Origin of the sequence: Mesorhizobium sp. LNHC229A00 (genome assembly GCF_000502415.1) — a bacterium.
Classification (GTDB): domain Bacteria; phylum Pseudomonadota; class Alphaproteobacteria; order Rhizobiales; family Rhizobiaceae; genus Mesorhizobium.
On record NZ_AYWQ01000017.1, the window covers coordinates 1 to 57,671 of the forward strand.

Consider the following 57,671-nt stretch of genomic DNA (forward strand, 5'->3'; position numbering starts at 1 on the left):
TGACCTGCCCCTAAGAATTTCCTCCATCTGAGATTAGAGTCCGGCCCTTGATCGAAGGACGGACTGATGAAGAGAAAGCGGTTCACAGAAGAGCAGATCATTGCGGTTCTGCGCGAGCATGAGGCGGGTGTAAAGGCGGGCGATCTGGCCCGCAAGCACGGGGTCTCGGAGGCGACGCTGTATAATTGGAAGGCGAAGTATGGCGGGATGGACGTGTCCGACGCCAAGCGGCTGAAGGCGCTGGAAGACGAGAACGCCAAGCTGAAGAAGCTGCTCGCCGATCAGATGCTGGAAGCCTCGGCGCTGCGTGAGCTTCTGTCAAAAAAATGGTAGGGCCCGCCGCCAAGCGCGAAGCCGTCGCGCATCTGCAGGCCGTCATGGGTCTGTCGGAGCGTCGGGCCTGTTCCTTTGTGGGCGCCGATCGCAAGATGATCCGCTACCGGTCAAGGCGTCCGCCCGAGACGGAGCTGCGTGGCAGGTTGCGCGACCTCGCCAATGAGCGCCGACGCTTTGGCTACAGGCGGCTGTTCATCCTGCTCAGGCGCGAGGGCGAGGCATCTGGGGTCAACCGCATCTATCGTCTGTACCGCGAGGAGGGCCTGACGGTGCGCAAGCGCCGGGCAAGGCGGCGAGCGGTCGGCACGCGGGCGCCGATCCTGGTCGAGGCAAAGCCGAACGCGCGCTGGTCGCTGGATTTCGTGCATGACCAGTTCGCCTGCGGCCGCAGGTTTCGCGTGCTCAACGTCGTCGACGACGTGACGCGCGAATGCCTGGCGGCGATCCCGGACACCTCGATCTCCGGCCGTCGGGTTGCCCGTGAACTGACGGAACTGATCACCCAGCGCGGCAAGCCACGCATGATCGTCTCCGATCACGGCACCGAGTTCACCTCGAACGCCATCCTCGCCTGGTCGAAGGATTACAGGATCGAATGGCACTACATCGCGCCGGGCAAGCCGATGCAGAACGGCTATGTCGAGAGTTTCAACGGCCGGATGCGCGATGAGCTGTTGAACGAGAGCCTGTTCTTCGGTCTCGACCACGCCCGAAGCGCCATCGCCGAATGGAGGGAGGACTTCAACACCGCGAGGCCACATTCCTCGCTCGGCTACCAGACCCCGGCAGCCTATGCCCAGGTCATCACCGCAACCGGCTCCGACGCTGTGCTGATGGAAGGCTCCGCGCCTCCGCCGGTTGCTCAACCCGCGCCACAAGGCGTAACAAAAACGGTCGAGGCTCTAATCGCAGCTGGATGACAGTTCAGTAGCAGGTCACATCCACAAACATAGAATAGTGTAGAAGCGCCGATGTTCCGCTCCCGATGAGTGGCGCTGGACGTAGTGTTCCGCCGAGACGGAACGCCCGACGTTGTTCGCCGAAATGAGGAACGCCTTAACGAATGTGAATGCTGCAGCTGGCCAGCTAAGCTAAGCAAATCCTGTGAGATGTGGAGAGCAGGCGAATGCCACTGGAATCCGTGATCGACCAATATGTGAGCAGCCGAAAGGGAAGGGGCCTGTTGTCCACACAGCATGCTCTCATGGCTCTGAAACAGGTCTTTCCGGCACCGTCGGTAGGCGATAGCCATCTCGTCAATATGATCGCGGAGCGAGCCGTCGCTTGTGGCCTAGCGATCCATTTCGATCATTCAGGCGAGATCGCTAAGTAAGGCGACTGCTTTGGCTCCCTGACATCGCGCCGCGATCGCCACGCATCGTGCAAGTTTCCACCCGACGGATCGCTTTGCTCGATTTGGTGGCTAAGGGCGACAGGCGCGATCGCTGTGCCGCGCGCTGCTGAAGCGCGTTCGCGAAAATCAGGGTGATGACAAATGAAAGAATGCAGATTGCTCCCTTTGCCGTGGCAGCGTTCGATCTTCGGATCACGCTTCCAGGCGTCGAGCCATAGTCGGGTCCATGCCTCGCTGATGAGGTGAGCTTTTCCGGTCGAACACGAATTCTCGACCGACTCTTGGTGGCAGACGGCGCCCGCCATGTTCCTGGCCCCCGCGTCAGCATTACCATTTGAAAGGAAGGCGGCATTGTGAGCCAACGGGAACAATTTGCGCGGGCCGAGCTTTGGCGTGGCGTCGTGCAGAGGTGCAAGCATGCTAGTTAACTTGGACCGAGCTTCATCCGTCGCCGAGGTCGCTGAAGCCTTCGTGAATTCCCGCAGGCGGTTCTCCGTCGTGTCGACCCGGGATGCGGTTACCTTTGTCAGGAACGTGGCAGCTTTTTGCGAGCACACGGATGACGAGCTTGCCGAGTTGGCGGCGGCAATTGCGGTCAGGCGTGGTCGATTAGTAGCGTTCGATCTTGATCTCGAAGAGACCAGCTTTGAGATCGTCCGCGCAGCATAGTAGTCGCGCGGCCGCTTCGTGCATGCTGAGATGCACAGCGATAACAAAAAGAAAGATGGGCCGCACCCGGATACGCAAGGACAAAGTCGATCCGCCCACCAGCATGACAGGTCTGCTTTATGAACATATCAGACAATCTCGTTCTTGTGCTGTCAGGGGGTAATGCGCTGGGCCGGAGCGTACGAAGCGCTTGTTGAGAAGGGCCACCAGCCGAAGCACGTCGTCGGCACCTCGATTGGAGCAATTACCGGCGCGATCATCGCCGGCAACCGGCCAGAAGATCGACTGAACCGCCTTCATGCCTTTTGGGCAAAAGCCGAACAGACGACCGTCGGTTCGCAAGCTGGCGTGTGGGTTAACCGTCGTGGCAGCGCTTGGAAAAGTCATTCGCGGCATTGCAGACTATCGTAAGCGGGAGGCCTGGGCTCTTCGGCCCCGAACTGTTTGCCGCGTGGCCGATCTCCGGCCCAGTACGGCGAAAGGTCAGCATTCTCGAGACCTGTGCCACACGCGAGACCCTTTGCGAACTGGTCGACTTCGACCTTCTGAACGAAGCAGACCCACGGTTGACATATTGGCTGTAGACGTCGAGAAAGGCTCGGACGTGGTTTTCGACACGATGCACGAGGCGATCGGTCCTGACTGCCTGCGCGCCAGCGCCGCCATGCCCGTTCTCTTTAACCCGTGTATGGATGGCTCCTGCGGGTCAAGGGTATCGGATCGGGTTTGGTGAACAGGTCGGTTGCGGCCATGTATACGGCGTCTGAATGTGCAACGGGATCGCTGCGCGCCCTGATGAATATCCGCTTGGAGAACAGGTCCCACTCAATCGAGCGCGCTCGAGGCGCTTCGGATTAATCGGGGTGTCCTGGTTCTTCGTCTCCGTTTGTTCGCCATCACCTCACTTTGCCCTGACCATTCCGAGAGCCTGTCAGGCTGACTGCGGCTCGTAACGCGATCCGCCCCTCAGGACGGCGAATATTGTTCGTGCCATGCGATGCGCCAAAGCGACGGCGACGATCTTCGTCTTCTTTCGCATCAGCATGCCCGATAGCCAGTCCGAGCTCGGCTCGCGCTTGAGTCTGCATCTGAGCATGATCTGCGCCATGGCGCCCAGATACAGCAAGCGTCGGATATAACGATTGCCCATCTTCGAGATCCGGCCCACCCTCTGCTTGTCTCCGGTGGAGTGCGGCTTGGGAGTGAGGCCGAGCCAGGCGGCATAGTCCCTTGCGCTGCCGAAATTGTCGACATCCGGNCCCTCTGCTTGCCTCCGGTGGAGTGCGGCTTGGGAGTGAGGCCGAGCCAGGCGGCATAGTCCCTTGCGCTGCCGAAATTGTCGACATCCGGCGTCGTCGCCGCGATGATCGTCGCCGACAGCATCCCCACACCTGGGATTGTGGCTAGACGCTGGCTTGTCTCGCTTTGCGCGTAGGTCTCTTCGAGCTCGTCGGTCAGCCGCTCGATCCGCTTGTCCGTCTCGGCCAACTGATCGAAGAGCAAACTCACAGGCATTCGAGCTACTTCCGGCAGTTGATCCAGTTGATCCTTCAGTCGATTGACGTTCTGCGCGCCCTTCGCCGCGATGACGCCGAACTCCGTCATGTGGGCCCGGATCGCGTTGCCGATCTGCGTGCGCTGGCGAACCAGAAAGTCTCGCGTGCGGTGAAGAACCAGAACCGACGAGCAGGCTTCGCTCTTGATGGCGACAAACCGCATGGAGGGGCGTGTCACGGCTTCACAGATGGCGGCCGCATCCGCAGCATCCGTCTTCCCGCGCTTCACGTAAGGCTTCACATAGGAGGGCGGCATCAGCCGGACGTCGTGCCCCATCTCCAGAAGCCTGCGCCCCCAATCGTGAGANCCTGCGCAAGCCTCCATGCCGATCAGGCATCGTGGACGCTTCTGGAAAAACACCAGCAACTGGCTGCGGCGAAGCTGACGGCGTACGAGAACCCGACCGTTCCCATCGACACCATGGATCTGGAAGACACTCTTTGCGAGGTCGATGCCAACTGTGGCAAGTTCTGACATGGATGGCTCCTTTGCTCGGGACGACAACATCCCAACTATGGCGCAATGCGACGCCGGGAGCAGGAGCCATCCACACCATCAATCGAGAATGCCTTCTCCAAGCTGAAGTCGATNAACTATGGCGCAATGCGACGCCGGGAGCAGGAGCCATCCACACCATCAATCGAGAATGCCTTCTCCAAGCTGAAGTCGATCCTCAGGAAAGCCGCCGCACGCAACATCCCCGAGCTTTGGGACGCAATCCGCGACGCCTTGCCACGCTTCACCGCCGAGGAGTGCTCAAACTACTTCTGCGCCGCAGGATACGAGCCTGAGTGATCAGATTCTGCTCTANTTGGGACGCAATCCGCGACGCCTTGCCACGCTTCACCGCCGAGGAGTGCTCAAACTACTTCTGCGCCGCAGGATACGAGCCTGAATGATCAGATTCTGCTCTAGCACAGGAGAATTGCGATCTCGCTACCGCTCTGCTCACTCGCGATCGATGGGCTGACTATACTGCTGCGGATCAGAGCTGACTATGCGTCCTTCCGGGGTTAACCGTAATCCACCTCCGGCTTACTCTGACCCACTTCGATGATATAGCCGTCTGGATCGCGAATGTAGCACCGCGTCTCGCCGTACTTTTCCATCGGCTCGGTGATGAATTTAGCGCCCCGCGCTCGCCACTGTTCATAGCAGCCGTGGATGTCGGCAACGCGGATATTCATGAAGCTACTGAGTGAATCGGGATCCGGTGGCACGCCGAGTGTTACCGACGGTTTGTCAGGTGTGGGACCGCCTCCGATGTTGACGATGAGCCACGTGTTGGCCAACTGAATGTATCCCGGCGCGCCACTGCTGTCGCCAAGGCTCAGGATGTGACCGCCGAAGACCATCTCATAGAATCGCGCCGAGCGTTCTATGTTGGCGACCGTCAGAAAGTGCGCGACGATAAACCCGTGCCGCGGGGGCATTGCGTAGATTTCATCCTCAACTTGTACTTGGACCACCCGCGACTCCTATCGAGACAGGTTTTTGAAATCTTCGCGCACCGCCTTGGCACGCGCTGACAAGTTCAATATGGCCCGCGCCGACACGGGCTTTAAGCTGGCCTTTGGTATCGATCCATCTAGCGGTCGGCGAAGGTTACGCCCGCCGCGCCGAGAACCTGCCTTTCGACAGGGTTCCCGCACCGCGCATGGGACGAGATGGGGAAGTTGTGCCAGGGGCCTTGGCTTTTCACGGGGCCCCTTTAATCGTCACCAAGGCATCGTCGACACTATCGTCCTATGGCATCAGGACCGGATTTCCCGATCAAATGAGCTGGACGTATCTGGACGCCCTGGGGCGGGCGTGATGCCCACCACCAGAGCTAAGGCGGACTCGGAGAGGCGCTACCTCGGTTGCTCCAATCGGAGACCCGAAATGAACGAACTCCTTGCGATGATCATCGATAATCCACCCAATCTTTGGTCCATCAGCCAAATGGAGAACCGGCAATGACCAATAGGCAACATCCCCTTCCTTCGGGCTTCAATTATATGACCACTGCTCTTGAGGTGGTCGACGGTATGGATCTCTCGGGCAAGCAGGCAATCGTCACGGGCGGCGCATCCGGGCTCGGTCTTGAAGCTACCCGTGCGCTCGCAAACGCCGGCGCGGCGGTGGTTGTCGCCGTCCGCGATGTCGATCGTGCAACACCAGCGATCGACAGCCTGTTGAACGTTGAAGCAGCGATGCTGGACTTGGCTGAGCCGAAATCGATCGATGCATTTGCGACGCAGTTTCTTTCGACCGGCCGACCTGTGCATATCCTCATCAACAACGCGGGAGTGATGGCGAATCCGCTTTCCCGCGATAATCGCGGTTATGAATCGCAGTTCGCAATCAATCACCTCGGTCATTTCCAGTTGACGGCAAGAGTGTGGCCCGCACTCCAACGTGCGCAGGGTGCCCGCGTCGTCGCGGTCTCCTCACGCGGACACCGTTTCAGTCCAATGAACTTCGAAGACGTTAACTTTGTGAACCGCCCATACGATCGATGGGTCGCCTACGGCCAATCCAAAACGGCCAATGCGCTTTTCGCAGTCGGTGTCGACGCGCGCGGCAAGGCTGATCGGATCAGGGCGTTCTCGCTGCACCCCGGACGGATCATCGACACGGGTCTCGCACGTCACATGTCGGCGGCCGAGGTCAAGGCCATCCCGGTCGCCGACGCGCAGGGCCGCGCGTTCACCGATCCCGCCGATTTCATCAAGACCCCTGAGCAGGGCGCCGCAACCGAAGTCTGGTGCGCCACCAGCCAGCAGCTAGAAGGATTGGGAGGCCTATATTGCGAGGACTGCGACGTCGCTTCCCTCGTGCCGCCGGAGTCCCAAGGGCTTGGGGTACGCCCTTACGCGGTCGATCCCGGATTGGCCGAACGCCTTATGCAGCTCAGCGAAGAGCTCACTGGAGCGTCCATTCCAGGTCGCGAAAGCTGAACGCACCGCATCCGCCAATCTTCCAGGGCAGGTTTCAAGCCACCAAGATGTTTCCAGCCATACGCGCCGAGAACCTACCCCTCGACCGAGGTCCCGCGCCCGATCGGTGTGAGGAGCCCAAGGTTAATGCCTGACCTTCCCATCGGTTCTTCGGGTCGCCTCTTTGATCGTTACGAAGGTATCGGCGACACCATCGTCCTATGGCCTAAGGACCGGACTTCCCGATTAAGTAAGCTCGTCCATCTGGACGTCTTGCAGAGGGCATGATGCCAATCGCCAGAGCCAAGGCGGGCTTGGAAGGGCGTTAGTCTGGTCACTCCAAGCGGAGATCCGAAATGAACGAGTTGCTCGCGATGATCCTCGATGCTCACGGCGGACCCGAGCGTTGGCGCGCGCATGAAAAGGTTCAGGCTATGATTGTCACGGGCGGCGGTTTCTTCGCGCTTAAGGGCCTTATCCAGGACCCATGACGGTCTGGCTTCATGAAGAACGCTCTTCCGTCCAGCCATATGGAGCGTCGGATCAGAGAACCATGTTTACCCCTGACCGCATCGCGATCGAGAAGCTGGACGGCGCACTCGTCGCTGAGCGCCGCGCGCCGCTGGACTCCTTCGCCGGTCACCAGATGAACACGCCCTGGGACGCGCTGCATCGGGCATACTTTAATGGAGAGGCCCTCTGGACCTATCTGACAACCCCATTCGTGCTCGCCATGGACGGCGTCCGCGTCCACGAAACCGAGTCCTGGCAGGAGGGCGGCGAGACGTGGCGTGTCTTGCGTGCAGAGTTCCCGAGCACTGTAGCTACGCACAGTGCCGTCCAAGACTTCTTCTTCGGCGAGGACCTGATGCTGCGGCGGCACGACTACCAGGTGAATATCGCCGGCGGCTTCGCGGCGGCGCAGCTGATTTCGGATTATTCCGAAGCCAACGGGTTGCGCTTGCCGAGCCGCCGGCTGGCGTACACGCGCGGGCCTGACAGGCGACCGATCCTGGACATGCTCATGGTCTCGATCGACATCAGCGAGACCAGCTTCATCTGAGAAAGTCGAAATCGGCGGGGAGCAGCCGTCAGGCCCAAAGCGCCATGCCGGCCAGTGCTTTAACCTGGCGCCACCTACCGAGCCACGGTGCTGCGTATAGGTTGATGCGATCAGCGGCGGGTCCTTATAGCGGTCATAGCGCCGGGGCCCTTCTCAAGCGCGGTCTTGTCATGTCCCCTGTTCGAACTGACGATCCAGAAAGTCGCGGACCAATCTCACGATGTCGTCGAGTTTTTCATCGAGTGCAAAATGTCCGGCGTCGAGAATGTGGATCTCTGCGCCTGGCACATCGCGGGCATAGGCATAAGCGCCGGCGACGGTGAAGGACGGATCGTAGCGTCCCCACGCCACCAGCATTGGCGGCTGGTGCACACGCAGCCAGGCCTGCCAGACCGGATAGGCGGCGACGTTGCTTTTGTAATCGTAGAACAGATCGGACTGGACGCGGCCCTGCCCCGGGCGCGAGAGCATCGCGGCCTCGTCGGTCCAGCTGTCCGGATTGTATCGCTCTGGTCTGGGGCTGCGGCCGACATGGCGCTGTCGTGCGGCCTCGATCGAGGTGAAAGTGGACATCACTTTTTCCTCGTGTGCGGCGCGGTCCAACCAGAAGGCCTTGCGCGCCTCCCACAACGGTCCGAGGCCTTCTTTATGCGACACGGCATTCTGGATGATGATCGCCCGCACGCGCTCAGGGTGGCGCATCGCCAGCCGCATCCCGATGGGGCCACCATAATCCTGCTGGAGGAGGACGTAACAGTTCAGCCCAAGCGCCTCGACGAATCCCTCTATCACCTCGGCCAGATGCTCGAAGGTGTAAGCGAAACTGTCCGGCGGCGGCGCGTCGCTATGGCCAAAGCCAGGATAGTCGGGCGCAATGAGATGATAGCGGTCGGCGAGCAGCGGCAGCAGCGTATCGTACATGCGCGATGACGACGGAAAACCATGCAACAGCAGGATGGTCGGCGCATCGCGCGGGCCTGCTTCACGGTAGAATAGTACCAACCCGCCGACCTCGACCGTGCGGTACGCCAGAGTTGCCGATGTCGAAGACGAAGCCATGTCAGTCGAAGCTCCAGTATTGCGTTCCGGAGACGCGATGGGGCTCAAACGCCCCTTGCAGCCAACAGCTTGCGGTATTCGCCGACGGGCATCCCGCCCCAACCCCAATTCTCCATCTCGACTTCCTCGAACACGACCCAGGTCCAGTCCAGCGGCTTGCCAAGGACGTCGAGCAGTACTTGGCTCATGCCCTTGTAGATGGCTGCTTTCTGCTCCGCTGTTACATGGTCCACACCGGGCTCGGTGCCTTCGCGCGTGAGTTGAACGGTAACGATAGGCATGAAGGTCTCCATTGACCGGTTGAGTCAGTGGCCAGCGCTCTGACCGCCATCGACATGAAGCGTTTCCCCCGTCACGAACGGGGCGTCCTCCAGGTAGAGAACCGCGCCGACAATGTCGGAAATCTCGCCGAGGCGGCCCATCGGATGCAGGCTCGCCAGCGTCTCGTACGTCTCTGGGGCGTGCATCGGGGTCCTGATCACGCCAGGCGACACCGCATTCACCCGGATTCCACTGCGGGCATACTCGATCGCCAGACTTCGGGTCGCGGCGTCGACACCGCCCTTTGTCAACGAGGCGAGCACCGATGGAACCTTCGAGTTAGCCTGCTTCACCAAGGTGGTGGTGACGTTGACGACATGGCCGCTGCCCTGGCGTTCCATCACGGCGATCACAGCCTGGGTGATGAAGAAAAAACCGGTCAGGTTTGTCGCCACGACACGGGCGTAATCCTCCTCCGAGTAATTCGTGAAACGGCCGGCAAGGAAGATGCCGGCATTGTTTATAAGCGTGTCTATGCGTCCGAAGCGCTGGAGTGTTTCCTCGACCACTTTCGGCCCCGTGGCGGGGTCGCCGATATCACCCGTGATCGCAAGCACGTCCGATCTCTCGGAAGGTTCGACAGAGCGCGAGGTGGCAACGACGCGGTAATTGCGGTCGAGATAGGCCTCTACCAGCGCCGCGCCAATGCCTTGCGATCCCCCGGTGATGACGACCACTTTCTGTTGAGTTTCCATAACAACCTCGATGACACTCAGCTACCAATCTGACCTGCGCCAGGCCCGCCGGTGGTGCAGATTTGCGGTCAATCGGGGCCCTCAACCATTGTCCAATGGTGTCGCGTACACTTTTGTATCGGTGGCTATACAGTGGCCCGTCACACGATATTTATAATCATCGGAGGCCCCAAAGCGACGATCAATATTTGGAGGCGGGTGTTGATCATTGTTCGGCAAGGGCGCACCCGCCCATTCCTCGATACGGCGTTCCTCCCTCTTAAGTATTGCCGACACCTTGGTGCAATGGAACGTTCTGCTGGGGTCTGCTGTTGTCGTCTGGTAACGTCGCGAACGGCATCCCGCGGCGGACGGCGTTACCGGAGGATCTGGCCATGCCGACTGGATTTGCGAATCCATCACTTGCATCGTGCCGACCGGTGGCCTTGCATCTGGCTGAAGAGATCAGCCACCGGGTGATCGACGAATATACTGAAGCGATAGCGATCTTGTCGTCCGCCGCATCGCCAGGGAATGTGGCAGCCGAGCCGGCGTTGAGGCGTGCGGTGGACCGTTTGCAGGCGATGGCGGAGGCGCATCGATGCCTTCTCGTACCGATCGCCGAGGAATTCATCGACCTCGGTCATCATGTCGGGAAGCTGTGTTCCAGCCTGTCGCGGGCGTCCCTCGTTGAACGGGGCATTCGGCTGACCGTTGCGACGGATGAAATCGTGCTCGACGCCGCGCGATGCTGGCGTGTCGGTCTGATCATCTCCGAACTGGTCCGGAACGCGGCGCGCCATGGCCTGAAGGATCAACAGGGTTCCATCCACGTCGCACTGAGCAAGGGTGTTAGCAGCGTCTCGTGCGTTGTTCGCGATGACGGATGCGCGGGCTCTGGCCTCCCCGCGGGAGCTGGACGACGGTTGATACGCGCGCTGACCGCAGAACTTGGCGGCACGCTGGAATGGAGATCTACCCCGCGCGGATCGGTTGCGGGTGTGTGCTTCCCCCTGGTCGCCACTTCGCTTGCGCACTCTGGAACTGGCTAGCAACGCGGTCCGAGTCGTTGGTTCGATCCTTCATCCGACCCGATGAGTTGGGTCCGATGCCGAGTTTGACAGTCGACGTGGATTGATGCACCCGGCCGTCGCGTCAGCGTGCCGGTCTAATGCGAGCGCGTTGCGGTTCAGTTGGAGGGGGCGCATCAACACCGAAGGCGCGATTCTCGCCCGTGCTTGTCACAGGGGCGTACGGCCTCTCGTCGGCCGCCTGCCACGCTTTTCCGCTCAGACGCGGCAAATCTCGTAGAGAAACCAACTGCGCCGTTCGCTTTCGTCAATCCACACTTCGACGAGGCTCGCAGTGCCAATATCCGAATAGCTATCGCACAGCTCATGGACGCGACGCAGTTCGGCAACCAACTGCTTATTGTCGCCGTGAAGCTCGGCGAGCATGTCCTGCGGGTCAACATAGTCGGCATTGTTGTCAAGGATGCGCTGGCGTCCCGCAATATCGGAGATCGAACGGATCGTGGTGCCGCCGATCTTGCGCGCGCGCTCGGCGATCGTGTCGGTCATCGCGAAAATCTGATCGGCATGCTCGTCGAGCAGGAGGTGATAGTCCCGGAAATTTGGGCCACTCATGTGCCAATGAAAATTCTTGGTCTTGAGATACAGGGCGAAGACGTCGGCGAGCAGGCCGGCGAGGCCGGCAGCAATGTCACGGGTAGCGTCGGAACCCAGATCTGTCGGAGTGCGGAGGAAGCGATCCGAACCGATTGTCTTGCTCAATTGCTGCGTCATGATCCACATCTCTCTACAGGCCGCGCGTTGGCGTTTCTTTCGACATGTCACAATACGAATTGCCGGTTCCGATCCAATCAGACGAAGGTATAGGCGCGCTCGCATGGTTAGATCGCACCTTAATCAGTCCTCACAAGCGAATTGACGCAAAGCCGGATTTGATCGCGATCACATTGGGAAGACGGCGCTCAACTTGTCACCGACACCAAGGTTCTATGGACCGTGTTGGGCAGAAGGGGCATCGTGCACGCATCGCTGAAGCGGCCGGTTCGGTGACTGTGGGCGATCTTTTCCAACGTTATCGCCTTGGAGGCGCAGAAACGCCTCCACGAGGGCATGCCGGTGGGTGCAGCGCCTTTCGCGGCGACTTCGTGCCGATGCTGTTACCGCGTGGTGCGATGCGGCTCGAGCGCCGAGCCAGCGGCGGAGGCGCAGCGACATCGTCTCGCCAGGTGAGAGCTGGGTGATCAAGCTGAAAACCTGCCTCGCCTGGAATTCGCCCGACGTGTCCATCGTACTGGGATAGCGGACTGGTCAGAGAACGGTCAAGTCTCCTCAACCAGTTCAGCATCGCACGTGAACGCAAGGATCCCTGTATGGCTGACCAATTGGACAATCCGGCCGCCGCTCAGCCGGTCACCGTGGTGGTCGAAGCCAGCAGCCTGCGCGATCAGGTGGCGACGATCAGGCGAGCGCTGGTGGGATCGCCGGTTCGCAAGTGGTTGCTGTGGACATCGGTTGGTATCATGGCCGTCATCATCACGACGTCGATCGGCCAGGTCCGGCTCAACAGCTGGAACCAGCCCTTCTACGATGCACTGGCGCGCCGCGACATGGCGGCCTTCCTGCATCAGCTTCTCGTCTTTGCGATGATCGCCGGCGGGCTGCTGGTGCTCAATATCGGCCAGACCTGGCTCAACCAGATGATCCGGCTGAAGCTGCGCCAGGCGCTGACGTTGGACCTGATCGACCAGTGGCTGCGCCCGGCGCGCGCCTTCCGGCTGGCCAATGCCGGCGCCATCGGCGTCAATCCTGATCAGCGCATGCAGCAGGATGCCGCGCATCTGTCCGACCTGTCGACCGACCTTGGCGTCGGGTTGCTGCAGTCTTGCATCCTGCTAGCGTCCTTCGTCGGTGTGTTGTGGCAACTATCTTCGGGCTTCGTGTTTCATATCGGCGGTACTTTCCTGGCCATACCTGGCTACATGGTCTGGGCCGCCATCCTTTATGCCGGCATCGCCTCATGGCTGAGCTGGCTGGTCGGTCGACCGCTGATCAGCCTCAACAGCGACCGCTATACGCGCGAAGCGGAGCTGCGCTCCTCGATGGTGCGCGTCAACGAGAATGTCGATGCCATNAACAGCGACCGCTATACGCGCGAAGCGGAGCTGCGCTCCTCGATGGTGCGCGTCAACGAGAATGTCGATGCCATTGCGCTGTATCATGGCGAGGCCGACGCAAGGCGTCGGCTCGAGCTCGATCTCGGCACGCTGCTGGGCGCCCTGCGGCGCATATACACCGCGCAGATCAACCTGTCCTGGGTAACCGACACCTATGGCTGGATCACCGTCGTAGTGCCGATCCTGGTCGCCTCACCGGTCTATTTCTCAGGCGATATCTCATTTGGCGGGCTGATGATGGCGGTCGGCGCCTTCAACCAGGTCCACTCTTCGTTGCGCTGGTTCATCGACAACATCGGCAGCATCGCCGACTGGCGCGCCACGTTGATGCGCGTTGCCGATTTCCGCATTGCACTCGATGAAACAGATGTGCTGCACGACAAGGAAAGGCGCATCGAGTTCGGCGACAACGCCAATGGCAGCCTGACTTTCGAGAAGCTGGAAGTGGCCTCGCCGGAGGGCTGCACAAAACTCTCCGACCGGCATGTCGAAATCCGCCCCGGCGAACGTGTCATGATCACCGGCGAGCCGGGCGCCAGCAAGACGCTGTTTTTCCGCGCGATTTCCGGGCTTTGGCCCTGGGGCAGCGGAAAGATCGGCCTGCCGGAGGGCGAAACCCTCATCTTCGTGCCGCGCGTGCCGTATTTGCCAGCCGGCACGTTGCGCGACGTGCTCAATCACGCGAACAGGCATGCTCCCGCGAGTGACGCCGACATTGTGTCGGTGCTCGCCGAGGTCGGTCTTGAACGGCTGTCGTCGTCGCTCGACTGCGTCGGGCGGTGGGACCATAAATTGGGCGATGACGAACAGCGCTTGCTAGGCGTGGCCAGGCTCGCCTTGCGACAGCCGAAATGGGTGATAATCGACGAGGCCATGGACACTTTCGACGGCCCCGCGCTGCGCCGCGTGCTGGCGATGCTGGAAAAGCATCTGAAGGGAGCCGCGATCATCAATATCGGGCGCGGCGAGCACAACACCCAGTTCTTCCCGCGCGGCCTGACGATCGTGAAGGATCCGGGCGCGCCGGCGCTGAAACCAGCCCGTGTCAGGGCCGGCGCCATCGATCCGCCGCCGGCTGCCGCGCTTAGCAACCGATATTCATAATAGTGCCGGGCGGCGCCAGCGCTTGCTCGAGGCAGCGCGCTTATCCCGGGCTAAGGCCTGTTACAGCAGAACTTCGCAAAGCGATTAGGGGCGGCACGGCCGCTGCTTGGGACGGGTCAGTAGCCCGTTTGAATCACCATCGGCCCTGCCCTGCCAGACCGACACTATGGTCCTGGCGATACGTTGGTCCAATCGCAGGCCAGAAGGCAATGCCTCATCTTCGAGGCACTGAGCATGTAACATCGAAGGAGGGTCCAGTGGACGCCAAGACAATCACTTCGCAAATTCGCCTGACACGCCGGACGCCTGCCTATTGGCGAGTCACCTTCGACAACGCGCCTCTCAATGTCATGGGTCCACAGATGGTCCAAGAATTCACACATCTGATCGACGCCATCGAAGATGACGACGACGTTCGGGTCGTAGTGTTCGACAGCAGCGTCGACGGCTACTTCCTCAACCACTCAGACTTCAAGGCGCGGATCGAGGATATGCTCGCGCTGCCGCCCGGGCGGACGGGCCTGCCGCCCTGGCCGGATTTTCTTGTACGGCTGACGCGCGCGCCGGTCGCCTCGATCGCCCTTATCCGGGGTCGCGCTACGGGCAACGGGAGCGAGATCACCCTGTCCTGCGACATGGCTTTCGCTAGCAAGGAAAAGGCCATCATTTCCCAGTGGGAAGTTGGCGTGGGTATGGTTGCCGGCGGTGGACCGATGGCCCGCCTGCCCCACCTCATCGGCCGCAATCGAGCCATGGAGGTTTTGTTGAGCTCTGAGGACATCCGTGGCGAACAGGCCGAGGCGTATGGATACGTGAACAAGGCCCTGCCCGACGCAGAGCTCGACGCGTATGTCGACGCGCTCGCCACGCGGATCTCCAGGTTCGACAAATGGGCGATCGCGCAGACCAAGCGCTTGGTCAACACCAGCCTGACGCCGGACGTCGAGCTGGGCGCCGGTTGGGAAGCCTGCATAGCTTCGCTGAGCCGGCCCGCCGCCCAGGAGGGGATCAAAGCGCTGACCGCCAAGGGCTTCCAAGCGCCGGGAGATGTCGAGAACCGGCTGGCTTTCCACCTGGGCGAGTTGCCACCGCGATAGACCGCTGTCGATGGCGACGGCGTCTCCTCAAAGAGAAGGAACAACCCAATGGATCTACTCACGAAAGCGAAGTCGCTGGCCGAACGTGTGGAGGCAGAGGCGACAAAGGCCGATGTCCCCGTTGCAGTATGCATCATCGACGTTCACGGCAATCTGGTGCTCCAGCATCGAATGAGCGGCGCGCCTGTGTTCGCGCTCGAGATTTCCGAGCGCAAGGCGTATACCTCGGCCCTTGTGCGCCTGCGGACGGCTGACATCCTGCCGCTCGTACAGCCGGGCCAACCTTTGTATGCACTGCCCACGGTGGGTGGCGGGCGTTTTTGCCCCATGGGTGGAGGCATTCCTCTGGTCGACGAAGAAGGCAAGGTCTATGCGGGTGTCGGCGTCAGCGGCGGCACTGCCGATGAGGATGTCGCCATCGCCGAAGCTGCTGTCCGCTAACCACGACGCGGGCAATTTCGCGGGAGGCCTTCGGCACTGCCGAGATCGAGGTAGACGTAAAGCGACGCCCCTGGCGCAATAGCAACTATGTGAGGGACCGAGCCTTGACACATAATAGGTTGCCGTTTAGTGATACGTATCAGTAATACGTATCACTAAGCAATCGATGGCAATGTTGGCAAACGGCAGAGCGACCCAGAAGGATGTGGCAAGGGCGGCGGGGGTCTCGCAGGCCACCGTTTCAATGGTGCTGGGTGGCGGTAGCGCTCCTTCGATCCCGGCAGAGACGTGGGCCCGCATCGCCAAGGCCGCCAAGGATCTTGGCTACGTTCCCAACCGCTTTGCGCAGGCGTTGAAGACCAGCCGTTCGATGACCATTGCCTGCATCGTGCCCGACATCACCAATCCTTTCTATCCATCGCTGATCCGCGGCATCCAATCGGTGACCGATGGCCTGAGTTACGACGTCATCGCGGTCAACACCGATGGCACGCCGGAACGCGAGCGGCACTTCCTCGATTGGGCCCGTCAGGGTCGCGTCGATGGCGTGATCGGCGTCTTCTTCACCTTGCGTGCCAGCGATTTCAGCCCCCTGGTCGAAGCAGGGGTGCCGGTGGTGCGGATCGAGTCTTCCAAGAAGCGCGGCGGCGAAATCGTCGTCGACGACATCTATGTCGACAGCTTTGCCGCGGCGCTTGCGGTCACGGACCACCTGATCGGCCAGGGCCACAAGCGCATTGCCATGGTAGCCGGCCGCGGTGGCCCCCAGGCCACTCGCATTGATGGCTATCGCTCGGCCCTCGCCAGGGCAGGATATCCGGAACATGTTATCATCGACGAGGAATTCTCGGAGATCGGCGGCACGCGCGCCGCCGAAGCGATACTCGCAAGCACGTTTCAGCCGACAGCGATATTCGCGGCGAATGACCTGATGGCCGTCGGTGTCATGCAGGCGCTGCGCGAGCACGCCATCGAGATACCCAAAGAGATCGCTGTCGTCGGCTTCGATGACATTCCCGCAGCGAAGCTGGTCACGCCGCCGCTGACCACCGTCGCACAGTTTCAATGGCAAATGGGCGCGCGCGCGGCACAGACACTGATGGAGCGGCTTCGCGGCACCAAGATCGGTGCGGGAACCGCGCTGGAAATGCCCTTTGAACTTATCCAACGAGGCTCGACACGAGCCATCTAGATGCTGGCCGTCTTACAAAACTGGGAGGAAGAAACCATGCAACGCCGTACAATTCTGAAAGCCGGACTTGGTCTGGCAAGCCTGCCGCTCCTGCCGCGCCTCGCCTATTCGGCCGACCAGAAGCCCGTGGCCTTCTGGTATGAATCGGCATCGCCGGAAAACCAGGACAATCTCGAGACTCTGCTTGTGGACCCGTTCAACGCGGCCCATCCGGAAGAGCTCCTGAGCATCGACTTCCGCGGCTCGGACCTCGATAAGCAACTTCGTGTCGCCATGCTCTCGGGCACCGGACCCGACGTCGTCTTCACCGCAGGCCCGAGTTATGTCGCCGCCATGGCGCAGGCCGGACAACTCCTGTCACTCGACGATTATGCCAAGAAATACGGTTGGAACGAACGGCTGCTGCCTCTGTTCCTCGATCTCGGCCGCTACCAGGGCAAGCTCTACGCGCTTGCCAAGACCTATGAGACGCTGGGGCTTTTCTACAACAAGACGCTGTTCGCCAAGAACAACTGGAAAGCACCTACGACGATTGCTGAACTTGAAGCACTCGCCGATGAAATGAAGGGCAAGGGCCTTGTACCGTTCGGCGCCGGCAATGCCGATTGGCGTCCGGCAAACGAGTGGCATGTCTCGATTGCCATGAATTCGATCGCTGGTCCGGAAACCGTCCACAAAGCATTGACCGGAGCGATCCAATGGACCGATCCGGCCTTCGTCGCGGCAATCGACAAGCTGGCCGAGTGGTGGGACAAGGGCTATTACGGCGACAACTACTTCTCGCTGACCTCCGAGCAGGCCTTCGCTCAGATTGCCACCGGTCAAGCGGGCATGGCGCCCACGGGCACCTGGAGCTTCACCAACGTCAAACCGTATTTCCCTGACAACAATGCCGAGCCGGGTTTCGTCGGCTTTCCCAGCGCGTCCGGCGATCCGATCTTTCCGCTCGGCATCGGCTCGACGCTTTCGGTCAATGCCAAGTCGGAAAATCCCGATGGTGCGGCCGCTGTGCTCGACTACATGTTCCAGGACGACTTCTACACCAAGATGAACTCGGCCTGGCAAGGCGAATGGAACCTGCCGCTGGCGGATCTCTCCAAGGTGCAGCTGTCGGACAAGGTGCTGCCGCTCTATACGGAAGCCATGAAGGAGCTGTCCGCCGCCGTCGGCGCGGGCAAGTATGGCTATACGACGTGGACTTTCCTGCCACCGGCGACCGACACCTATCTGGTCAGCGGCATGGAAGAGGTTTGGCTCAAGAAAACCAGCTCCGCCGACTTTCTCAAGAAACTCGACGATACCTTCAAGCAGGAAAAGGACGCGGGCAAGGTGCCTGCAATTCCGGCCCGCGCCTGACACACCGCTGAGGGCGGCACGGTATGCGTCGCCCTCACCTGGAGGAATTCCATGCATCGGCTCTACATTGTCCCGACGATGATCATCAACGTCGTCATCGTGCTGGTTCCGGCACTTTTGACAGTCGTTCTCGCCTTCTGCAATTGGGATGGCATCTCGGCGCCGACTTTTGCAGGCCTCGACAATTTCCGGGCGTTGGCCGCGGATCGCGTCTTCTGGTCATCCCTCGGCAACAACTTCGTCTGGACGTTCGTCTTCCTGACCGTGCCGATCATCATGGGCCTTGCCGCCGCGTCGATGCTGCTGATCGTGCGCCGCGGCAGCAACTTCTTCCAGATCGTCTATTTCCTCCCCGTGGTCATTGCCACCGCCATTACCGCGCGCGTCTGGCAAGGCATGATCTACAGCCCCGTCACCGGGGTCTTCGGCGTCCTCAAGAGATACGGCATGCCAGTCCCCAATCCGCTGACACAACCGCCGCTGGCGCTGTTCGGCGTCGCGACGGTCGATCTGTGGCACTGGTGGGGCTTTCTTTGTGTCATCTTCTTCGCCGCGCTCCGCCAGGTGCCGCAGGAGCAGATTGAGGCCGCACGGCTCGAGGGCGCCACCTATTTCCAGATGATGCGTTACGTGCTGCTGCCCGGCATCCGGCCGACGATAACGCTCATGATGATCATGACAGTGATCTGGTCATTCCTCGCCTTCGACTTCGTCTACATCATGACCCAGGGCGGCCCGGCATTTTCGAGCGAGCTGCTGTCAACCCTCGCCTACCGCAAGGCCTTTTACGACCTGAATGTCGGGCAGGCCGCCGCGGCGGCGCTGGTCATCAGCCTGTTCGGGCTGGTGGGCACGTTCTTCTATGTCCGCATCCAGACGCGGGAGGGAGAGCAGTGAGACTTGTCGAAAGCCGCCTGACGCTCACGGTTTCCTATGCGTTTCTCGCCCTGTTCGCCTTCATCGCTCTGTTTCCGATCGCGCTTCTGGTGCTCAATTCCCTGAAGCCGGCTGCTCAGATCGTTCAGAACCCGCTCGGCCTGCCGGACCCGATCCGTTGGCAGAATTTCGGCAATGCCTGGAACCATGCGAAGTTTTCGAAGACCTTCGTGAACTCCCTTGTCGTCAGCGGCACGACGATCGTGCTGGTCTGCTCGACCTCGTCGCTGACCGCCTATGTGTTGGCTCGCAGGAAGATCGAGGCGTGGAAGATCGTCACCTTCTACCTGCTCGCGACGACGACGGCGCCGATTCAGCTCTACATCTTCCCGCTCTATTTCGGCTTCGCCAAGCTTGGGCTGATCAACAATATTTTCGGCGTCGCGCTGATCTACACGGCACTCTACAGCCCCTTCGCGGTGATGCTGCTCAGGACCTACTTCATCGCCGTTCCGAAGGAACTGGAGGAGGCCGCGATCGTCGATGGCGCCACCTCCTGGCAGGTCTTCTGGCGGGTGATGCTGCCGATCGTTTCGCCTGGCATCCTCACGGTGGCGCTCATCATCGGCCTCAATTCGTGGAACGAGTTCCTGATAGCGACGACCTTCCTGCAGAAGCAGGAAAACGTCACCGCCGTGATCGCCTTCTATCTGCTCTCCGGCCAGTACAGTTCCGACTGGGGCGAGATCATGGCCGCTGCCCTCATCATCGTCGTACCCGTCGTCCTGCTGTTCGTCTTCATGCAGAAGCGTTTCATCGAGGGCATGGCCGGCGGCTCGGTGAAGGGCTGATACCTTTTTGAATGTGGAGTGACCGATGCAGTTTCCCAACAACTATCTCGAACGCGTCTATGCCGGCGTCCTCGGCAAGCTGGTGGGGGTCTATCTCGGCCGCCCTTTCGAGGGCTGGACGCACCAGAAGATCATGGCTGAGCTAGGCCCGATTGAATACTACGTGCATGAGCGCCTGAACCAGCCGCTCGTAGTCACCGACGACGATGTCGCCGGCACCTTCACATTCATTCGCGCGCTGGAAGACTATGGCATCAAGGCAAACCTCTCAGCCGAAGAAATCGGCAAGGCCTGGCTCAACTACATCGTCGAGGAACGCGCGATCCTGTGGTGGGGCGGCAACGGCAATTCCACCGAACATACCGCCTGGCTGAACCTCAGGAAGGGCGTGCCCGCCCCGCATTCCGGCTCGATCGAAAGCAACGGTCAGGCGATCGCCGAACAGATCGGCGCGCAGATTTTCATCGACGGCTGGGCGATGGTCGCGCCGCGCCAGCCGGAACTTGCCGCAAGGCTTGCCGAACAGGCCGGCAAAGTCAGCCATGATGGCGAATCCGTTTACGCCGCAATGCTGTGGGCTGCGATGGAGGCCGAGGCGTTCGGCTCCTCGGACATCGACCATCTGATCGATACCGGCCTGAGCCAGATACCCCAGGACTGCCTGATCGCCAGGCTGATCGCGGATATAAGGGACTGGCACAAGGCGCATCCGGATTGGCGCGACACCCGTCAGAAGATCGAGCAGCACTACGGCTATGACAAATATCCCGGCAACTGCCACGTCGTGCCGAACCATGCGCTAATGATCATGGCCGTGCTCTACGCGCCGCAGGATTTCCAGAAGGCGCAGATGATCGTCAACACGTCGGGCTGGGATACGGATTGCAACGCCGGCAATGTCGGATGCCTGCTCGGCATTATGAACGGCCTCGAAGGGCTGGAGGAAGGCCCGGACTGGCGCGGACCGATCGCCGATCGCATGCTGATTTCGTCCGCCGATGGCGGCAACTCGATCAACGACGCCGTTCGCCAGGCCTATTTCCTCACCAATCTCGGCCTGCAATTGGCCGGCAGGCAAAAGCTCGATGCTCCCAAGAATGGCGCGCAGTTCCATTTCTCGTTGCCGGGCAGCCAGCAAGGTTTCAGGCCGCAGGCCGGCCTTGATGTCAGCCGCGCGGTGCGCATCGGCAATGCCGAGTTCGAGAGCAGCCGCGCTCTGGCAATCGACTATGAGGCGTTGGGGCCCAAGCAGGTCGCGGTTGTGACCAGTCCAACTTTCTCGCCGCGCGAAATGCTTAGCATGCGTACCTACGACCTGATGGCGACGCCCCTTGTCTATCCCGGTCAGGTCGTGCGCGCTCGCGTCGTCGCCGATCAAAAGAATCGCGGTGCCGTTGATTTAAGATTGCGGGCACGCATTTACGACGAGCGTGACGAATTGCTCGATATCGACAGCTCTCCGGTGATCACCGAGCCGGGCAAGGAGACCGTCCTGGAATGGACTTTGCCGGATGCCGGCGGCCAGCCGATCGCCGAGCTTGGCCTGGCGATTTCCAGCACCGGCAAGCGCGCCGATGGCCGTTTGCTTGTCGACTATGTCAGGTGGGATGGAACGCCTGAGCTGACGCTGAAGCGCCCGGCTGGCGATGGCGATTTCTGGCGACTGTCCTGGGTCAACGGCGCGGATTTCTTCTCCAAGCGCTATCCGGCGGCATTCCGGATCTCGCAGAACAGCGGCGAAGGCATCATCATCCATGGCACGCGCCAATGGACCGATTACCAGGCGTCCGGCGATGTGATGATGCATCTCGGCAATTATGGCGGTCTCGCCATCCGAGCGCAGGGCCTGCGCCGCTATTATGGCGCGCGCGTCACCCGCGACGGCAAGATGCAGATCGTTCGCGTCCGCGACGAGAACACCGAGGTGCTCGCCGAGACCGCCTTCAACACCGAATTCGAGAAATCGATATCGATGAAAGTGGCGGCCAAGGGCGACCGGATCACCTTCGAGGCCGACGGCATTTCGCTTTTCGCGCAAGACAGCAGCCCCGAGGCCTTCCACGACGGCGGCGTCGGCCTGCTGGTGCATGAAGGCGCCCTGTCGTCCAACGAAATCCGGGTCGGAGCGGTCTGATGGCCAACGTCACGATCGACAAGGCCCGCAAGGCATATGGTTCGGTCGAGGTGCTTCATGGCGTCTCCGTCGATATTCGTGACGGCGAGTTCGTGGTGCTCGTCGGCCCGTCCGGTTGCGGAAAATCGACGCTGCTGCGGATGATCGCGGGGCTGGAAGACATCACTGGCGGGACGATCGGCATCGGTGGCCGGGTCGTCAACGACCTGGCTCCCAAGCAGCGCGACATCTCGATGGTGTTCCAGAACTACGCGCTCTATCCGCACATGACAGTGGCCGAGAACATGGCGTTCTCAATGACCCTGGCCGGCGCGCCAAAAGCCGAGAAGCAGAAGCGCGTCGCGGAGGCCGCTGAGATACTGGGGCTGACGCCGCTTCTCGAGCGCTATCCGCGCCAGCTGTCGGGCGGCCAACGCCAGCGCGTGGCCATGGGGCGATCGATCGTGCGCAAACCACAGGTCTTCCTGTTTGACGAGCCCTTGTCCAATCTGGATGCCAAGCTGCGTGTCGCCATGCGCGCCGAGATCAAGAGACTGCACCGTCGTCTGGCCACGACCACGATCTATGTCACGCATGACCAGGTCGAGGCCATGACGATGGCTGACCGGATTGTGGTGATGAATGGCGGCCATGTCGAGCAGGTCGGCCGGCCGCTCGACCTCTATGACGACCCACAAAGCATGTTCGTTGCCGAATTCATCGGCTCGCCGTCAATGAACCTGCTGAAAGGCAGCTTCGACAACGCCGACGGCCGGCCTGTCTTCAAGACCAGTGACGGCATCATGCTGCCGCTGCCCGGGAGCGTTTCAAGGCCATCCGGTATCGAAGCGATTTATGGCATCAGGCCGGAATATTTCTCCCTCGCCCCGACAGGCTCGGGCATCCCGGCCGGGATCGTGGTCGTCGAACCGCTCGGCCCCGAAACGCAGGTGACCGCTATCGTCGGGGGACAGACCGTGGTGACGATGTTTCACGAGCGGATCAACGTGCAACCTGACGAAACGATCTGGCTGGAGTTGCAGGCCAATCGCGTCTGCTTGTTCGACCCGGCAGGAAGACGGTTGACTTAGACCCCTATCGACACCGTCAAGAAAATTTAGGCCCTGTCGAGCGAACTCTTTATGCATCCAAGAGGTGGCTCTACGGCATCGATGTTCGTCACATGCATGCAGGCTGTTATTACGTATCTTGCCCGTCCAGAGGAGCCGGCAATAACGAGCCGGTCATGGCCAGAATGATTGTTCTAACGGCCAGCCACAAAATGAGCAGGTTTGCGGCCGCAAAGATTGGAAGAGCCAGGACACCAGCGAGGCCCGTATCGCCTCGGATGGCCAGCTTTTCAATCGTTGTCGCCAACGCCGTGGCGCCGAAGCTGACGCTCCACAGACCGGCGGAAAAACGACGAACGATCCTTGGAAGCACGCCGCCCAGCACAACTGCCTGCAGAAGTGCGTAACCGATGAGACAGTGAACAAAAACGTCTCCGGAGGTGCCCGACGCGTTAACATAGGCAAGCGAGCAGACCGCCGGAGGCGCGAGCTGGACCCCAAGGGTCGATCGCACCTGGTTTTTAAGCGGCTCGCCAAAATAGAGCCGGTAGAACAACACAGAATCGATAGTGAGCCACGAGAAGAGGCCGGCGCCCAGCGCCAATTGCGCCCATTCAGTGTGCCCGAATGTCGACAATCCAATGCTGAGGACAAACGATCCGGCGGCAACAGGCAAGTACAAGGCCGGCGTCGCGTCCGACAGAGCGATTGCCGTTTTCCAGATCAATTGCGAATGCCAAAGCCCAAATCCGACCGCGACCACCCCGCCAATGCAAAGGAGTACCGTGGCTAGTGTGGCGCTGAACTGCAACACGCTCACCGCGGTTAGCATCATCCCGATTCCCGCTAGACCGGGAAAGCAATTCTGAACGGGATCTGCGAGTTCGGCTCGCACCGCCGCCGGCGCGAACCATAACTTCAAGGCGTAAAGCGTCAAAAGGGCTGCCCATAGGCACATTGCCAATATGACGACCGCTACAGCAATTCCGTTGGGGGTTGCCCAGAGTTGGTGGGCAACTTGCCACATGACGGCAAAGGAACTCGTACCAAGGCCGACGGCAAAAAATGAGGCCGGAAACCGTGCTATTGGGGATCGCGCTGCCGGCGCAGAGACCACGGCCCGACGCTCCGATGCCGCCGCTGCATGGGAGCGCGCGTCACTCAGTTCGGCCACGCCGTCGGATTTGTGCCGCTCTCTCATAATTGCACCTCACGCGCCAGCGATGAAATCATCGTGCCTTGCAACGAGCGCCCAACTGAAATTGCCCCTGATCGTATGCGTGGTGCCGTCGTCGGGCCCTAGCGGGTCGCGGGCAATCGCAATGTCACAGTTGTGCCTGACCCAAGCGAGCTCTCAACGTCGACAGTCCCCCCTGATTCCTCGACAAAACGTTTCACCATCGGCAAACCAACGCCGCCCAAACCCTCGCCTTTCGTCGTGAAGAAGAGGTCAAACGCGCGCACCATGGTCTCGCTGGTCATTCCAACTCCGTGATCTTCGACGCAAACATCCACCTGGTTGGAATTCTCCGACACCGAGGCATCCACCGAGATCAAGCCACCACCAGGCATTGCATCGCGTGCATTGAACAGAAGGTTGAGAACTGCATTTTGCAACCCGGCCCGATCGCACCGCACCAAAGGTAGGTCTGGGGGGACCCGAACCTCGAGATGGATGTTCTCATCCCACGCACTTCGAACGATGGATTCAATGTCCGCCAAACAAATACCCACGTTCGCATGCGCTATCTCCCCCCGGTTCTCTCCGGCCGTTCTGATGGTCTGCCTGACCAGGCAGCCAGCCCGTTCCAGAGCGGCTTTGGCGCCAGCAAGTACAAATCCCGCTCCCGGAGCCGTTGCTATATTCGGGTCTCGCCCCAGATGGTTCAACGCAGATGAGGCGACCTGAATAAGATTCCCCAGGTCATGTACGATGCCGGCGGTTGAAATCTGCAGGGCGAGACGACCTTGTGGAATGTCCGCTCGGCCGGCAAATATGTTCTCGTCTATCTCTGGACCTGACATTCCATTCCTCCGTTTGCTCGGTCGACGGTTCTCGCGTACGAAGCGCACATACCATCGCGACCCGTTACGGTTGAGGGCAGTCTAACTGGATGCCAGAAGCACTCTTCTCGGGAATAAGGTTCAAAGGGCTCCGGCACACAATCCGGCACCGACTGCAACGCAGATCACCCCAGCAATACGATTGACAGGACCTGGCGTCACGCGTTGCAAAGTGAGCCCGAAACCGATGCCGACCGCATGCAACATCGCGGTGGCCAGTGCAAACCCCGCGACGTATTCCAGCCCATTCGCGCTAGGGGCCACCTCGGCTCCGTGAGCGTATCCATGCAGCAGCGCAAAAAAACCGATGATCGCGGCCCCGGCCCATACCGGCGGATCGACCGCCAATGCCACCATAAGCCCTAGCACGACGACCGAAGCCAGAATGCCGGGCTCTACAAAGGGCAAGGCAATCCGTGCCAAGCCGAGCACGCCGCCGACCAACATGACTGTCACGAAAGTCAACGGCCACACCCAGAGAGCGCGCCTCCCTTTGACCGCGGCCCACAGGCCGACCGCCACCATGGCAGTAATGTGGTCGAGGCCACTTAGCGGGTGAGCGACGCCCGCTGCAAAGGAAACCGCCGAACCGATGCTTGGATGCGCCGAAGCCGGCACGATGAAGGTTAAGGTTAGAGCTATCCAGGTCGCGATCAATCTCATCGTAGTCTCCTCTGTTCAACAGTGTTGGGGTAATGCGGCTGCTCGCAGAAAGCGGCGATCGGCCGTCACGCGATATGGCTGCCCTCATTCGGGAGCATCATGCGGCGGCCCTAAATAGGGGAACTCAGCAAGCAGATCGCTATGTGCCCCAACCCCGTCTCCGGCCAACTTGCCGTTCGTAAGGATGGCCATAAAGGCATCTGCGGCATCGTCCGTCAGCGTCCTTCCATTCTCCGGAAAGGAGGCAGGCCGTCTCGGGTCATAAGGCATGATATCTGGCAGCAATGTCCTTGCCACACGCTCGGCCTCATCCGGTTGATATCCACCCGTGTGCTCAAGCGCGTGTGCGAACGTTGCGACAAACCGAGCGTCATCTGCAGGTTCGCCGGCGAGATAAGCCTCTTTCTGCTCACCGGGAAGGAAGACCGCCTGCTGCGGGCGCGCACCCCGTTCGACCTGCACCCAACCCTTGCCTTGCTTGTCCAGCGTCCGTGCCCACAGGCCAACCGGCTTAGGCCCCAACGTCGAGTTGGGCACTTCCAGCACGATGCTGCAGACGTTTTTGTCCGAGAAGAAATCAGCGCCGGTGAAATGCAGATCATCTATGGCACCCAAGGTGTCAAAGAAAAATGCTTCGCTGCGCCACCCCGCGAAAAAGCGATAGTCGCCGACCTCGGCTACCTGCGCATCCCGACCTGTCGACACTGGAGCCCCCAGAAAGACAACCTCTCCACCGTCGTCTGTCTCAGCGGCCAGTGCGCCCTCAACGCGCCGTACCGTGGCGATCTGCATCGCTCCTGGTAAGGACGAAAAGCGTACTCGATACGCGATATCGGCGACCGCATCGCCATTGGTGTCAATCTTGATCTCGTAAAGGCCGTCAGGCGAGAACGGTTCACTAATGGTAAGCTCCGGATCGATCACCGTAGAGGACGGATGGACATTCATGATCAGGATCGACTTCTTCACGTCCCCTGGTTTCGGAAAGGCATAAAGATCGGTGAGATCCAGGCGCGCGTCTGCCCTAGGGAACCCGAAGTTGGGGCCTGAATAATGATGTGACATCGTCATATGCTCCTTAGAGGTAAACCAACCGACCCGCCCCAAAACCCGGCGTGCTGAGCACTAACTCATCCAAGACAAGTACCCGCACCAATTCCGACCGGCAGCGTTCAACTGTTCAAGTACTGACAGCGGCCATGGCCGAAATATATTGAACGATGGTATTTCCGATACTTTGGTGCCGATCGCATCGATGCCTCCGCGATGCTAGTTTCCGTTGGCCAGCGCTGAAACCCCTGAGCATCCATCAGTGAGGGTCGCTGAGTGAAGCAGCTGGCAGTGGCTGGCGGAAAGGACGGAGTGATGGCTCGCTTAATGTCGGTCAATGTGGGCTTGCCGCGTGGCATTCCATGGCAAGGGAAGACTGTCGACACCGCAGTCTGGAAAACATCAGTTCAAGGCCCACGCCAGGTACGCCGGCTCAACATCGATGGCGATAGGCAAGGAGACGCGGCGGGACACGGCGGCGAGCAGCGGGCGGTTTTAGTCTATCAATCGGAAGCCTATAACTTTTGGCAAAGCGAGCTAGGCCGCAAAGACTTTACCTACGGACAGTTTGGGGAAAACTTCACGGTCGATGGACTACCGGATGATGAGGTCTGTATCGGCGATCGTTACCGGATCGGAAGCGCCTTGTTCGAAGTGACGCAACCGCGCGTCACTTGCTACCGAGTCGGTATTCGCATGAACGAGCCGCAAATGGCAGCGCTGCTGGTTGCGCGCGGGAGGCCTGGCTTCTATCTGCGCGTCCTGGAAGAAGGCCAGGTCGAGGCTGGAGATGAGATAGTCCAGGTTGGGATAGGCCCCGAGCACATGACAGTGTCAGAGGTCAACGCACTGCTATACTTGCCGGGTCATCCTCGCGGCCAGCTGGAACGGGCGCTGCGAATTCCGGCTCTGAGCCCTGGCTGGCGGGGATCCTTCCAGGCGCTGCTCTCGCAGAACGAAAGTGGCGGCGAGACAACTGGAAATGCCGGGCTTGATCCCGCGTCCGGACCGCCTGCTGCGTGGGCGGGATTTCGGCCGCTGCGTGTGGTGCACAAGATCCGCGAGAGCAGCAGTGTGACGTCGCTGGTGTTAGAGCCGTTTGAGGAGTCTCGCCTTACCGCGGCTCGTCCAGGACAGTTCGTCGTGCTGCGCCTACGGGTGATGCCCGATGCTCCGGCGCTGATGCGCAGCTATTCTTTGTCGAGTGAGCCTGGTGAACGCCACTACCGAATAAGCGTAAAGCGGGAACCGCATGGTTTGGCGAGTGCCTACATTAACGACCGGGTCGAGATCGGCGACGTGCTGGACGTTAGCGCACCGCGCGGTAACTTCGTTCTTCGACCCAACGATGCGCCAGTCGTCCTGCTGAGTGCCGGCGTGGGCGCGACTCCGGTCATCGCAATGCTCCACGCATTGGCGGCCAAAGCGGCGACACGGGAAGTCTGGTGGCTTCACGGAGCCCGTTGTGGCCGTGAGCACCCTTTTGCCCAAGAGACTCGGAACCTGCTCGAAACCCTGGTCCACGGTCACAGCCATATAAGCTACAGCTCGCCGGATCGCGAGGACAGGTTAGGTGTCGACTACGATGCTGATGGACATTTGGACATAGAGGTGCTGCGAGGGCTGCACGTGCCACGCAATGCTGACTTCTATATCTGCGGGCCATCGGCCTTTATGGGCGACTTGAGCGCAGGGCTTGCGGCCTGGGGTGTCGTCGCGGACCGAATCCACACGGAACTGTTCGGCCCAGGTCCATCGAACACCCCTGGCATTGCTGCCACTCCGAGCCGCCAGCCGCATTTACCTGCCGAACCTTCCAGTGCGGGTCCAGTCGTTTCGTTCGCAAGAAGCGGCTTGACCGTCCATTGGGGCCCGGCGTTCCAGAGCCTGCTTGAACTTGCTGAGGCGTGCGACGTCCCGACGCGATGGTCGTGCCGCACTGGTGTCTGTCACAGTTGCGAAACAGGGCTTGTGGCTGGAACTGTCACATACCAACCCGAACCAATCGATCCACCCGCGAGGGGCACTATATTGATCTGCTGCTGCCAGCCCAAGGCCGACGTCGTTCTAGATCTCTGATCTGGCAAGATCTGGCACCTTGACGGTGCATGCAGCATTCGATTTCAACACTCGGCAGTTACGTAGCCGCAGCGACGTCAATCACTGCTTCCGCGAAAGCCTGCGGCGCTTCCTGAGGTAGATTGTGACCTATGCCGCCGGTGATCAGACGATGAGAGTATCTCCCCGCGAACATCTTCGCATACGCGCCCGCTTCCAAATGAGGGGCACCATTGGCGTCACCTTCCAGCGTGATCGTGGGGACGGTGATGACCGGCGCCTGCGCGAGCCGCTTCTCCAGGTCCTCATACCGAGGCTCGCCTTCGGCCAGACCGAGACGCCAGCGGTAGTTATGGATCACGACCGCCACGTGATCAGGATTGTCAAAGGCGGCCGCGCTACGCTCAAAAGTGGCATCGTCGAAGTTCCAGCGGGGCGAAGCGAGACGCCAGATCAGCTTCGCGAAGTCACGCGTGTACTTCTCATAGCCCGCGCGACCACGATCGGTTGCAAAATAGTACTGGTACCACCATTGCAATTCCGCGCTTGGCGGCAATGGCTGCTTGCCTGCCTGCTGATTGCCAATCAGGTAACCGCTCACTGAAACCATGGCCTTGCAACGCTGAGGCCAGAGTGCAGCGACTATGTTGGCTGTTCGGGCGCCCCAGTCGCAGCCAGCGATCGTGGCCCGTTCGATCCTTAGAGCATCCATCAGTGCGATGACGTCCGCGGCGACCGCCGACTGCTGCCCGTTGCGCATCGTCTTGCCGGCGAGGAAGCGAGTCGTGCCGTAGCCGCGCAGATACGGCACGATCACGCGGTAGCCCTTCGAGGCCAGGAGGGGCGCGACGTCGCCGTAAGTATGTATGTCGTAAGGCCAGCCATGCAGCAGCACCACGACCTCGCCGGTGGCGGGGCCGGTCTCGGCGTATCCGATACTGAGCAATCCGGCGTCAATCTGCTTCAGCGAACCGGATGGCTGGCGACCCGCTTTGCCGACAACGTTTCTTCCCTGAGTGTTCACGGACGGACCCGCCTGCGCCGGCTTGTCTGTTCCCAACTCAAAGGCGGAGATAGCCACCAGCGCGGTGCCGAGTAAGCGGCGGCGATCGTGATCAATCTGTTGTGACGCACAGTCCATTTTCGGTCTCCTCGACTGGGAAGTGATCCATTGGTTCTTTGCTCGATTTCAAAGGTGCCGCGCGGAAACCCAAATGCGCGGCCGGGTGGAGGGGCGACCCGGCCGCGCTACTGGGCGGAGGCGATGGGGGAGAATCGCCTCGCTCGCCTCAGATTGAACGGCGCAGCGGCCTAAACGCTTCTCTGAGTTCAGCACAAAAGATTTGAGGCTCCTCCCAAGCCGCGAAATGGCCACCCCTATCCACTTCATTCCAGTGAATGAGATTACCGAAGCTTTTCTCGGCCCAACTCCGCGGTGCGCGGTAAATCTCAGCCGGGTACACTGTGACCGCAACGGGAACTTTCGGGATGTCGAAGGCATCGAAGGGCCCACCGCCAGCTTGCGCACCCTCCCAGTACGACCGCGACGAAGATGTCCCGGTATTGGTGAACCAGTAGAAAGAGATGGCATCGAGCATCTCGTCATATGTAAAGACTGTCTCGGGTCTTCCGTCGCTATCGGTCCACTCCGCGAACTTGTCGTAGAAATACGCGGCCATGGCGACCGGTGAATCGGAGAGAGCATAACCGATGGTCTGCGGACTCTGATTCATCATCGCCGCATAACCAAAACCGTCGCGGTAGAAGTGCAGTAGCCGATCGTATGCAGCCTTCTCGCTGTCCGAAAGTTCCACAGGGGCTGGGTCGAAATTGCGGAGGTGCCGAAGAACGTTGGGCGGTACAGTCCCGGGCATATTGATATGGATGCCAAGAAGGCCTTTCGGAGCTTGAACCGCGAGCAGTTCCGAGATGATCGCGCCCCAGTCGCCTCCCTGAGAGACGTATTGCGGGTATTCCAACCGGATCATCAGCTCATGGAACGCACTGGCCATATGGGCAGGGCTCCAACCGGTCGTCGCCGGCTTGCCAGAAAAGCCATAGCCGGGCATCGTTGGAAGCACGAGGTGGAAGGCATCGTCCGCCCGCCCCCCATGCGCCGTCGGATTGGTGAGCGGGCCTATCACCTTCAAAAGTTCGATAATGGACCCTGGCCAGCCATGTGTCATAAGCAGGGGCATCGCACCTTCGTGCGGCGAACGGATATGCGCAAATTGGATATCCAGTCCGTCCACGCTGGTGATGAACTGCGGCAACTTGTTGAGCTTCGTCTCCACCTTGCGCCAATTGTACCGGGTGCCCCAGTACTCAACCAGCGGCTGGAGCTTCGCGAGCTGAACCCCCTGAGAGCGGTCATCGACGGTCTCCCGGTCAGGCCAGCGCGTTGCCTTGATGCGAGCGCGAAGATCTGCAAACGCCCACGTCTGAACATGGATGTTAAAGGGCCGGATGGATTGGTCTCCGACCGCCGCGCGTAGAGCCCCAGGTAACAGGCTAGCGGCCCCAACCGCCGCCCCCGCGACAACCATATCGCGCCGCGTAGGCAAAAGCGATAATGCCGACATTACTTCCTCCTCGGTCAATCCGATCCATGCGGACACGAGTTTCAGGATCTATATCCGCACCCCTTGAATCCATTGCACGATGGTATCGGCAATACTTTCTGGTAGTGAGAAGCAGGCAGCCGAGGCTCATGTTCCTTATCGGCTTGCACAGCGCTTCGCGCGATGCACAGGCAAGGACGGTATCCTGGATCCTCGGAGAGGCTCTGCCGACCGCCGCGGTGTTGACGTGAATCGCGGTGGGGAAGCGATTTCAGACCGGAGTGAGAGCGGCCAATCGCGACGAATCCTCTCCCCGGCATCCGCCAAGCGCACCTTGGATCAGAATTTCCGTGCCGACTTATTCCAAAGTATCGACGATACCATCGAACAATAGATCCAATCTTATCCTCGAATAGATAAATGGACGACCGATTATGCCCCGGCGGTTTTTAAATCCCGGTGGTTTGAAGCCGTAAATATATGGTCATGGCGGTCGTCATTGTGGCGATTGCCTCATCGAGGAGAAGGAACTCGCTATGAACACTAAAGCCAAATGTCTCGCCACAGCATTTGCACTCTCGGCACTCGGGGGAAGCGCATTTGCCGGCGCGCTTGATATCATCGACCCGATCAACCAGCAGTCGTCTCTTTATACCAGCTCCATCAAGGTTCCGACCCACACGGATCCCATTATGAGAAGCAGGTTCAGGGCAGCCCTTGAAACCCTTCCGATGGGGAAGCGCAAGGCAATGATAAGAGAATGCCAGGACGCGGGCATGACCAAGCCTTACGCGGAATTCTGTGCGGATCTGAATGCTCTTGGTCACGGGCACTGAATCCTGCCCGAGCAGAACAGTGGCGGGCTAGGGGCCTGCCACTTCTTGCTCCAGATTCAGTTAAATGGGTTTGTCGCCGTTGGGTTGGATTGACTGCCTGGCGGCGGGGTGTGCTTGCTCAGGATCATGACGAGGGGTACGGGATATTTTCGGCACCAAAGTATTCGCGATACCTAAGGACAATAAGCGAGTTATGAATTTAACGGCAGGTCATTCTTGCGAAACATTATTCCAAATAGGAGATTTGTTATGCTTCTCTTCCGCTCCGGTCTTTCGAGGGCAGCGGTGAACGCCGGTTCCCTGCTGGTTACAGTTGGGCTCGGCTTGGCACCAATGGGAGGCGCCCGCGCCGAGACCTTGCCAGGACAGCCTGGCGCCCCTTACCAGAGTATGCCGTCGTTGGCGCCGATTGGCACGCGCGTCGACCACTACCTTCCGATTCCCAAGGAGGACGTAACCCCGGCCATCGACCCGAGGAAGGGATACCGGAACCAAAAGCTGGGCCGTGGGCTCTATATGGTCACCGACAACGGCTACCAGTCGATGTTCCTGGTGTACGAAACAGGTGTCGTTGTGATCGACGCTCCCCCGGGATACTCGGCTCACATACGCCAAGCTATCGCAGAGGTGACGGATCAGCCAATCACGCATGTCGTCTACAGCCATGCGCACGTAGATCATATTGGCGGCGTGAACGACCTCGGCGGGCATCCAATTGTCATCGCCCAGGAAGAGACCCTGCGACTGCTCGAACGAGCGAAGGATCCCAGGCGCACCCTGCCGACCGTCACCTTCAAGGATCACTATACCTTGAAGGTCGGTAGTCAGATTCTTGAGCTGAGCTATCCCGGCAGCAGCCCTCATGAACCGGGAAATATCTTCATCTATGCTCCAGAACAGAAGGTGCTGATGGTGGTCGACGTGATCTTCCCCGGTTGGATGCCTTGGCGCCGGTTCGCACTTGCCAAGGACATTCCCGGCTATTTCGACCAGGTGGCGTACATCGACACCTTGCCGTTCGAAACGCTCGTTGGCGGTCATGTCAATCGCGTGGGCACTCATTCCGATGTTCGTACCCAGCTCGAATTCATGAACGACCTGAAGGCAGCTGCCGCTGCTGCCCTCAAGTCAACGCCGCCCGGCGAAGAGATGGAAGCCGAGGACAAGGCCAACCTCTGGGCCGTCTATGACAACTATATCGATCGCGTCGTTGTGAAATGCGTCAACGCCGTCACGCCCAAATGGCAGTCCCGACTTGCCGGTTACGACGTGTTCATCTGGGACCAGTGCTACGCGATGGAGCAGAGCCTTCGCATCGACTGAAGACTTGGCAGTCCGAGGGCTCGCACGGGTCGTCGTCGTGTGACGGCCCCGCCGAGAGGTAGCGCGAGTTGTGGTCCAAGCGATTTGCCGCAGTAGCAGACCAACACCGCGACGGTCGGCAATACTCGGACATGACCAAACCAATTCGCAAGATTGACCAGCCCCGCATGCTGGAGATTGGATCGTTGAGATGCTCCGAGTTGAAAGCCTTGAAGAACCCACGCAACCGGCGTTGAGGAGTGGTGACGAATCACAACCGGCGGCGTCTCCCGCATTCGGCCCCGTAGCTTCGCCTGGATCAACGCGGGCGCCGATAAGCCGGGCCCGGAGGGTCGCTATTCTAGTGGTGGCGACTGTGACGATATCGCTGTCGGTAGCCTGGGCCTGGCAATGGTATTCTCAGGGCCGTTCCGAAGAAACAACCGACAACGCTTATGTGCGTGGTGATATAACGAGCATCGCGCCAAAGCTCTCCGGCTATGTGGTGGAAGTCGCGGTTGGAGACAACGCTGACGTTCGCAAAGGGAGCTTGCTGTTTCGCATCGACGACAGTGACTACCGGGCGAAACTCGACGAAGCCATTGCCACACTGTCCACGCGACAGGCCGAGATCGCAAACATTGCAGCAACGCAGAAACTGCAAGATGCCTTGATCGAACAGGCGGCGGCACAGGAGCGCTCGGTCTCAGCGGATTTGCTGTTGGCCAGAGCCAATCTTGACCGCTACACCGCTCTGCGAAAGAGCGGGACGGCCAGCGAACAAAAACTCCAGGATGCGCAGACCGGGTTCGCAAAAGCCGAGGCGGCGGACAAAGGCGCGGCGGCCAATACTCTGGCGCAGAGGCTGAAGCTTGGCGTGCTCGACGCCCAGCTCGCCGGCGCCCAAGCAGCGATGGCTCAGGCGAAAGCGTTTGTCAGCCTGGCCAGGATGGATCTCGCCAACACCCTCGTCCAGTCGCCAATCGACGGTGTCATCGGCAATCGGCAAGTTCGCGTCGGGCGGTACGTCACTCCCGGCACCCCGGCGATGGACATCGTTCCGGTACAGGATGTGTGGGTTGTCGCTAATTTCAAAGAGACCCAGCTTGATCGAATGGAGATCGGACAGGCCGTCCACGTGGCCATCGACGAATACCCTGATGTTCAGATTGATGGTGTCGTCGACAGCTTCGCCCCGGGTAGCGGGGCTGCCTTCAGCGTGCTGCCGCCGGACAATGCGACCGGTAACTTCATCCGCGTCGTCCAGCGCGTTCCGGTCAAGATAAGACTTACACACAATCCGTTGCCTGGTCGGCTGGTTCCTGGTCTTTCAGCCCGCATTGCCGTCCGGGTGGGTAGCCAAACCGATCCCGTGACCAGCACTTCGAACCCGACTGGTGATCTTGCGGAAAATCGGCCCGGTACGGCACAATGAGCCCTCAGATCGAACCGCGACCGGTACCGACCAAGCCCGAGGTGCTCGGAACCGCGTTGGTCTTGACCGGAATTGTACTGACTGCCGTCATGGATTCCATCGCCAGCACGGCGCTCTCAATTGGACGCCTGGATATGCTGGGCGACATACATGCCACCACCGACGAATTCGCGACCTTCGATATCGCATTTCTCGCGGCCAAGCTGACTGGCTTTTTGGTCGCGCCGCTGTTTGTTGCGGCGCTGAAGCCTACGCCCTGTTTACGCGCCGGCACGGTCGCGCTTCTCTTGGCGTCGGCCGCAATGATCTCTTCCGCCGATATAGCCTGGATTGACTTCTGCCGCATCGTTCAGGGTTTTGCCGGCGCGACCGTGCTCGTGGCGGGCCAGACGCTGCTCTTCTTGCGCTTCCCGAGCCGTCAGCAACCGATTTTGCAAGCTCTTTTGGCCCTTGGCTCGGTAATGGCCCCGACGACAGTGACGCCAGCGCTGCAAGGTTGGCTTGTCGACCACCTGTCGTGGGACTGGATATTCCTCAGCAACGTGCCGGTGGGCATTGTCGCCCTGGTCATGCTGGCGGCGGATCGCGGACAAGCGTTCCGCGACAAAATCCGGATCCCCTACATCCAGATCGCGCTGGTTGGGATCGCCGCGGCATCCTTGACCTACGTGTCGCAGCAAGGCAGCAGGTTTGATTGGTTTGACGACGGGCACGTCACCCTTCTCACCCTGAGCGGCCTGCTGGCGATCATCCTCCTGCTACTATGGGAACTCGGATTTGCACCGGATCGTCTGATACCCACGTCACCTTTGGGTGATCCCGACTTTCGCTTCGCCCTTGTCGTCAGTCTGGTGGCTGGATTTGCCTTGTCCGGCAGCGCCTTTCTCATCCCGGCCTTTGCGTTGAACGTTCTCGCCTTCACGGCTACGGATGCTGGAACACTGCTGCTGCCAAGTGGAGTCATTTTGGGCTGCACACTGCTGGTTGCGGGAGTCGGCATACAAAAAAGCGGAATCAATCCGCTTGCCCTGGCTCCTGCCGGTGTCGTGTTTTTCGCCACGGCAATGTGGTTCCTGTCGGGTTCGACAACCGACAGCGGCGTTGCGGATCTGGAGTTTCCACTGCTCTTGCGTGGCTTTGGACTGGGGCTCTTGTTTGTAAGCCTGACGCTGTTTGCCTTCATGCGGCTTCCCGCCAAGGCGCTGCCATTCGGCATCGGGCTTTTCGATCTTGGCAAGCAGGTTGGTGGGCTGGCCGGTACCGGTCTCCTGCAAACTTATCTCGATCGACAACTTGCCTATAACAGGACAATCCTGGCATCGCATCTGGCCACTGGCGATGTTGCCCTCGAACAGCGTCTGAAGGCAGTGGCGGACCAACTTGGGGCCAGGGGCCTCGACGGTGTTGTCACTGGTAAAGCCGCGCTGTCGGTTCTGCGGCAGGCTGTCGACAGACAAGCCATCACCATTTCCTTCGATGAAGCCTTCCTGGCAATCGTGCTATTGTTCTTGGTCGCAGCGCCTTGCTTGATCCTATCCAGGAGGCTGCTTGGCCGTCGATCCGCTGTCCATGTAAGTACATCGGGGGTTTAGGCCGCTGACAAATGTCGGTGAAACAAAGCTCTTGAGCATGGCTGAGTTTTCGCACCGGTAGCAGCCGGAAGGTGCAATCTTTGCCATTCTCGCCGCACTCCCGGCTGGCGGCCGATCCGGCCAAAACGACGAAAGCGAATTCAAATGTCGGGTTTCATGGTTGGAGTAACCCCGATTGGGTCCACCGGAACGACCGAACGGCCGGGCGCCTCGAGGGCAGAGAGTTCCGTTCTTGCTGGTTACGCTCCGCTCGAGAGCGTGTTCTGCGGACTACAGCACCCAGTCAGCAAAGGAGTTAAACCTCTCAGCCAAGAAATCGACGGACTCCGATCGGCTCAAAGACCATTACGAGAGTTTGAAACAAGCTGGGAGATCTATCCTCGACAGATGGCGAAAGTTCAGTCCACTGAACTCAGGACTCGTCCTGCGGCGTTCCCATTGCCGCCTGAGCTTCCTGAGCCTTGGCCGGGCCGCGGAGAACCTTCGCTACCAGTACGGCAACAATCGTGCCGCCGACTGGACCCACGACATAGACCCACCACGTGGACAGATCGCCACGCGCCAGGTCGGGTCCGAAAGCACGGGCCGGGTTCATCGCCGCTCCTTCGTAAGGCCCTCCCAGGGTCCCAAGCGACATCACGTAAGCACCCACGGCAACGGGGACAAACTGGCCATTAAGCTTCGGGCCGTTTGCCATCGAAATCACCATCAAAACCATGCCGAATGTAAGGATCGCCTCGAAGAACACCGCCTGGATGAATTGTTCAGGTTGCGGGACCGTGGCTGCGAGATTGCCTTCGATGCCGAAGAATGAGCGTGCAAGAAATGATCCAGCCCCGGCGGCAAGTAGCTGTACAACGACGTAGGCGGCGCACATCGGCCAACCTATATCGCCGCGCAAGGCAAACGCAAATGTCATGGCAGGATTAAAGTGCGAACTGATATCGCCGAGAAAATAGATCGCCACGACCAGCCAGAGTGCAGAAATCGCCGACAGGATGAAGGCGGCGATGATGGGCTCAACCTGTATTCCGCCATACAGCACGAGAATGGCGCCGCCGGCCGACAATACGAAAGTCAATCCTGCCGTACCGATAAATTCAGACAGCAGGCGTCGGAACCGATGCTTGGGACTTTTCCAGTTAGCGTTGAACCGAGGCTGGCCAATCTGCAACGCGAGTGCCGCCTCGCCAGATACCACAGGGGGGATACTCATGGGGACTCCTGGAAATCCTAGATTGAAGCTGATGACTCCCTTGCCGAGGCCGGCAACAAGCGCTGACGGCTCGCGCATGGCGAACTGACGCGATCCCTAGACACGGGTCGCGACGTAAGGTTTGACCATTTTCTCTGGGTCGACCACGTGGTCGAACACTGCTTCGGAAACTAAGCCAAGCTTCAGCGCAGCCGCCTTGAGCGTGACATCGTTGTCCATCGAGTAATGTGCAATCTTCGAAGCCTGATCGTAACCGATAACAGGGGAGAGCGCGGTCACCAGCATCAGGGACTCGCTCACATACTGGGCGATCTTCTTCTTATTGGGCTGCGTACCCTCGACCAAGAACGTACGGAAATTCGTGCAACTGTCCGCCATAATTGTGATCGAATGGGCGATGTTATGGATGATCAGGGGCTTGTAGACGTTCATCTCAAGATAACCGCTGGCCCCTCCGAACCCGACCGCGACGTCATTGGCCATCACCTGCACGGCCACCATGGTGAGTGCTTCGGCCTGGGTGGGGTTCACCTTGCCGGGCATGATGGAGGAGCCCGGCTCGTTCGCGGGTATTATGAGTTCGGCGAAGCCAGCTCGTGGTCCGCACGACATCAGACGGACGTCGTTGCCGATCTTGTACAAAGAGGTTGCCAGCGTGCGCATCGTGCCAGAAAACTGCACGAGCGCATCGTGCGCGCCCTGAATGGCGAACTTGTTGGGCGCGGTTACAAACGGAAGCTCGGTTAGCTTCGCGATTTCAGCCGCCGCGGCTTCTGCGAAACCTGGTGCGGAATTGATTCCCGTGCCTACCGCCGTCCCGCCAAGCGCAAGGCGATAGACCCCGCCCAGCGAAGCCTCGAGCCGATCAAGGTCGTCGGCCAGCATCCCGGCATATCCCGACCATTCCTGACCGAGAGTCAGCGGTGTCGCATCCTGCATGTGGGTACGGCCGATCTTGACGATATCCTTCCATTCCTCCGACTTGGAAAGAATGGCTTCGTGAAGACGGTCGACCGCCGGGATCAGACGCTGCTTTGCATTGGTCGCCGTTGCGATGTACATCGCGGAGGGAAATGAATCATTCGACGACTGCGCCATATTGACATGGTCATTCGGATGGACTGGCGTCTTGCTCCCAAGGGCTGTCCCGACGAGCTGGCAGCACCGGTTGGAAATCACTTCATTGACGTTCATATTGAACTGGGTGCCGCTGCCCGTCATCCAGACATGAAGCGGGAACATGTCTTGATGCTGTCCGTCAAGAATCTCCTCACAGGCCTGCACGATCAGTCGATGGATCTGATCATTGAGCCGCCCGCCCGTATGGTTTGCATTGGCAGCACCTTTCTTCAACACGGCATAGGCCGCGATCATTTCGCGTGGGATCAAATCCTTCCCTATGGAAAAATGATCGAGAGACCTTTGCGTCTGGGCTCCCCAGAGTTTGTCGGCTGGAACATCTACCTCGCCCAGACTGTCGGTCTCTTTGCGCATTTGGGTCATGGCCGCTCCTCCTCATAACGCATGAGGTTGTTCCATCGAATTCCGGCTTCGAACACTATTCCCTATACCTGGCTGTGTACTGCTCCAGGTTCTTCTCGAGGTCGCCGGGCTGCTGCAAACCTTCATCAACAAGCACCTTCACACGCGCCTGCGCTGCAGGTCGTTGCACGGAAGTGATAAATGCGTCCCAGCCCGGCTGCATTTCCGAATCCGGAGGCAAACTAGCCTGATTGATAAGCCTCTTGGTGTCAGCGATCGCCTGCCCATCGAACGAAGCGATGCGCTTCGCCAAGGCGTCGACAAATCCGTCCAATTCTGAATCGGGCAGCGCCCGGTTCACATAGCCGTAGCGCTCGGCAAGTTCGCCATCAAAACCCTCGGCACCTATCAACATCTCCATAGCGCGGCCGCGACCTATCAAGCGAGGCAACCGAGCCATCGGACCGCCGCCTGGGACGAAGCCGGCGCCGACTTCAAATTGCGACAGAACCGCCTTCTCCCGACTTGCAAAACGCATGTCCGCCGCCAGCGCAAGCTCACTACCGATACCACTCGCTCGTCCACGAATTGAAACAATCGTCACTGCCCTCAGGCGGCTGAGGCGCACCATGATGTCGGGCACAGGATGCATGCCCGTTGGCCCCGGTTTCATGCCACTGGAATCCTTGAGGGGACTCAAAAGGTCGTAATGAGCGATGAAATAGTCTGGAACCGCGCTGTCAAACACCACAACCTTGACCCTCTCATCCGCTTCGATCTGGCCAACAATTTTTGCAAGCTCGCGCACTTCGGAGGGACCAACGATATTAAGCGGCGGATTGTTGAAAGTGACTTCCCAGTAGGCCTCACTCTTGCGTGTCAGGCGGATCTTCTCCGTCGTTGTGCTCAATGTCGCTGCAAGCGGTGCGCTAGCAGTACTGGGCACCTTTGATTCCTCTCCGAAGACGTGCGCAGACCCTTGCAGGACTGCGACAACAGAAAACAGCAACGCCGACTTTTGGAGTTTATAATGTTTCATAGCCACCTTGACCTCGTTAAACGCTTAAATCCGCACCACTCCTCATAGTCAAACCCCAGCGAAAAACCGCCGATCATGGCGCTTTCCCACTTTAATCCCATACATTCTTCTAAATATACTTGTAGTGCGCTTCGCACACCCCAATAAGTGCACGAGGATCGCCAGCAAGGCGATAGTACGATGGTGTCGTCAATACCTTGGGATTGTTGGGGCTTCCCACCGCGCGTTGGCGTTTGAATTGATACGCCGGGCGCGGAGAAAAGCCTCTACTAGGCGATGCCGAGCCGGGCCGCCATGTTCACCAGTTCAGCCAGCGATCGGGCTTGCATCTTGCGCATAGCCTGACCACGATGCGCCTTGACCGTGATTTCGCTGATACCAAGCTCAAAGCCGACCTGTTTGTTCAACAGACCCGAGACGACCAGCGCCATAACCTCTTGCTCGCGACGGCTGAGCGACGCGTGGCGATCCCTGAGGGCCTGCAACTCAGAATCCAATGCGAGTGCGGTCTTGCTTCTTTCGAGTCCCAGCTTGATGGCATCCAATAGTTCTTCGTCGTTGAATGGTTTGGTCAGAAACTCGACGGCTCCAGCCTTCATCGCCTTAACCGTCATAGGTACGTCGCCGTAGCCGGTTATGAAAATAATGGGCATATCGGCACGCTCATTGGCCACGAGCCCCTGCAGGTCGAGCCCACTCAGATCGGGAAGATTGACATCCAGGATCAGACAACTCGGAATCAGTGCCCGGGGGCGATTGAGGAATTCCTTTGCTGAACCGAACGCCTCCGAGCGCCACCCCGAGGAGCCGATGAGCAACTCCAGCGATTCGCGTACCGAAACGTCGTCGTCCACAATGAACACGACGGATGTGTCGCCCGACATCGCTCCACTGCCCAGATCAGCCGTTAAAACCGTATACATGGCAAATTATCCTCCTAGACCGGCATTAACAATCCACCACTTTCAAACCTTGCAGAGCGCCAGATGAAGAGCCTCCTGAAGGGCCCGATCACTGAATGGCTTGGACAAGCACTCAACCGCACCCTGTTCGATGAGACGACGCCGCATCGTGCTGCTCCTCTGCGCGGTTATGTAGACGATCGGTATCTCCTGCCCGCGACGCGTTAGTTCCACTTGAAGTTCTGGGCCTGTCATGACGGGCATGGTCACATCGAGAACCAGGCACTTGGTCTCCTGGATGTCATCAGACGCCAGAAACTCCGTTGCCGAAGCAAATGTGTCCACGCTGAAGCCCAGCTCCTTGAGCAAACCTGGTAGGGACTCGCGCACCGATTTGTCATCGTCAACCAATGAGACCAGTGCACCCGCGGGCTTCATCTCGCTCCCACTGATTTTCGAACATCGCCGACCGCAGACGCCGTACTCACACTTACATTTTGCGCTGACGATCGCTCGCTGGAGTATCCGGGCACGGAAAACGTGAACGTCACCCCCGGACCATCATTCGCTGCTGCCCATAGGCGCCCGCAGTGGCTCTCGATAATCGAACGGCTAACGGACAAACCCATCCCCATGCCGTCATTCTTGGTGGTGTAGAAAGGCTCAAAGAGCCGCTCTGGACTGTCTGGGCCGAAACCTGTGCCGGTATCCTGTACAGATAAGCGCACATGATCATCTGCATCCGGCTCGGTCTTGATTATCAACTGCCTGGGGCGATCCTCGACCCCGTTCATGGCGTCCGCCGCGTTGCGCAGCAGGTTCATGATCACCTGCTGAAGCTGGACACGATCGCCTGCAACGAGCGGCAGCCCCTCGGCAAGTTCGGGCTGAAGAACCACGCGACTGCTCTGGAGGTCACCCGACGACAAGGCGATCACCTCTCTTGCCGCCTCGTTCAAATCCACCGGCTGAACGGTAGGAGCTCGCTTGCTGAAAAGGGCGCGCAATCGCGTTATCACATCTGCGGCTAGATTGCCGTCGCGTATGGTGCGGCGGGCGGTTTCGCGCGCCCCGTCGATATTTGGAGGATCGGCCGCCAACATGCGGAGGCAGGTGCTGGCGTTGGTAATGATCCCCGACAACGGCTGACTGACCTCATGGGCTATCGAGGCTGTCAATGCTCCGAGGCTCGAGACCCTGGTTACATGGGCGAGTTCAGACCGCGCCTTACCAAGCGCTTCTTCCGCCTGCCGCCGCTCCGTCACGTCCTGAACCGCAGTGAGGCATTCCATCCGGTCATCCTGATGACGAATGACCCGGCCAAAGGTGCGTAGATATTTGACCCTGTTATCTGGCATTCGTAACCGGATCTCATAGCCCAGATAGCTTTGGCCGGCGCGAACCCGAGCCATCTGGGCAGACAGTGACTGGAGGTCGTCCGCATGGATTCGCTCACGAAACAGCTCAAGCGTTACCGGGGATTTCGGATTGAGTTCGAAGATATGATAGAGTTCCTCGGAAAAGGCGATTTCGTCGGTGTCCACGCGCCATGAGAACGCGCCGGTGGAACTTAAGCGTTGGCCTTCCGAGAGCAACGTTTCGCTCCGGCTGAGCGCGGCTTCTGTGAGAGAACGTTCGATTGCGATGCTGGCGATCTGTGTGGCGTGCGCAATGAGATCCTGATGGTGCTGCGAAGGGCTCGCGGGCTTCCGTCTTATGATGCAAAAAGTGGCGAGCACCCGCCCTTCTCTGGAACAAATCGGCGTGCTCCACACCGACCTGTACCCGTGCTTCAGCACATGTAACCGCACAGGCGAGCTGTGCCAGCGCGGATCAGATTCCATGTCCACCGCGACCACCTGCGTTTTTTGATACGCCGCTATACCACAAGGCAACAGATCACCATCGACGGGCATGCCGGCAATCGGGGCGCTGTAGTCGGACGGCAAAGAAGGAGCCACGGCATATTCGAATGTCGAGCTGCTCCAATTGATCAGGTGGACATCACAGAAGCAGTCGGGGGCAGCGTTTTCGACAAAAATGCACAACGCGCTTAGAACGTCCCGAAGCAAACTGCCCGACGCGATCATCTCTAGCAGATGCTTTTCACTGGCGAGAAAAGCTTCCGCCTGCTTCCGATCCTCAATATCGTGACTGATACCGTACCAGCGGATCACCTTCCCCGCTTTGTCATGGACCGGCACGCGACGGGCAATGTGCCAGCGATATGTCCCATCAACAGCACGCACACGGTACTCATGCTCGAACGGCTCCCCGGTCGCGACACATGCACGCCATTTGCTCTCTTCAAGTTCGATGTCATCTGGGTGGATTGTACTTCTCCAGCCACCACCCGCCAAATCGTCCGTTGAGAGACCTGTAAATTCACGTCCACGCTCGTTGATAAAAATACGCGTACCGTCGGCTGCGAAAGCACCTGCCAGCGCCGGAATGCCGTCGATCGTTCGTTGAAGTTCACGTTCGGCTTCAACTGCTTTTTCCTCGGCGCGCTTGCGTTCATCGATGTCGACGTTCACCCCGTACCATTTCGCCACATCGCCGTGTTCATCTCGCGTCGGATTGGCGCGGAGCAGAAACCACCGATAACTTCCGTCAGATCGACGTAACCGAGCTTCAGCCTCTCCTCCTTCACCAGAAGTCAAAAACGTCTTCCACGCAGTGAGCAGCCCAGTCACGTCGTCAGGGTGGATCGCAGCCGTCCAGCCCCAACCTTGCCCCTGCTCCGCCGAAAGACCAGCGTAGTCGAGATAGTGCTGGCTCAGAAACTCGGTATAGCCGTCCGGGCGAGTCGACCAAGCCAGGGCTGGAATCGTATCGATAATCAGCTTCAGATCGTGCTGGCTTGCCGCGAGGGCTTCCTCGCTTCTGCGCAGTGCTTCTTCCGTCCGGCGCCGGTCCTCGACTTCCTGCGTCAACGTTTGATTGGCCGCGACGAGATCACCTGTTCGTTCCGTCACGCGCCCGTCAAGTTCCTTCGCCAGTCGCTTCTGTTCGCCCAGTTGATAAGCCCCCTGGAGCGCAACGACCGCCTGGTTTGCAGCAACTTTTAAGAGAAGCCCATCTGTCTGGTTCGGAAAGTCTGACCTCTGCGCCCCTGTGACCACGACTCCGACTTCGCCTTGCAGGCCTAGTAGCGCCAACCCGGCGAAGAATTCGACGCCTTCGATGCGGATTTGCCCGCTCGGCGGCCATTTCGATATGGCTTCGCCAAACATCTGATAAAGGGCTCGCCCAATTTCCTGAGGCTTCACTTGCACCATCGAATGAGCGAACCGCGCGATCTCGATCGGCCATTCGGCGTTCGGGTCAAACAGACGTACATAAATGAAATCAACCGGCAACATGGCAACCAGCACGTCAAGCAAGGTGCCGGCGATCTGGGGGGGATTTGCACCGGACCAAATCGCGGGAAGAGCAAGCAGGCTCACCAAATCATTCATGGAGCGCTTGAGCCGTTGAATCTCCTCGCCGAGGGGCTCTATCGCCGATTCCATGCTAGATCGTCGTCCCGTCAGGCGTCATCTGCCCGACCCGCCGTTGACGGACCTCGCGAAGGAAGTCCTCCGGCAGCATAAAGAATGGATTCTGTTGCAAAATGCCGCCAATGACAATCATCGGATGTGTCCGCATCATGTCGACGACCGTATCCCCGCCAAACTTTGCCAAGTCGTACACGCAGATAACCGCGTCATCGTGACGGAACCATACGTCGTTTACTCGCGCTTCAAACTCGACCAGGTCGTCAATATGCGACCTCACCTCAGCGGCCCAATCCATGTGGCAGACAATGCGACTGAGCGGAAATCCACTCCCGGCGTTGCCGCTAGCCAGCATTTCAAACACCTCCAGCATCCGGTCTTGATCGAACCGGCCGTCCCGCAGGTAGGCTTCGGTGTTGGTGCGAAACTCAAGCTGGCCGTTTTGCTCCGCGGCCGCCGTGTCGATGCCTGCCGTTCTTAATCGGTGCAAATGCCTGCAACGCTCGCCTGGATTTACAATGTGAATGGTTTTGTCGCCGCATGCGAAACCATCCTCCATGAAGGGAAGCAACACACGAAAGGCTTCATCATCGCCGTTGAAAAATGCACAGGCATGGCGCGTTTCCCCAAGTTGGGATCCCGCAAAAGAAATGGGGGCCGCAGTCTTCTTCATGAGCGTCGTCGCCTAGCCGAATGTGCCTGCCTCGCAGTCATAGATGCACGCGGCCGATACGAACGTCTATTATGCGTTGGTGTCGATTTTGACTGAGAGATCGAGACGCTCGAGGTGAAAAGGGCTTGATGCCTTATGACGCCTACCGAGGTTCGGGCGCTAGCGCGGAGTGAGGAACGGGCACTGCTGCAGGGCGGGCTGTCGGAAGACCATCCGTAGCCAGGACGCGATGACCGCGAGCCGGGCTAAATCGGACACAGAACCAGAAACAGCATTGGTCGCGAGGCGGACCGGCTCATGAGTGACGTCAGCTTCGGGCGGTCAGCGCATGACTGCATTGATCGCATCGAGCAGCGCAGTATCCGTAAATGGCTTCAGCAGGCATTCGATTGTCCCGCTTTGGCGCAGACGACGACAAAATTGCTCGTCGCCATGGGCCGTAATAAAAACGATTGGTATCTGCCGGCCTTGTTGCGTCAGCTCGCGTTGGAGCTCAATTCCGGACATGCCCGGCATTGCGATGTCGAGGACCAGGCACTTGGTTCGATCGATTAGTTTCGAAGCAAGGAATTCTTCCGCAGAGGAAAATGCCTCCGCTCCGTGACCAAACATGCCAATCAGGTCGGGCAGCGCCTCACGCACGGATTCATCATCGTCGACAACAGCGATAATTGCGCGTTCTATCATTATGCACTTCCGATATTATCCGCCAAACTCGGCGGCACGTCCCTAAACCTGTTCGCCGAAATTCTCATCCTCCGCGAAATAAACGCAAGCCAGGATGAAGAGGCAGAGTGCGTCAGGCCAAAACGCTCCGGCATCCGCACGTCGATGCTGATGCCGGCCGCCGCGCCAGCTTGATAACCCAGTCGTGCCCGCGATCGCCCCAGTGTAATATGCGTAAAATCGAGACCGCATCTGGCAATAATCTTGTTTAGCAATTGGCCGGCAACTCGATCGAGGTCGGCAGGTAGGACGCACAGGATAGCAAGATTGCCTATATCTGTGAGGCGGCGGAGCTGACGCTCTCTGTTCTCAGCCAGGAGAGCGCCGGATGTCATCATTACCTTGCAGTTTGCTTCGAGAGCTCATTGATAAGCCGTATCGCCTGTACTGACGTCCTCACGAAAATCCCCGGAACGAACGGACTCCACCCCCCGCCACAGGCCAAAGTGCCCCCACTCGTTCCGAAAATCCATAGCACCTTGGTATCGACCGGGACTTTTCCATACTCTTGGATTGGTGAGCCGACACCAAGGCATAATGGACCACCGCAGCGAGTGGGTGCACACTTGCGGGCGCGCGTGCACGCCAGCATCTTGGGAGGGGGAGCACATGAATACGACAGGGCACGAACACGATACGTCGCCGGCAGGGGGTCTTTCGGAGATCACGGTCTAATATGGGACGTCAACGCGAGGGTGTTAGCGCGGAAACTGAGCGTCTGAACCGGTGCATGAATAACCTGGCCAGGTTGGTTGAGGTTCCGACTTTGCTGAGCGGCAACATTGTTTCCGAAGTCGTTTGCAAATTGCTCGATACGCTCATGGATATGCTTCGGCTCGATTTTGCTTACGTCCGACTGAACCAACCGGCGCACGAGGCGCCCGTCGAAGTGGCCCGTGCGGGCCAGGAGTTTTCCGTCTCGCCCCAAGCGATCATCAGCCAGTTTCAAGGGCTCACCGATGTTGACCTGGCTAACTGGCCATCGCCGAAAAGCTTTCAAGGAGACGCTCATATATCGATCGTGGCCTTGCGGCTGGGGATGCTGGCCAACATCGGAGTTTTGTTTGCAGGGTCACGAAGAGCCGATTTTCCACTGCGGACCGACAGCCTCGTTCTCAACGTAGCCGCAAACCAAGCAGGCGTAAGGTTACAGGAGTTGCAACTGTCGAGTGACCGGAAACGTCTGGCCAAGAAAGCCAATGAGATCGCGGAAGGGGAGCCATCAGAAGTGGCCGTCCGCGAAAGCGAAGACAGTGCCAAACTGATAGCGGACAGCATTCCGGCTGGGATCGCGGTTCTGACACCGACCGGCGAGATCGAAGCCGTAAACAGCTATATCGCTGGATACTTCGGCAAACCTCAAGATGAGCTAAAGCGATGGGAGACCGCGGAAACGGTTCATCCTGCGGATCTTCAGCGTGTCGTCGACTCTTTCAAACATTCGATAAAGGCCGGGAAGCCATATGAACTCGAGACGCGACTTCTCGGCGCCGATGGCAAATATCGCTGGTTTCAGATTAGGGGGCTTCCACTCCGGGATCGAAATGGGCGCATCATGCGCTGGTACGCTCTGCACATCGATATCGACGAGAGGAAGCGGGCCGAAGAAGCACTGCGGGAGAGCGAGGTCAATCTCCGTAAGATCATCAATACGATCCCCACATCCGCATGGTCTACCCTGCCGGACGGGTATTGCGACTTCCTCAACGACCGCTGGCTCGATTATGCGGGGTTCACAGCGGAACAGGCGGAGGGATGGGCTTGGGCGGCTGCCATTCATCCCGACGATGTGAGTGGGCTGGCCGAATATTGGAAATCGTGCCTCGCATCCGGCACACCGGTCTATGTGGAAGCGCGCATTCGTCGTTTCGACGGAGAATACCGCTGGTTCCTGTTCCTCGCCAACCCGTTGCGCGATGAATCGGGTACCATCATCAGATGGTACGGAACAAATGTCGACATAGAAGATCGCAAACGGGCAGACCAAGCGCTGCGGGATAGCGAAGTCAATCTCCGCAAGATCATCAACACGATTCCGACGTCGGCATGGTCGACCCTGCCGGACGGGTATTGCGATTTCCTCAATGATCGCTGGCTCGACTACGCGGGTTTTACCGCCGAACAGGCGGAGGGCTGGGCCTGGGCGGCCGCGATTCATCCAGATGATGCCAGTGGTCTGGCTGAGTATTGGAAGTCATGCCTCGCATCCGGCACACCGGTCTACACGGAAGCCCGTATTCGGCGCTTCGACGGAGAGTATCGCTGGTTTCTATTTCTGGCCAACCCGTTGCGCGATGAATCCGGTGCCATCATCAGATGGTACGGGACGAATGTCGACATAGAGGACCGCAAACGAGCGGACCAGGCACTGCGCGAGAGTGAGCGCAACCTGAGACAGATCATCAACACGATTCCGACGGCTATATGGTCTACCCGTCCGGACGGGTACTGCGACTTCCTTCACGATCGCTGGCTTGACTTCACCGGTCTGTCGATGGAGCAGGCGGAGGGCTGGGGTTGGCGAGTTGCAATCCATCCAGATGACTATGACGCGCTTGAGCGATTTTGGACGGCATCTCTCACATCAGGCACTTCGGGTGAAACCGAAGCGCGTATGCGACGTTTCGATGGCGAGTACCGTTGGTTCCTGTTTCTCGGCGACACGTTGCGCGACGAAGCCGGAAACATCATCAGGTGGTATGGAACGAACGTTGAGATCGACGATCGAAAACGCGCCGAGCAGGCGCTGGCCGAGAGTGAGCGCCAATCACGGCTTATCGTGAACACAATTCCGGGTCTGGTGGCTATTTTCAATGCAGACGGAGAACCGGAAAGTCTCAACAAGCAGTTCCTCGAATACCTTGGCCAGACACTAGAAGAATTTGCAAACTGGGCAGCCAACGGCACGGTCCATCCAGATGATCTGAAGCGCCACATCGACGCTCTCACGCGAGCGCTCGAGACTAGTCGAGAGATCGACTTTGAAACCCGGCTCCGACGGTTCGATGGCGTCTATCGCTGGTTCCAGCTCCGAGGCCAACCACTTCGAGCCAGCGATGGATGCATTGTCCGATGGTATGTCCTGATGACCGACATCGACGATCGCAAACGCGCCGAAGAAGAGCTCCGGCGCAGCGAGGCGTTTCTAGCCGAGGGCCAGAACCTCGCCCGAATCGGGAGTTTTTCCTGGGATGTTTCGAAAGCGGAGATAGTGTGGTCGGAGCAGCTCTATCGAATCTTTGATCTGCAGCCGGGCCTGCATGTGACGCTCCAACTGATCGGAAGCCGCTTCCATCCCGAGGACATGCCAATGCTGGGGGATATGATTGAACGGGCGGGACGCGGAGAGGACGACCTGGAATACCGGCACCGGATCATCACGTCCGACCGATCCATGAAACACCTGCACCTGATTGCGCATGGCATGCGAAACTCGAATGGTGGGATGGAGTACATTGGCGCGATCCTCGACGTCACACAACGCTGGCTCTCTGAGGAAGCGCTAGAGAAGGTGCGAACAGAGCTTGGACTGGCTATGCGGATCATGAGCCTAGGCGCCCTGACCGCTTCTATCGCGCACGAGGTCAACCAGCCAATCGCGGGGATCATCACCAACGCCGGGACATGTTTGCGAATGCTGGCCGACGACCCACCAAATATAGATGGCGCTCGCGAAACGGCGCGCCGGACCATCCGCGACGGCAATCGTGCAGCCGACGTGATAAAGCGACTGCGTGCGCTCTTTAGCAAGCAAGCGGCCGTCGTGGAGCCCGTGGATCTGAATGAGGCGATCCGCGAAGTGATTGCACTATCTTCGGGAGAGCTTGAGCGGAGCAGCGTGTCACTTCGTACTAAACTTGCCATCGGACTCCCAATGGCGGCTGGCGACCGTGTCCAGCTTCAACAGGTCATTATGAACCTGCTGCGCAATGCAGTGGACGCCCTAATGACCGTCAATGATCGCCCAAGGCGGGTGGTCATCGCGACCGAGCTTGGCGAAGACGGCAATATCCAACTTTCCGTGCAAGATACCGGTATTGGCTTCGGCGCTCAGGACATGGAGCAGATTTTTGAAGCTTTTTACACCACTAAAGCCGAGGGCATGGGGATAGGGCTTTCGGTTAGTCGCTCAATCGTTGAGAACCATCACGGCCGTATTTGGGCAGAGGCGAATGGCGGGCCAGGCGCAACTTTTTACTTTTCAGTTCCCGAATTCCTGGAGAACCGGACATCTCAGAATGCCGGACTCGTGCCAACGCCATGCGGCGGCGGCACCGGCACGCAGCGGGGCTTTTAACCACTAGGTACGGCCGTGGTCTTGCATGGATCGACTGAGATGCGACCGATGTCCGCGAGGATACTTAAAGTGCCGCTTCAAGGATCGCCATATTCTCTTCCACGGTGCCGCCACTTACCCCAACGCCGCCAATCGCCTCACCCTCGCTGATAAGCGGTGCCCCGCCTGCAATCGCACAAAACTTCCCTTGGGGATTCCATAGTGGCGGTCGCCATATCATCCAATGGTATTGGCAACACTATCGTATAAATGGATTTTGTCTCCCTCCTGCATTTGTAATCTCTTTGCCCATTCGCCTGGTGGTTTGAATTTTGACTGACAATCAGCGAGGATGAATATGCGGTCCGATGTCATTCCCGGGTCTGTTTTTCCGAACTACGAGCTTTCGGATCACACCGCTGCAAGGCGAACGCTTTCCGAGTTACAGGGAGGCGACCCCCTGGTCCTCGTTCTCGGCAGGGGTGGCTATTGTCCCAGGGACCGCCGGCAGGCTGAAGGGCTGGTCCAGCTCCATCGTGAAATGGAAGTGGGTTACTGCCGGCTTGTCACCATCACCACGGACAATCTTCTGGAGACGAACGAATATCGCTCTGGGGTTGGCGCCCATTGGCCTTTTCTCTCGGACCCGCGGCGCGTTGTACAGCAGGACCTCGATATTGCCGAGTACACGGATCCCGCTCACAACCCCATGATCCCTCACGTTATCGTCATGGAGCCGGGGCTTGTCGTCTACAAGATCTACAATGGGTATTGGTTCTTCGGGAGACCCACCGTGGAAGAACTCAGACAGGACATGCGAACGGTGACCATGAAGTGCCGGCCGGATTGGGACATCACCACGCCGGACCTTCGGGACGCGTGGCAGGCGGGTCGTAAGGAACTGTTCTACCCCTACGGAAAGACTCGCGCTCAAACGCTTCGCGAACAGGAATGATTTTGAAGATTGTCCGCGCGTATGGGGGTTGGACGCTCTGTCCGCCGCTCAATCGCTGGTCACCACTCCAGTCGCCCTGACCGTTTTCCAGCCGGCCACCACATGCTCGATAACGTGAATCGGCTGGCCGCAACTGAGCCTCCACGACGCGCGACGCCAAGGGCGCCGCGAGCAAATTAATTGCCAATGAAGTGGCTCAATTCAGAAAGCACAAGCTACCCCATCGCTCGCCGCTTGACGCTCACTTGATCAGAGATTGGACCGAGAACCGGCCGCAACGACCAGTATACACCCATCTGGAAAAACAAGCGCCCGCCCCACCTGTGGCGGGGGCGGGCCGCAGCGCCGACCTCCCCTGAAGTCAGGGGAGCGGACAAGTCTCCACGGGCAGGGTCAGGCGCTACGCAACGACCCAAACGCGGCCCGAAGTTCGTTGGCGAAAACCTGCGGCTGTTCCCAGGCCGCGAAATGACCTCCCTTTGGGAGACGGTTGTAGTAGATCAGCTTGGGATACGCCTTCTCGGTCCAGCTCCGCGGCGCCGTGTAGATCTCGTCCGGGAACGCACTCACGGCGGTGGGTAGCGCCACGCCTTTCGGCGCGAAGAAGGCCAGCTTGCTTTCCCAGTAGAGGCGCGCCGACGAGACTGCGGTGTTGGTCAGCCAATAGAGCGCGATGTTGTCGACGACGTCTTCCTTGGACAGACCCTCGGACTTCCCGTCGAAGACGCGGGCGATCAGGTCGTAGCTACGTGCATCGTGGTCGAGCATCCAGGCTGCCAGCCCGATCGGCGAATCGGCCAGTGCGTACAGCGTCTGTGGCCGGTTCGCCATCTCTTGAGCGTAGGCCAACCCATGCTTCCAAAAGAAGTCGAGCTGATCCCAGGCGTAGCGTTCGTCGGTCGACAAACCGGACGGCGCAGGCCCGCCCGCCGCGAGCGCACTCGACACTTCATCCGGCAAGGTGGCCGGCATGTTCGTGTGGATGCCGACGAGACCCGGCGGCGTCTGTAGGGCCATCTGCTCGGTGACAGCATTTCCCCAATCGCCGCCTTGCGCCACATACCGCGTGTACCCGAGGCGGACCATCAGCTCGCCCCATGCCCGCGCGATCCGGATCGGATCCCAGCCGGGTGCCGTCGGCTTCCCCGAAAAGCCGTGCCCCGGCAGCGAGGGGATCACCAGGTCGAAGGCGTCAGCAGCGCTGCCTCCGTGGGCAGTCGGATCGGTCAGGGGGCCGATGATCTTCAACTGCTCGATGATCGAACCCGGCCACCCATGGGTGACAATCGCCGGCAGCGCGTTGGCATGCTTGGAGCGGACGTGGATGAAGTGGATGTCCAGCCCGTCGATTTCGGTAACAAACTGCGGCAGGCCGTTGAGGTAGGCCTCGCATTTACGCCAGTCGTATTCAGTCTCCCAGTAGTGTGCCAGTGCCTGCATTGTCGCGAGCCGAACGCCTTGGGTGGTGTCGTTCACCGTCTCGCGCTCGGGCCAGCGCACGGCTTTCAGACGCTGCTTGAGGTCGGCCAGGTCCGCGTCCGCAACGTGGATCTGGAACGGGCGGATGGCGGCAGATGTACCGCTCGTTGAAACGCTCTCGGCGAACCCCGCCGAGGTAATCATTGCAATAGCCCCCGCGGCGGATGCCGCGAGGACTTCCCGACGGGTGGACATCGAAGACATTGGTGACATCTGTACCTCCTCATGACTTGGCCAAAGCTGCTCGCATCGAGACAACACCAATCCATCAGGCCAGTAAGTTCCTGTCGGCTCTATTGAACGTTGGTATCGCCGATACCTAGGTATGCTTCCGCGTCAAACGCATCTCACCGCAACGCCCAGGCTCTGACACGTGACCTCGAGGTTGATGCGTGAGGAGCTTGCGGCGGACGGCGCCAAGGGTGGGCGCACCCCCGCTCTCCGTCGGTACAATGGTATCGGCGATACCTGGGTCCAATGGAGCCGGACTTCAGAGCCAAGCATGATGCAAAGCATTAAGAAATGGATTTTTCTCCGCTGGGGGGTGCTGCCGCGATGGCTTGTTGGCTGGCCTGAAAGACACGGCTGCGGCAGGACTGCCCGCCGCTGCTTAGGGTTGGAATGCCCGAAAGCAAAACCTTCCCACCCTCTCAATCAAGCAAAGGTAGTAAGACGATGAGCACCATCACGGCCAAGGACGGTACCGAGATCTACTACAAGGACTGGGGTAAGGGCCCGGTTGTGACATTCTCGCACGGCTGGCCGTTGAATTCCGACGCCTGGGACGGCCAAATGCTCTTCCTCGCGCAGAACGGTTTCCGCGTGGTCGCGCACGACCGACGCGGCCATGGCAGGTCCAGCCAAGCCTCCACCGGCAACAACATGGACGGTTATGCCGACGATCTCGCCACCGTGATCGACACGCTGGACCTTCAGGACGCCACATTGGTCGGACATTCGACAGGAGGGGGTGAGGTCGCTCGCTATATCGGACGGCACGGGACAAAGCGCGTCGCCAAGGCAGTTCTTATCGCCGCCGTTCCGCCGATCATGCTCAAGACAGAGGCCAATCCAGAAGGACTGCCGATCGACGTGTTCGACGGCATTCGCGCTGGCCTCGTCAAGGACCGGTCGCAATACTACAAGGATCTGGCCGTCGCATTCTACGGCGCCAATCGGGAGGGCACGAACGTCTCGCAGGGCATGCTCGCCCAGTTCTGGCTCTGGAGCATGCAGGCCGGCCTGCTCAACGCCTACGAGAGCGTCAAGGCCTTCTCCGAGACCGACTTCTCCGAAGATCTGAAGAAATTCGATATCCCGACCCTGGTTCTGCACGGGGAAGACGATCAGATCGTCCCGGTAAAGGATTCGGCGCGGAAGTCGGCGAAGCTGATCAACGGCGCCAAGGACATCTACTACCCGGGGGCGCCTCACGGCATCACAGCCACGCACCAGGATCAAATTAACGCCGACCTGCTTGAGTTCATCTCAAATCATGATCGCGCGTCGTCGGCAATTCCGTGGAGGAGCCAATGACCATCTTTGGCAACCTTTCGCGGACCTTGAACCGCGTGTCGGGCGGCGCGCGAGGCCAGACGTTGTGCGCTCGCATAGCCGAGCGGTCGCCTGCATGCTGGTTCTGTCGGCTTATGTCACGGATTGTAGAGCCGAACCATCGCGCTATCGAGTTGGCGCGCTGGCATAGGCGCGGAACACGGGCCTCGGTACGGTTGCCGTACGAATAGCCACGGCTGCTAACGACAACGGAGCCTATGCCGATGATTGGCGGGCTGGGTTCAGGCATCGATCGTCATCGAGGCAGGGAACCCGTCATCCTTTGAGGAAAGGGCATTTCTGGAATTCCTGGAGGCCTCTGGCCGCATTATGAGCGTTACGGCTGACACATTCGGTTGAGGTCTCCGAGGCCCCAGGATTGAAGTGAAATTTGAACCGTTAGTTCGCATGGCAGGTCTTCGGTGTGCCGAAGTTTGGCCCGCGGAAATTCGCAAATTAACTGTGGCGGTACTGTCAATCTAGCGGAGCACTCAGCCTTGAGCGGTCCTACGAACACTAGTCCCGATCCGGTCTCAACCCTTTCAGGACGCAGTGGCCACTTAGGAAAGTGGGCTTTCCTTGACGGAGAGCCTATGTCCTGAGTCCCCCACTGGCGCGAATTTCAGACTAGGACCTCATTATTTCCGTAGTTTCGACGGCCCCATTCAAAATGGCCCAGCCAGTCGGGTTCGCCTTTTTAGCGGGCCTGGGCCTCAGATGGGATCTCAAGCGGTTTTTCCCCGATTGGCAGCATCACGGAAAACACGGCGCCATGAGGTTTGTTCGGCGTTGCCCAGAGCCTGCCACCATGCGCGTCCACGATCGAGCGACAGATCGGCAATCCCATCCCCAAACCGTTGGACTTGGTCGTGTAAAACGCCTCAAAGATGCTCTCTGGGTTAGCCTGAGACAGACCCGGGCCCGTATCACTTACCGAGAGAAGGACGCCGCCTGACTCAGCCTTGCTGGTCCTGATCGTCAATTCGCGCAATCCCTGCTCAATCTCGCTCATGGCTTCAATGGCGTTCATGATCAAGTTCAGGATCACCTGTTGCAACTGGACTCTGTCCCCAAAAATGAGCGGCAGGCCCTCTGCCAGTTGCATCTTCTGAAAGACCCCTTTCTCTGACATCGGAATACGGGCTAGAGCCGCAATTTCCAAAATTGCTTCGTTGATTTCCAAGTCTTCCTTTCGAGCCGGCGCATTCTTGGAGAAGTCACGAATCCGGCTCACAATGTCACCGGTTCGCTTACCATCCCTGATAATCCGGTCGATCGCGTGCTTGACCCCTTCCAAATTTGGCGGCTGACGGCCGAGCAAGCGCATCGCGGTTCCAGCATTCATAAGCGTGGCAGCGATAGGTTGATTGACTTCGTGGACAATGGACGCGGCGAGTTGGCCCATCGTCGCCACGCGGTTGGCGTGCACCACCTCTGCCTCGGCGCGTTTTCGCTCCGTCAGGTCCAAGACGAAGGCCACGCCCTGATGTCGGAGTTCGTCGAAGGTGGCCCCACCCACAAGCACGGGCACCAGCTTGTTGTCACTCCGAAGAAGGTCCTTTTCGTAAGGTCTGCAGGTTCCAGTAGAAGCCATATCCGCCAAGGCGCGTTCGTCGGCTCCCCTCCATTCGGCCGGAGTCAAGGAGGTCCAGCGCAGGCTGCCGGAAATAACATCTTCACGGCTATACCCCACGATATGGAGAAAGGCCTCGTTAGCCTCCAGGATGGGACCGTCAAGATCAAAGATACATATTCCGATGATATTGGAGTCGACAAGGCGTCGAACCTTCGCCTCTCGTTCTTGGAGATCGCTATAGAGACGTGTGTTCTCAAGCGAGATCGCTGCTTGCGCGGCCAGCAGTTCCAGCACAGTAATTCGGGACGGTGTGAACGCGTGTGAAGTCAGCGCATTTTCAAGGAGGAGAATTCCGGTCAACTCCCCTTGTTTGATGAGCGGCACGCAGAGGATCGACTTCGATTGTCGGTGGCGCAGATAGTCATCAACGGAGAACAGGTTAGGTTTGGAGGCATCATCGAGAATCACGCTTTCCCGTGTACGGATGACGTAGCGGACGAGGGATTCTGGACAGGTAATCGGGGTGATCGGTTCTTGACGCATGATGACGTCGATCTGATCTGCGGTCGCTCGCGCCTCCGCTTGGATCAAATATTCATTCCCTGAGGGCAGGATCAAAAGGCCGCGATCCGCGCCTGCGTTCTCGATCAAGGTCTTCATCAGCCGCTCGATCAATCTAGGCAACTCGATCTCACTGGACAAAGCCTGACAGGCTACTACGACACTCGCAGCATCCAGATGTTGAACCGGTGAGCCAACGGCATCACGTTGCCCTTCCGGAGCTGCCAGGTGCGGATAAAGCCGATCGAGCTGCGCCGCCTTGCCGTGTGCGCCCCAGCGGAGATAGCAGCGCTGGGCCTTGCGCAGATGGGCATTGGCGGATGTCTCGGAGCCGCGCGCGTTGTAAAATCTGGCCGCCAACTCACAGGCCAAGCCCTCGTTCTGCACGAAACCTTGGTCGCGAGCCGAGCAAATAGCCTGCTCATAAAGCTGCATGGCCGCGGCGTCCCGTCCTTCAACACGGGCGATCTCCGCAGCCAGCAGGGCATGCTTGTCATCGAAAGTCGGTGGATAATTTTCTGTCCACTCGCTCAGTTGCTCCAGATGCAGCGCCAAGACATTATGCCATCCTCGCTTCTCGCCGGCGGAGGCGTTCTCATAGAGTGCGGACATCGTCAGCGCGGTGTAGTAGAAATAGTCGAGACGCTGGAAATGAACGGGTGCTGCCCAAAGCAGTTCTTTCGCCTTCTCGGCTGACGTGAGCGCCTCGACGTAGTCGCCCGACAAGAACCGGGCTTGTAACTTGAGGATCCAGTATAGGCACGCCGCCGTGGCCGTGCCATCAGCAGTGATTTGCGCTTCGAAGTTCGCTCCGTCAAACTGCGCATCACTGAACGTGGAGAAGGTTAAGGTACGGCCTTGCATGGTCGCAATGAAGTGTTGCTGAGCCACGATTACGTTAGCGACGTCATG

General features: G+C 59.3%; 45 protein-coding genes and 2 pseudogenes (1 of these 47 running past the window's edge). 23 read left to right on the forward strand and 24 right to left on the reverse strand.

Going from position 1 to position 57,671, the window contains the following annotated elements:
- Window positions 1-66: 66 nt before the first annotated feature.
- Window positions 67-1,256, forward strand: a protein-coding gene (locus X742_RS145185) for an IS3 family transposase (RefSeq protein WP_156939434.1) whose coding sequence is annotated in 2 segments (ribosomal slippage) — window positions 67-319 and window positions 319-1,256 — 1,191 coding nt in all. Because the reading frame shifts where the segments join, the coding sequence is not laid out codon by codon here.
- A gap of 388 nt (window positions 1,257-1,644) precedes the next feature.
- On the opposite strand, the gene X742_RS1000000174225 is transcribed toward X742_RS145185, so the two are convergent.
- Both X742_RS1000000174225 and X742_RS01000000170575 read right to left on the reverse strand, forming a co-directional pair.
- Window positions 1,645-2,109 carry a hypothetical protein gene (locus X742_RS1000000174225; RefSeq protein ID WP_156939435.1) on the reverse strand — a complete coding sequence of 155 codons (465 nt, stop codon included), beginning with the start codon at window positions 2,107-2,109 and terminating at the stop codon, window positions 1,645-1,647.
- Window positions 2,110-3,290: 1,181 nt separating this feature from the next.
- Window positions 3,291-4,393, reverse strand: a pseudogene (locus X742_RS01000000170575) (IS110 family transposase).
- A 162-nt stretch (window positions 4,394-4,555) separates the two neighbouring features.
- Between X742_RS01000000170575 and X742_RS1000000172995 the strand changes: the two are divergent.
- Window positions 4,556-4,711: pseudogene (locus tag X742_RS1000000172995) on the forward strand (IS630 family transposase); the annotation flags it as partial.
- A gap of 218 nt (window positions 4,712-4,929) precedes the next feature.
- Here the strand turns inward: X742_RS1000000172995 and X742_RS145170 are convergent.
- Window positions 4,930-5,385, reverse strand: coding sequence for a VOC family protein (locus X742_RS145170; RefSeq protein ID WP_023774369.1), 456 nt, complete (start codon window positions 5,383-5,385; stop codon window positions 4,930-4,932).
- Window positions 5,386-5,874: 489 nt separating this feature from the next.
- Here X742_RS145170 and X742_RS145165 point away from each other — a divergent pair, with 489 nt between their 5' ends.
- The 3 genes from X742_RS145165 (at window position 5,875) to X742_RS05275 (ending at window position 7,900) form a co-directional block, all read left to right on the forward strand.
- Window positions 5,875-6,858, forward strand: a complete 984-nt coding sequence (locus X742_RS145165) for an oxidoreductase (protein ID WP_023774370.1) — start codon at window positions 5,875-5,877, stop codon at window positions 6,856-6,858.
- Between the two features lie 335 nt (window positions 6,859-7,193).
- Window positions 7,194-7,328 carry a hypothetical protein gene (locus X742_RS1000000176620; protein ID WP_023774371.1) on the forward strand — a complete coding sequence of 45 codons (135 nt, stop codon included), beginning with the start codon at window positions 7,194-7,196 and terminating at the stop codon, window positions 7,326-7,328.
- Window positions 7,329-7,390: 62 nt separating this feature from the next.
- Window positions 7,391-7,900, forward strand: coding sequence for a hypothetical protein (locus X742_RS05275; RefSeq protein ID WP_245275610.1), 510 nt, complete (start codon window positions 7,391-7,393; stop codon window positions 7,898-7,900).
- Between the two features lie 168 nt (window positions 7,901-8,068).
- Here X742_RS05275 and X742_RS145160 read toward each other — a convergent pair whose 3' ends face one another.
- The 5 genes from X742_RS145160 to X742_RS145140 form a co-directional block, all read right to left on the reverse strand.
- A complete protein-coding gene (locus X742_RS145160) occupies window positions 8,069-8,959 on the reverse strand; it encodes an alpha/beta hydrolase (protein ID WP_023774373.1) in 891 nt (296 codons plus the stop codon).
- A 44-nt stretch (window positions 8,960-9,003) separates the two neighbouring features.
- Window positions 9,004-9,240 (reverse strand): 4-oxalocrotonate tautomerase family protein, encoded by a 237-nt coding sequence (locus tag X742_RS145155; protein WP_031248336.1) that lies wholly within the window; start codon window positions 9,238-9,240, stop codon window positions 9,004-9,006.
- A gap of 24 nt (window positions 9,241-9,264) precedes the next feature.
- Window positions 9,265-9,975 (reverse strand): SDR family oxidoreductase, encoded by a 711-nt coding sequence (locus tag X742_RS145150; protein WP_023774375.1) that lies wholly within the window; start codon window positions 9,973-9,975, stop codon window positions 9,265-9,267.
- Between the two features lie 398 nt (window positions 9,976-10,373).
- A complete protein-coding gene (locus X742_RS1000000175955) occupies window positions 10,374-10,772 on the reverse strand; it encodes a hypothetical protein (RefSeq protein ID WP_031248338.1) in 399 nt (132 codons plus the stop codon).
- Window positions 10,773-11,243: 471 nt separating this feature from the next.
- Window positions 11,244-11,759, reverse strand: a complete 516-nt coding sequence (locus X742_RS145140; RefSeq protein ID WP_031248339.1) for a DNA starvation/stationary phase protection protein — start codon at window positions 11,757-11,759, stop codon at window positions 11,244-11,246.
- 596 nt (window positions 11,760-12,355) lie between these two features.
- On the opposite strand from X742_RS145140, the gene X742_RS145135 reads away from it, so the two are divergent.
- From X742_RS145135 to ugpC, 9 genes are all read left to right on the forward strand, one after another.
- Window positions 12,356-14,263 carry an ABC transporter ATP-binding protein/permease gene (locus X742_RS145135; protein WP_023774378.1) on the forward strand — a complete coding sequence of 636 codons (1,908 nt, stop codon included), beginning with the start codon at window positions 12,356-12,358 and terminating at the stop codon, window positions 14,261-14,263.
- Between the two features lie 257 nt (window positions 14,264-14,520).
- Complete coding sequence (locus X742_RS145130; RefSeq protein WP_023774379.1) at window positions 14,521-15,360, forward strand: enoyl-CoA hydratase/isomerase family protein; 840 nt, start codon at window positions 14,521-14,523, stop codon at window positions 15,358-15,360.
- A 48-nt stretch (window positions 15,361-15,408) separates the two neighbouring features.
- Window positions 15,409-15,801 carry a heme-binding protein gene (locus X742_RS145125; protein WP_023774380.1) on the forward strand — a complete coding sequence of 131 codons (393 nt, stop codon included), beginning with the start codon at window positions 15,409-15,411 and terminating at the stop codon, window positions 15,799-15,801.
- A gap of 175 nt (window positions 15,802-15,976) precedes the next feature.
- Entirely contained in the window at window positions 15,977-16,993 is a 1,017-nt protein-coding gene (locus X742_RS145120; RefSeq protein WP_245275611.1) for a LacI family DNA-binding transcriptional regulator, read from the forward strand.
- A 36-nt stretch (window positions 16,994-17,029) separates the two neighbouring features.
- Window positions 17,030-18,349 (forward strand): extracellular solute-binding protein, encoded by a 1,320-nt coding sequence (locus X742_RS145115; RefSeq protein WP_031248340.1) that lies wholly within the window; start codon window positions 17,030-17,032, stop codon window positions 18,347-18,349.
- A gap of 51 nt (window positions 18,350-18,400) precedes the next feature.
- Complete coding sequence (locus tag X742_RS145110; protein ID WP_023774383.1) at window positions 18,401-19,246, forward strand: sugar ABC transporter permease; 846 nt, start codon at window positions 18,401-18,403, stop codon at window positions 19,244-19,246.
- Window positions 19,243-20,076 carry a carbohydrate ABC transporter permease gene (locus tag X742_RS145105; protein ID WP_023774384.1) on the forward strand — a complete coding sequence of 278 codons (834 nt, stop codon included), beginning with the start codon at window positions 19,243-19,245 and terminating at the stop codon, window positions 20,074-20,076. The genes X742_RS145110 and X742_RS145105 overlap by 4 nt, the downstream gene beginning before the upstream one ends.
- 25 nt (window positions 20,077-20,101) lie before the next feature.
- Window positions 20,102-22,210, forward strand: a complete 2,109-nt coding sequence (locus tag X742_RS145100) for an ADP-ribosylglycohydrolase family protein (RefSeq protein ID WP_023774385.1) — start codon at window positions 20,102-20,104, stop codon at window positions 22,208-22,210.
- Window positions 22,210-23,280 (forward strand): sn-glycerol-3-phosphate ABC transporter ATP-binding protein UgpC, encoded by a 1,071-nt coding sequence (ugpC, locus tag X742_RS145095; protein ID WP_023774386.1) that lies wholly within the window; start codon window positions 22,210-22,212, stop codon window positions 23,278-23,280. The genes X742_RS145100 and ugpC overlap by 1 nt, the downstream gene beginning before the upstream one ends.
- Window positions 23,281-23,389: 109 nt before the next feature.
- On the opposite strand, the gene X742_RS145090 is transcribed toward ugpC, so the two are convergent.
- The 4 genes from X742_RS145090 to X742_RS145075 form a co-directional block, all read right to left on the reverse strand.
- Window positions 23,390-24,460 (reverse strand): hypothetical protein, encoded by a 1,071-nt coding sequence (locus X742_RS145090; protein ID WP_023774387.1) that lies wholly within the window; start codon window positions 24,458-24,460, stop codon window positions 23,390-23,392.
- Between the two features lie 98 nt (window positions 24,461-24,558).
- Window positions 24,559-25,284, reverse strand: coding sequence for an ATP-binding protein (locus X742_RS145085; RefSeq protein ID WP_023774388.1), 726 nt, complete (start codon window positions 25,282-25,284; stop codon window positions 24,559-24,561).
- A 120-nt stretch (window positions 25,285-25,404) separates the two neighbouring features.
- Window positions 25,405-25,986 carry a HupE/UreJ family protein gene (locus X742_RS145080; RefSeq protein ID WP_023774389.1) on the reverse strand — a complete coding sequence of 194 codons (582 nt, stop codon included), beginning with the start codon at window positions 25,984-25,986 and terminating at the stop codon, window positions 25,405-25,407.
- Between the two features lie 84 nt (window positions 25,987-26,070).
- Window positions 26,071-27,051, reverse strand: coding sequence for a DUF4331 family protein (locus tag X742_RS145075; RefSeq protein WP_031248342.1), 981 nt, complete (start codon window positions 27,049-27,051; stop codon window positions 26,071-26,073).
- Between the two features lie 300 nt (window positions 27,052-27,351).
- On the opposite strand from X742_RS145075, the gene X742_RS145070 reads away from it, so the two are divergent.
- The gene (locus X742_RS145070) at window positions 27,352-29,115 is read left to right on the forward strand and encodes an MOSC and FAD-binding oxidoreductase domain-containing protein (RefSeq protein WP_031248343.1); all 1,764 of its coding nucleotides are present in this window, start codon (window positions 27,352-27,354) and stop codon (window positions 29,113-29,115) included.
- Window positions 29,116-29,173: 58 nt separating this feature from the next.
- Here the strand turns inward: X742_RS145070 and X742_RS145065 are convergent, their stop codons facing one another.
- Both X742_RS145065 and X742_RS145060 read right to left on the reverse strand, forming a co-directional pair.
- Window positions 29,174-30,235, reverse strand: coding sequence for an alpha/beta hydrolase (locus X742_RS145065; protein WP_023774392.1), 1,062 nt, complete (start codon window positions 30,233-30,235; stop codon window positions 29,174-29,176).
- 148 nt (window positions 30,236-30,383) lie between these two features.
- Window positions 30,384-31,676: an epoxide hydrolase family protein gene (locus X742_RS145060; protein ID WP_031248345.1), complete on the reverse strand. Its 1,293-nt coding sequence runs from the start codon at window positions 31,674-31,676 to the stop codon at window positions 30,384-30,386.
- 515 nt (window positions 31,677-32,191) lie between these two features.
- Between X742_RS145060 and X742_RS145055 the strand changes: the two genes are divergently transcribed.
- From X742_RS145055 to X742_RS145040, 4 genes are all read left to right on the forward strand, one after another.
- Complete coding sequence (locus X742_RS145055) at window positions 32,192-32,491, forward strand: hypothetical protein (protein WP_023774394.1); 300 nt, start codon at window positions 32,192-32,194, stop codon at window positions 32,489-32,491.
- A 249-nt stretch (window positions 32,492-32,740) separates the two neighbouring features.
- Window positions 32,741-33,814: an MBL fold metallo-hydrolase gene (locus X742_RS145050; RefSeq protein WP_031248346.1), complete on the forward strand. Its 1,074-nt coding sequence runs from the start codon at window positions 32,741-32,743 to the stop codon at window positions 33,812-33,814.
- A gap of 355 nt (window positions 33,815-34,169) precedes the next feature.
- A complete protein-coding gene (locus X742_RS145045; protein ID WP_245275613.1) occupies window positions 34,170-35,228 on the forward strand; it encodes an HlyD family secretion protein in 1,059 nt (352 codons plus the stop codon).
- Window positions 35,225-36,820 carry an MFS transporter gene (locus tag X742_RS145040; RefSeq protein ID WP_023774397.1) on the forward strand — a complete coding sequence of 532 codons (1,596 nt, stop codon included), beginning with the start codon at window positions 35,225-35,227 and terminating at the stop codon, window positions 36,818-36,820. Before X742_RS145045 ends, X742_RS145040 begins: the two co-directional genes overlap by 4 nt.
- Before the next feature lie 412 nt (window positions 36,821-37,232).
- On the opposite strand, the gene X742_RS0138110 is transcribed toward X742_RS145040, so the two are convergent.
- The 8 genes from X742_RS0138110 to X742_RS0138120 all read right to left on the reverse strand — a co-directional run bounded on the left by X742_RS0138110 (window position 37,233) and on the right by X742_RS0138120 (window position 46,319).
- The gene (locus tag X742_RS0138110; RefSeq protein WP_198019245.1) at window positions 37,233-38,036 is read right to left on the reverse strand and encodes an MIP/aquaporin family protein; all 804 of its coding nucleotides are present in this window, start codon (window positions 38,034-38,036) and stop codon (window positions 37,233-37,235) included.
- 96 nt (window positions 38,037-38,132) lie between these two features.
- The gene (fumC, locus tag X742_RS145035; RefSeq protein WP_031248352.1) at window positions 38,133-39,539 is read right to left on the reverse strand and encodes a class II fumarate hydratase; all 1,407 of its coding nucleotides are present in this window, start codon (window positions 39,537-39,539) and stop codon (window positions 38,133-38,135) included.
- 55 nt (window positions 39,540-39,594) lie between these two features.
- A complete protein-coding gene (locus X742_RS145030) occupies window positions 39,595-40,557 on the reverse strand; it encodes an enoyl-CoA hydratase/isomerase family protein (RefSeq protein WP_023774400.1) in 963 nt (320 codons plus the stop codon).
- Between the two features lie 269 nt (window positions 40,558-40,826).
- Window positions 40,827-41,480 carry a response regulator gene (locus X742_RS145025; RefSeq protein WP_198019246.1) on the reverse strand — a complete coding sequence of 218 codons (654 nt, stop codon included), beginning with the start codon at window positions 41,478-41,480 and terminating at the stop codon, window positions 40,827-40,829.
- Window positions 41,481-41,522: 42 nt separating this feature from the next.
- On the reverse strand, window positions 41,523-41,897 hold the full coding sequence (locus X742_RS145020) for a response regulator (RefSeq protein ID WP_023774402.1): 375 nt from the start codon (window positions 41,895-41,897) through the stop codon (window positions 41,523-41,525).
- Entirely contained in the window at window positions 41,894-44,974 is a 3,081-nt protein-coding gene (locus tag X742_RS0138115; protein WP_023774403.1) for a PAS domain-containing protein, read from the reverse strand. The genes X742_RS145020 and X742_RS0138115 overlap by 4 nt, the downstream gene beginning before the upstream one ends.
- Window position 44,975: 1 nt before the next feature.
- A complete protein-coding gene (locus X742_RS145015) occupies window positions 44,976-45,632 on the reverse strand; it encodes an MEDS domain-containing protein (RefSeq protein ID WP_023774404.1) in 657 nt (218 codons plus the stop codon).
- Window positions 45,633-45,953: 321 nt separating this feature from the next.
- Window positions 45,954-46,319, reverse strand: a complete 366-nt coding sequence (locus tag X742_RS0138120) for a response regulator (protein ID WP_031248355.1) — start codon at window positions 46,317-46,319, stop codon at window positions 45,954-45,956.
- On the opposite strand from X742_RS0138120, the gene X742_RS1000000175250 reads away from it, so the two are divergent.
- The 3 genes from X742_RS1000000175250 (at window position 46,233) to X742_RS145010 (ending at window position 51,589) form a co-directional block, all read left to right on the forward strand.
- Entirely contained in the window at window positions 46,233-46,493 is a 261-nt protein-coding gene (locus X742_RS1000000175250) for a hypothetical protein (RefSeq protein ID WP_023774406.1), read from the forward strand. The genes X742_RS0138120 and X742_RS1000000175250 overlap by 87 nt on opposite strands.
- Window positions 46,494-47,088: 595 nt before the next feature.
- On the forward strand, window positions 47,089-50,655 hold the full coding sequence (locus X742_RS0138130; RefSeq protein WP_051407698.1) for a PAS domain-containing protein: 3,567 nt from the start codon (window positions 47,089-47,091) through the stop codon (window positions 50,653-50,655).
- 337 nt (window positions 50,656-50,992) lie between these two features.
- Entirely contained in the window at window positions 50,993-51,589 is a 597-nt protein-coding gene (locus X742_RS145010) for a redoxin domain-containing protein (protein ID WP_031248359.1), read from the forward strand.
- Between the two features lie 393 nt (window positions 51,590-51,982).
- Here X742_RS145010 and X742_RS145005 read toward each other — a convergent pair whose 3' ends face one another.
- Window positions 51,983-53,281, reverse strand: coding sequence for an epoxide hydrolase family protein (locus tag X742_RS145005; protein WP_031248360.1), 1,299 nt, complete (start codon window positions 53,279-53,281; stop codon window positions 51,983-51,985).
- 462 nt (window positions 53,282-53,743) lie between these two features.
- Here X742_RS145005 and X742_RS145000 point away from each other — a divergent pair, with 462 nt between their 5' ends.
- Entirely contained in the window at window positions 53,744-54,604 is an 861-nt protein-coding gene (locus X742_RS145000; protein ID WP_023774410.1) for an alpha/beta hydrolase, read from the forward strand.
- Between the two features lie 715 nt (window positions 54,605-55,319).
- Here X742_RS145000 and X742_RS144995 read toward each other — a convergent pair.
- Window positions 55,320-57,671, reverse strand: partial view of a trifunctional serine/threonine-protein kinase/ATP-binding protein/sensor histidine kinase gene (locus tag X742_RS144995; protein WP_023774411.1) — the final stretch only. Its footprint extends 3,138 nt past the window's final position; the window shows 2,352 of its 5,490 coding nt (coding positions 3,139-5,490); the start codon falls outside the window, past its right edge; the stop codon is at window positions 55,320-55,322.

Bases quoted from the DNA above. Each gene is read 5' to 3' on its own strand.
- X742_RS1000000174225 (WP_156939435.1), bottom strand. From the start codon at position 2,109: ATGCTTGCACCTCTGCACGACGCCACGCCAAAGCTCGGCCCGCGCAAA.
- X742_RS145165 (WP_023774370.1), top strand. From the start codon at position 5,875: ATGACCAATAGGCAACATCCCCTTCCTTCGGGCTTCAATTATATGACC.
- X742_RS1000000176620 (WP_023774371.1), top strand. From the start codon at position 7,194: ATGAACGAGTTGCTCGCGATGATCCTCGATGCTCACGGCGGACCCGAG.
- X742_RS05275 (WP_245275610.1), top strand. From the start codon at position 7,391: ATGTTTACCCCTGACCGCATCGCGATCGAGAAGCTGGACGGCGCACTC.
- X742_RS145160 (WP_023774373.1), bottom strand. From the start codon at position 8,959: ATGGCTTCGTCTTCGACATCGGCAACTCTGGCGTACCGCACGGTCGAG.
- X742_RS145155 (WP_031248336.1), bottom strand. From the start codon at position 9,240: ATGCCTATCGTTACCGTTCAACTCACGCGCGAAGGCACCGAGCCCGGT.
- X742_RS145150 (WP_023774375.1), bottom strand. From the start codon at position 9,975: ATGGAAACTCAACAGAAAGTGGTCGTCATCACCGGGGGATCGCAAGGC.
- X742_RS145140 (WP_031248339.1), bottom strand. From the start codon at position 11,759: ATGACGCAGCAATTGAGCAAGACAATCGGTTCGGATCGCTTCCTCCGC.
- X742_RS145125 (WP_023774380.1), top strand. From the start codon at position 15,409: ATGGATCTACTCACGAAAGCGAAGTCGCTGGCCGAACGTGTGGAGGCA.
- X742_RS145115 (WP_031248340.1), top strand. From the start codon at position 17,030: ATGCAACGCCGTACAATTCTGAAAGCCGGACTTGGTCTGGCAAGCCTG.
- X742_RS145110 (WP_023774383.1), top strand. From the start codon at position 18,401: ATGCATCGGCTCTACATTGTCCCGACGATGATCATCAACGTCGTCATC.
- X742_RS145100 (WP_023774385.1), top strand. From the start codon at position 20,102: ATGCAGTTTCCCAACAACTATCTCGAACGCGTCTATGCCGGCGTCCTC.
- ugpC (WP_023774386.1), top strand. From the start codon at position 22,210: ATGGCCAACGTCACGATCGACAAGGCCCGCAAGGCATATGGTTCGGTC.
- X742_RS145090 (WP_023774387.1), bottom strand. From the start codon at position 24,460: ATGAGAGAGCGGCACAAATCCGACGGCGTGGCCGAACTGAGTGACGCG.
- X742_RS145085 (WP_023774388.1), bottom strand. From the start codon at position 25,284: ATGTCAGGTCCAGAGATAGACGAGAACATATTTGCCGGCCGAGCGGAC.
- X742_RS145080 (WP_023774389.1), bottom strand. From the start codon at position 25,986: ATGAGATTGATCGCGACCTGGATAGCTCTAACCTTAACCTTCATCGTG.
- X742_RS145075 (WP_031248342.1), bottom strand. From the start codon at position 27,051: ATGTCACATCATTATTCAGGCCCCAACTTCGGGTTCCCTAGGGCAGAC.
- X742_RS145070 (WP_031248343.1), top strand. From the start codon at position 27,352: ATGGCTCGCTTAATGTCGGTCAATGTGGGCTTGCCGCGTGGCATTCCA.
- X742_RS145065 (WP_023774392.1), bottom strand. From the start codon at position 30,235: ATGGACTGTGCGTCACAACAGATTGATCACGATCGCCGCCGCTTACTC.
- X742_RS145060 (WP_031248345.1), bottom strand. From the start codon at position 31,676: ATGTCGGCATTATCGCTTTTGCCTACGCGGCGCGATATGGTTGTCGCG.
- X742_RS145055 (WP_023774394.1), top strand. From the start codon at position 32,192: ATGAACACTAAAGCCAAATGTCTCGCCACAGCATTTGCACTCTCGGCA.
- X742_RS145050 (WP_031248346.1), top strand. From the start codon at position 32,741: ATGCTTCTCTTCCGCTCCGGTCTTTCGAGGGCAGCGGTGAACGCCGGT.
- X742_RS145040 (WP_023774397.1), top strand. From the start codon at position 35,225: ATGAGCCCTCAGATCGAACCGCGACCGGTACCGACCAAGCCCGAGGTG.
- X742_RS0138110 (WP_198019245.1), bottom strand. From the start codon at position 38,036: ATGAGTATCCCCCCTGTGGTATCTGGCGAGGCGGCACTCGCGTTGCAG.
- fumC (WP_031248352.1), bottom strand. From the start codon at position 39,539: ATGACCCAAATGCGCAAAGAGACCGACAGTCTGGGCGAGGTAGATGTT.
- X742_RS145030 (WP_023774400.1), bottom strand. From the start codon at position 40,557: ATGAAACATTATAAACTCCAAAAGTCGGCGTTGCTGTTTTCTGTTGTC.
- X742_RS145025 (WP_198019246.1), bottom strand. From the start codon at position 41,480: ATGTATACGGTTTTAACGGCTGATCTGGGCAGTGGAGCGATGTCGGGC.
- X742_RS145020 (WP_023774402.1), bottom strand. From the start codon at position 41,897: ATGAAGCCCGCGGGTGCACTGGTCTCATTGGTTGACGATGACAAATCG.
- X742_RS0138115 (WP_023774403.1), bottom strand. From the start codon at position 44,974: ATGGAATCGGCGATAGAGCCCCTCGGCGAGGAGATTCAACGGCTCAAG.
- X742_RS145015 (WP_023774404.1), bottom strand. From the start codon at position 45,632: ATGAAGAAGACTGCGGCCCCCATTTCTTTTGCGGGATCCCAACTTGGG.
- X742_RS0138120 (WP_031248355.1), bottom strand. From the start codon at position 46,319: ATGATAGAACGCGCAATTATCGCTGTTGTCGACGATGATGAATCCGTG.
- X742_RS0138130 (WP_051407698.1), top strand. From the start codon at position 47,089: ATGAATAACCTGGCCAGGTTGGTTGAGGTTCCGACTTTGCTGAGCGGC.
- X742_RS145010 (WP_031248359.1), top strand. From the start codon at position 50,993: ATGCGGTCCGATGTCATTCCCGGGTCTGTTTTTCCGAACTACGAGCTT.
- X742_RS145005 (WP_031248360.1), bottom strand. From the start codon at position 53,281: ATGTCACCAATGTCTTCGATGTCCACCCGTCGGGAAGTCCTCGCGGCA.
- X742_RS145000 (WP_023774410.1), top strand. From the start codon at position 53,744: ATGAGCACCATCACGGCCAAGGACGGTACCGAGATCTACTACAAGGAC.